The following is a 57303-nucleotide window of genomic DNA, read 5'->3' as shown; positions in this document are numbered from 1 at the left end:
CCTCGGTCGGGGGGTCTTCCGTGCCGGTGCGTGGGCTCATGTACCCGGTATAGCCCCGCCGTGCCTCAAAGGCAAAAGTTCTTGCCTCTCAGGCAAAGCGGTCCGTGCGGGGAGTGGGTGAACGATGGGGGAACATCGTGTGTTTGTCGTTGACATGTCATGCGCTACGCGCGTCATCCTGGGCACATGAACATCCCCCACCGTTTCGCGCGCTTCGGCGTCCCGGCCGCAGTGGCCTCTTTCCTCCTCCTCGGCGCCCCCACCGCCGCGCTGGCCGGACCTGTCTCGGCCGGCACGTCCGTCTCCTCCGCCTCCTCGGTCACGGCGGGTTCGCTCGCCGCGCAGGGTGTCGGCCGCGTCTGTCAGTCCGCGCTGCCGTCGCAGGCCCACGACACGCTGGACCTGATCGAGCAGGGCGGCCCGTTCCCGTACCCCAAGGACGGCACGGTCTTCTCCAACCGTGAGGGCGTGCTGCCCAAGCAGGGCAGCGGCTACTACCACGAGTACACGGTGATCACGCCGGGCTCGCCCGACCGCGGTGCGCGGCGGATCGTCGCCGGCAAGTCCGACCACGAGGACTACTACAGCGGCGACCACTACCGGTCGTTCGCCCGGGTGGACTTCGGCTGCTGACCGTTCCTCCTTCGTCTTCCCTCTCTCTCCTCGCGTTTCTCTCGTCGTGCCGGCCGGGCGTCCGTCGCCCGGCCGGTTCCGCGTCTCTGCCGGAGCGGGACGTTCCGTAGGCGGTGCGGCAGGCCGGGCAAACCTGACGGAGCGTCAGCCGCCGCGCGCAACAGAGCAGGTGTCGTCACCCCCGGCCGCACTCCCGCACGCTCCCGGGGGCCGTTTCGCGCGTCCGGGGGACCGCGAGACGGGGTCGGATGTCAGTCCCTGCCGTTACCGTTCTCCTCGATCCGCGAACGACCCGCGAACGACCCGCGAACGCGTCGCGAACGATCCGCGCGCGAGGAGAAGGGCGGCGAACTGTCGTGTACCGCTACCGCTGGGAGATCACCCGGGCAGCGCTGGGGCAACGCGTCCTCGCCGTGGTGCGCGGTGACAGCTACGACGAGGCGACGCTGACGTCCGGCACGCTTCTCTCGGCCGGCCTCACCAGCCTGGAGATATCGCTCGCCACCCCCTTCGCCCTCGACGCCGTCGCCACCCTGGTCCGCGAGGTCGGCGACGAGGCGCTGATCGGCGCCGGCGCGGTCCTGGACGCGGCCTCCGCCCGGATGGCCGTCGAGGCCGGCGCCCGGTTCCTGGCCACGCCGGCCCTCGATCCCGAGGTGCTGCGCACCGGCCACCGTTACGGCGTCCCGGTGCTCGCCGGTGTCTCGACCCCCGCCGAGATCGTCCGCGCTCTCGAACTGGGCGCCGACGCCCTGAAACTGTTCCCCGCCGCCTGCCACCGCCCCGAGCGCGTCCGCGAGATCCGCTCTGAGCTGCCGCAGGCCGCCCTGGTCCCCAGCGGCGGCGTCGACATCGGCACCGCCCCCGAGTGGATCGCCGCCGGAGCCGTCGCCTGCGGCATCGGCAACGCCCTGGCGGAGGGGGACCGCGACGCGGTGGCCAAGCGGGTGGAAGACCTGCTCGCCCGGCTCGCGGAGGCGGCCGGCGACGGACGCGCCGTGGCGTAGCGGACGAGGCGGGGGCGCCGCGCCGCGCCCGGCGCGGGGCCGCCGGCCGGACGCAGGAGAGGGGCGGCCCCGCGCGAAAGGGCCGGCCGTGCGGGCGCGTGCGGGTGCGGGTGCGGATGCCGGACGGTCCCAGTCCGGGTGCGGGGCCCGCCGGCGGGGCCGGGGCCGGTGGGGTACGGCTGGGTCGTGGGGTACGGCTTGCCGGTGGGGTGCGTCCGTGCGGTGCCTTCTCGTCGGCGGACCGCGGGTTTCCGCGTCACCCGGGCGGCCACGGCAGAGGTGCGCGCCGGGCCCGCCGGCCGCCTGTCGATACCGCTCAGGTGGCCAGCCGGGTGCCGAACCCCACCAGCAGCGCCGCGGAGGCGGCCAGCAGGAGCAGGCCCGAGCCGGCGAGCAGCAGGCGGTAGGCGCGGGTGGTCATCCGGTCGCGGGTGCGGGCCACGAGCAGGGCGAGGAGCGCCTTGCTGCCCACGAGCAGTCCGTAGAAGGCGATCAGGAAGCCGACGGCGCCGCCGGGCCGCTCCCGCCAGGCGTCGACGAGGAGAGGCGACCCCGTCGTCATCCAGAAGATCCACGGGTGCGGGCTGAGGAGGTTGACCGCCACGCCCTGCCGGACGGTCCGCCGGTCGGCGGCGGCCCGGGGAGCGGCGTTCGGGGCGGGGGAGGCCTCGGGGCCGGGAGGGGCGGCCGGCCGGGGCAGCTCGGCCGTCCGGGCCTCCCGCAGTGTGGCGCAGGCCGGCCAGAGGAGGAGGAGACCGCCGACGAGGCCGCCCGCCGCGACCGCGCGGTCGGGGAGCGCGGAGAGCACGGTCACCGAGAGCGCGATCACCGGCAGGTCGGTGAGCAGCGGTACGGCCGCCACCCGCAGCCCGACCCCGAGCCCACCGCGCAGGGTGCCCGACAGGACCAGGGCCAGCAGGGGGCCGGGGCTGACTCCCGCGCTCAGGCCGAGCGTCAGCCCGAGGGCCAGGACCTTCATCCGTGCTCCCTCCCGTGGAATCCGTGCCGCGCGTGGCGCGTGGGGCGGGGTGCCCCCGGCCCCTCCCCCGGAGGGGGCGCCCCCGCTCTCACCGTTTCTCACGGGGACACGCCCCCGCAACCCTCGAACGCGCCTGTGGGGCGTGTCCTCATGTCCGGACAAACGAACCTCCGGACAAGCAAACCTCCGGACAACCGAACCTCCGGACAAGCAAACCTCCGGACAACCGAACCTCCGGACTTCCGGACTTCCCGTCATCAGGTCCCCCCGCTACCCTCCAGCGAGTGGCGAAGCACCGACCCCTCCAGTTCTCCCTGGACCGCAGCAGTCCCGTCCCGCTCTACTACCAACTGGCCCAGCAGCTCGAAGCCGCCATCGAACAGGGTGGGCTCGCCCCCGGCAGCCTGCTGGGGAACGAGATCGAGCTGGCCGCGCGGCTGGGGCTGTCGCGGCCGACCGTCCGGCAGGCGATCCAGTCGCTCGTCGACAAGGGGTTGCTGGTGCGCCGCCGCGGGGTCGGCACGCAGGTCGTGCACAGCCAGGTCAGGCGCCCCCTGGAGCTCAGCAGCCTCTACGACGACCTGGAGGCCGCCGGGCAGCAGCCCGCCACCCTGCCGCTGAGCCGCACCGTGGTGCCCGCCGCTGGCCGGGTCGCCGCCGCGCTGGGGGTGCCCGAGGGGACGGACGTCGTGTACGTCGAGCGGCTGCGCCTGGCCCACGGGGAGCCCGTGGCGCACCTGCGCAACCACCTCCCCGCCGGCCTGCTCGACCTGGACGGGGACGTGCTGGCCGGGACGGGCCTGTACCGTCTGATGCGCTCCGCCGGCCTCACGCTGCACAGCGCCCGGCAGACCATCGGCGCCCGCGCCGCCACGGCCGAGGAGGCCGAGCGGCTCGCGGAGCCGGCCGGTGCGCCGCTGCTGACGATGGAGCGGACGACGTTCGACGACACGGGACGGGCCGTGGAGTTCGGCTCGCACCTCTACCGCGCCTCCCGCTACTCCTTCGATTTCCAGTTGCTCGCCCGGCCGTGAGACGTGCTCGCCCGGCCGTGAGACGGCCCGGTGGCGCCGCCGGAGATCGTCCGGTCGACAGAATGTTCTGACAAAGTATTGACGTGGTGTGGCGCACACCACTAGAACACCTGCACACCGCACCGGGCCGCCGGGGAAAGCCCCGCCGGACGACCGTGACGGATCGTGACGGATACTTGGGCGGTCGGGCCCGCGGGACCGGGGTCCGGCCGCACCGTGACAGACAGTGGAAGGGCAAGTCCTCGTGGCAAGGGTTCGGACAGGCGTACGTGCGGTGAGCGCCGTGCTGGCAGCGGTGCTCGGCGCCACCCTGGCGGGGTGCAGCAGTACGGGCGGCAAGCGCGCCGAGGAGCGGGCCGCCAAGGCCGCCCAGGGGCGCGCGGCGGTCGACACGCCCCGGTGGACCTTCGCGATGGTCACCCACTCGGGCGATGGCGACACCTTCTGGGACATCGTGCAGAGCGGTGCCAAGCAGGCGGCGGCGAAGGACAACATCAAGTTCCTCTACGCGCATGACGTGGAGGGGAACAAGCAGGCCCAGAGCGTCCAGGCCATGATCGACCAGAAGGTCGACGGCCTGATCGTCTCCCTCGCCAAGCCGGACGCCATGAAGGACGTCGTGGCCAAGGCGGTGAAGGCCGGCATCCCGGTGATCACGGTGAACTCGGGCTCGGACAAGTCCAAGGAGTTCGGCGCCCTCACCCACATCGGCCAGGACGAGGTCATCGCCGGCGAGGCCGTCGGCGAGCAGCTCAACCAGCGCGGGAAGAAGAAGGCCGTCTGCGTTCTGCACGAGCAGGGCAACGTCGGCCACGAGCAGCGCTGCGAGGGCGTGAAGAAGGCGTTCAAGGGCGAGGTGGTGAACCTCTACGTCGAGGGCACCAACATGCCCAACGTCCAGTCCTCCATCGAGGCCAAGCTCCAGTCCGACAAGGACGTGGACGCCGTCGTCACGCTCGGCGCCCCCTTCGCGCCGACCGCGAAGAAGGCCGCCGAGCAGGCCGGCAGCAAGGCCGAGGTGGACACCTTCGACCTCAACGCCAAGGTCGCCGACGCCCTCCAGGACGGCTCCCTCGGCTTCGCCGTCGACCAGGACCCGTACCTCCAGGGCTACCAGGCCGTCGACCTGCTCTGGCTGTACCGCTACAACCGCGACATGCTCGGCGGCGGCCGTCCGGTCCTGACCGGCCCGCAGATCGTCACCAAGGACGACGCCAAGGTCCTGGCCGAGTACACGAAGCGGGGGACGCGATGAGCAGCACCACCGCCCCCGCCCCCGAGGCCGCCCCGCGGGTCAGGAGCTGGCCGCGCCGGGTGCTCGGCCGGCCCGAGCTGGGTTCGGTCGTCGGCGCCGCCGCCGTCTTCCTCTTCTTCGCGATCGTCGCCGACTCGTTCATGACCGCGCCCGGCCTCTCCACGGTGCTGTACGCGTCGTCGACCATCGGCATCATGGCCGTCCCGGTGGCGCTGCTGATGATCGGCGGCGAGTTCGACCTGTCGGCCGGTGTGATGGTGACCAGCTCGGCGCTGGTCTCCTCGATGTTCAGCTACCAGATGACGGCCAACGTGTGGGTCGGCGTCGGCGTCTCGCTGCTCGTCACCCTGGCCATCGGCTTCTTCAACGGCTTCGTGCTGACCCGCACCAAACTGCCCAGCTTCATCATCACGCTCGGCACGTTCCTGATGCTCACGGGCCTCAACCTCGGCTTCACCAAGCTCATCAGCGGCACCGTCTCCACCAAGACCATCGGGGACATGGAGGGCTTCGACTCCGCCCGCGCCCTGTTCGCCTCCCACTTCACCCTCGGTGACGTGGACCTTCAGGTCACCGTCCTGTGGTGGATCGGCCTGGTCGCCGTGGCCACCTGGGTACTGCTGCGCACCCGCGCCGGCAACTGGGTCTTCGCGGTCGGCGGCGGCGTGGACGCGGCCCGCGCGGTCGGCGTCCCGGTCCGGCGCACCAAGATCGGCCTGTACATGGCGGTCGCGTTCTGCGCCTGGGTCTCCGGCCAGCACCTGCTGATGTCCTACGACGTGGTGCAGTCCGGCGAGGGCGTGGGCAACGAGCTGCTCTACATCATCGCGGCGGTCATCGGCGGCTGCCTGATGACGGGCGGCTACGGCTCGGCCATCGGGTCGGCGGTCGGCGCGTTCATCTTCGGCATGACCAGCAAGGGCATCGTGTACGCGCAGTGGAACCCGGACTGGTTCAAGTTCTTCCTGGGCGCGATGCTGCTGCTGGCGACGCTGCTCAACGCCTGGGTACGGAAGCGCGCGGAGGCCAGCAAATGAGCGCTCTGGTCAGACTGGCCGGCGTCGGCAAGGACTACGGGAACGTCCGGGCCCTGGACGACGTCTCGCTGGAGGTCCACGCGGGCGAGATCACCTGTGTGCTGGGTGACAACGGCGCCGGCAAGTCCACCCTCATCAAGATCATCGCGGGGCTGCACCGGCACGACGCCGGCACCTTCGAGATCGAGGGCGAGGAGGTCCGGCTGGGCTCCCCCCGGGAGGCCCTGGACCGGGGCATCGCCACGGTCTACCAGGACCTCGCCGTCGTCCCCCTGATGCCGGTGTGGCGGAACTTCTTCCTGGGCTCGGAGCCCACCAAGGGCCGGGGCCCGTTCCGGCGTCTCGACGTGGCCGCCATGCGCGAGACCACCCGCACCGAGCTGGCCCGCATGGGCATCGAGCTGCACGACGTCGACCAGCCCATCGGCACCCTCTCCGGCGGTCAGCGGCAGTGCGTGGCCATCGCCCGCGCCGTCCACTTCGGGGCGAAGATCCTGGTGCTGGACGAGCCGACGGCCGCGCTCGGCGTCAAGCAGTCGGGCGTCGTCCTGAAGTACGTGGCCGCCGCGCGCGACGCGGGCCTCGGTGTGGTGCTGATCACCCACAACCCGCACCACGCCTACCTGGTCGGCGACCGGTTCGTGCTGCTCAAGCGGGGTGCGATGGCCGGCAGCCACGCCAAGGCCGACATCGCCCTGGACGAGCTCACCCGGCAGATGGCGGGCGGCAGCGAGCTGGAACAGCTCAGCCACGAACTGGAACGGGCCCCCGCCCCCGACCTGGCGGCACACAAGACCGACGGCGCCCCCGGCGAGGACGCCTAGCCACCCCGCGGGGCCCGGCACCGGAAGCGGTGCGGGCCCCGTCGTCCGTCGTGCGCCCGTTGTGCGGCGGACACCGCCGGTGAGGCACAATCGGCGACGCGGGCAGCGTCCGCACCGACCGTATCCGCGAGGCCCCCGGCCTCCCGAGACCACCGCAGGGACGACGACCTCGTGCGAGCACGACCCCGAGCAGCCGCCGGAGCCCCCCGAGGCACGGAGGTGCCGCGATGAGCATCTACCGCGAGCGGGTCTACCGGGGCTCCGCACGAGCCACCGTCCTCCGCACCGCCGGATCGCGCGAACGGCGCTCCCACCTCACCGCGCCGCGGGTGCCCACGGTCGGCATCGACATCGGCGGCACCAAGGTCATGGCGGGCGTCGTGGACGCCGACGGCACGATCCTGGAGAAGCTGCGCACCGAGACGCCGGACAAGTCCAAGAGCCCCAAGGTCGTCGAGGACACCATCGTCGAGCTGGTCCTCGACCTCTCCGACCGGCACGACGTGCACGCCGTCGGCATCGGCGCGGCGGGCTGGGTGGACGCCGACCGCAACCGCGTCCTGTTCGCCCCGCACCTGTCCTGGCGCAACGAGCCGCTGCGCGACCGGCTGGCCGGCCGGCTGGCCGTCCCCGTCATGGTCGACAACGACGCCAACACCGCCGCCTGGGCCGAGTGGCGCTTCGGCGCCGGCCGGGGCGAGGACCACCTGGTGATGATCACCCTGGGGACCGGGATCGGCGGCGCCATCCTGGAGGACGGGCAGGTCAAGCGCGGCAAGTACGGGGTCGCGGGCGAGTTCGGGCACATGCAGGTCGTCCCCGGCGGCCACCGCTGCCCGTGCGGCAACCGCGGCTGCTGGGAGCAGTACAGCTCCGGCAACGCGCTCGTCCGCGAGGCCCGCGAGCTGGCCGCCGCCGAGTCCCCGGTGGCGTACGGGATCATCGACCGCGTCGGCGGGAACATCCCCGAGATCACCGGCCCGCTCATCACCGAGCTGGCCCGCAACGGCGACGCCATGTGCGTCGAGCTGCTCCAGGACATCGGCCAGTGGCTGGGCGTCGGCATCGCCAACCTCGCCGCCGCCCTCGACCCGTCCTGCTTCGTCATCGGCGGCGGCGTCAGCGCCGCCGACGACCTGCTGATCAACCCCGCCCGGGACGCCTTCCGCCGCCACCTCACCGGCCGCGGCTACCGCCCCGAGGCCCGCATCGTCCGCGCCCAGCTCGGCCCCGAGGCCGGCATGGTCGGCGCCGCCGACCTCGCCCGGCTGGTGGCCCGCCGCTTCCGGCGCGCCAACCGGCGCCGCGTCGAACGGTACGAGCGGTACGCCAAGGCCGGCCGCGGGTGATCACCATGGAGCACACGGACCGCGAGGGGACCGCGGAGACCCCCGGAGGCACCCCGGACGGCCCCCGCCCGCGCCGCTGGCTGAAGCCGCTGATCGTCTTCCTGCTCGTCGCCATCCCGGCCGGCTACCTCTACATCTCCGCCCTCCAGAGCCGCAACGGCAACGGTGACAAGCAGGAGGAGCACACCGTCACCGGCCTGGAGGAGGGCTGGCCCTCCCGGCTCCAGCGCCGGCTCTACGAGGTGACCGTGCCGGCGGACGCCGAGAACGTGGCCCACTACGAGACCAACTCCTGGAAGTCCAGCTCCCTCTTCCTCCAGTTCACCACCACCGGCGACAAGTTCGGCCAGTGGCTGAACGACCACGGCATGAACCCCTCCGAGCTGGAGGACGGCGACGTCACCATCGACGAGGAGGAGGCCGACACCGTCGGCTGGAAGTTCGACGACAAGCACCACTGGAAGGGCACGGTCCGCGAGGAGGACAAGCCCAAGCCCACCATCGAGGTCACGGCGAACTTCGACGACCCGCGGTACCCGCGGGTGTTCGTGGTGTCGACGACGAGTCCCTGACGGGACTTCGGGCCGCGGAGCCGGGCGGAAGTGGAACCGGAAACTTCGCCAACTGCCCGGCCCACCTGCGGAGTTGGCTATTCCGTGGGCTTGGTCCGTTTCTGTGCGCAGGGTGGCGAGTGACGCGGGCCACACTTGTGGATCGCTCGTTCAATCCTTCCCGCCGTACCGGCATGATGACGCCCGGGCGGTTGCCTACTCGCAGGTAAGCATGTCGGCTGCCTTTCACCACGTCGTTCTTCAGCGCCGGAGGGGAAGTTGTCGATCACCATCAAGAACGCCACCCATGGCGAGATCTCCGTCGGCACCGTGTTGACGTGGACGAAGCGGTACACCGACGAGGAAGTGCGCGAGTTCCACGCCCTGAGCGGCGCACCGGCCGGCCCGTTGCCCGAACACCTGCCCTACCTGCTGGCCGTCGCGCCGCTGACCAAGCTCGGCGGCGACCTCGACTACCTGTCCCGGCGGATGGACTGGACCTCCCACCGCCCGATCGCACGGAACGAGGAGATCACCGCCGAACTGGAGGTCACCCACCTGGAGCCGGCCGGAGCCGGAGTGGGGATGACCAAGATCGCGTTCGACGCCCGCATCCGATGCGGGGACGAACTGGTGATCAGCGGCCGCAGCAAGGGCCTCATCGTCGGCGCGTAGACAGAACGGAGGCAACGCCGTGACCATCACCCGCACCGCCACAGCCGTCTTCGGCCCCGAGGACATCGACGCCTGCGCCCGCCTCACCGGCGACCAGGGCGCACACCACATGGCCGGTCTCGGAGACCGCCGGATGACCCAGGGCATCCTCACCCTCACCGCCGTCCCCCTGCTCGCCGAGCCCGGGGCACACCTGCGGGAGGTCTCCCTCACCTTCCTCGCCCCGGTCCACGCGGGGGACACCGTCACCGCGACCGTCCACGCCACCGAGACCGAGCGCGAGGGCGTCGAACTCCCGCCGGACCGGGCCCTGTTCCGCTACGAGCTCAGCGTGGTCGGCGGCGACGGCAAGCCGGTCCTGACCGGCACCGGCCTCGCCGAACTGCCCCGCACGCCGGACGACGGGAACCGGGCGCCATGACCGCCCCCGATCCCGTCGGCCGATTAGAGCTGCTCAGCCCCGAGGTCTTCACCGACCCGTACCCCACCTACGCCCTGCTGCGCGACCACGCGCCGGTGCACTGGGACGACCGGCTCAACGGCTTCCTGCTGACCCGCTACACCGACGTCCACGCGGCGCTCCGCGACCACGAGACGTTCTCCTCCCGCCGGATCGGCCTGCTGGTCGCCCGCGGCGGGGCCACCCCCTCACCCGAGATGCGGCGCTTCGTCGACCTCGCCTCGCAGTGGATGTGGATGCTCGACCCACCCCGGCACACCCGCGTGCGCAAGCTGATGAACCAGGGCTTCAGCCCGCGCGACGTCCGGTTACTGGAGCCCCGGGTGGCGCGGATCGTCGAACGGCTGGTGGACGCCCTGGTGGAGAAGGAAGAGGTCGACCTGATCCCCGACCTCTGCTACCCGGTGCCGGCCGGCGTCCTGCTCGCCCTCTACGGCCTGCCCGAGGAGGACGGCGCGCTGCTCACCCAGTGGTGCGACACCCTCAAGGTCTTCCTCGGCGGCGCCCCGGACCTCGTGGCCACCCACGGCCCGGCCGCCGAGTCGCTGCGGCGGATGATGGACTACCTCGGCGCGGTGATCGCCGAACGCCGGCGGACGCCCGGGGACGACCTGATCTCCCGTCTGGCGCACGCCGAGGAGGACGGCGAGCGGCTCGGCGACGAGGAACTCTGCTCCAACCTGCTCCTCCTCCTGGTGGCCACCTACGAGACCACCATCGACATGCTCGGCAACGGGCTGCGCGGACTGCTCACCCAGCGCGACCAGTGGGAGCTGATCAAGGCGGAGCCGCGGCGCATCCCGGCCGCCGTGGACGAGATGCTGCGCTGGGACGGCCCGGTGCAGCTCACTCACCGCCTGGCCACCCGTGACGTCGCACTGCACGGCACCGTCATCCCCGAGGGCGCGCTCGTCTACCTGGTGCGGGGGTCGGCCAACCGCGACCCCGCGCACTTCGCCGACCCGGACCGGATCGACGTCACCCGCACCGAGACGGGTCACGTCGCGCTCGGCACCGGCGTCCACTACTGCATCGGCGGCGCCCTGGCCAAGGTCGAAGGGGCGTGTGTGCTCGACGAGTTGACCCGTCGGACCCCCGACCTCGCGCTCCGCCCGGACCGGCCCCACCGCTGGCGCGCGGACAACCTGCAGTTCCGGGGGATGTCCACGCTGCCCGCGACGACCGGAAGGACGTAGATCCGCCATGGAGCCCGCGACGGGGGTCGTGCTCCACCTCCACCTGGCAAACCTCACCGCCGTCCGCACGGCGGCACAGCGGCTGCCGCCCGCCCTGCCCGTGCCCGAACGCGCGGCGCTGGACGCCCGGTACGCGCCGGGCGGCAGGCGTCTCCAGGCGCACGCCTCCCGGCTGCTGCTCCGGGCCGTGCTGGCCCGGGCCACCGGACTGCCGGCGCACCGGGTGCCCGTCGTCACCGACGCCGACGGCCGTCCCGAACCGGTGGGCGGGACCTACGCCAACGTCAGCCACGACAGCGGTCTGCTCGCGCTGGTGACCGGGCCCGGCCCGTGCGGGATCGACGTCGAGGACACCCCGGAGGGCGCGCTGCGCGAGGTCGCCGGCCGCTTCTGCGGGGAGGCCGACCACGCGCTGCTCGCGGCGCCGGGCGGGGCCCGACGGCTCTGGGCGGCCAAGGAGAGCGCGGCCAAGGCCCTCGGCCGGGGGCTGCGTGCCGGGCTCCGCTCGATCCACTTCGCCGGCCATCCGGGCCGGCACTGGGCCGAGGTCGCCTGGCGCGGCCGGCCGGCCGGGCTGCGCACGCGCGCCCTGGACCTCGGCACCCGGCACCTCGCGGTCACCACCGCGACGGCACCCGCGGCCGTCCGCCTCACCTGGTGGACGCCCCGGCCCGCCGACGACCACTGGGACCTGCGCCCGGCGGCACCCGCCGGCCGGCACCCACACCGCACAGCGAACGACCGACGACACGCACACGAGACGGGGGCGGACGATGGACGGACCCACGCTGCACGCGGCGCTTGACGCGGTGACCGCCGAGCACGGGGAGGTGACCGTCGACTTCCCGGCCGAAGGCGTCGCGCTCACCCTCGCCGAAGTGGCGGCCCGATCCCGGCGGTTGGCGGCCCACCTGCGTGAACGGGGCATCGGCGAGGGCGACCGGGTGGGCGCGCTCTCCACCAACGAACCGGACTTCCTGCTACTCCTCTTCGCGCTCAGCCGGCTCGGCGCCTGCGTCTGCCCGCTGCCGGTGAACCGCCGCGAGGGCGGCACCGACAAGCTGCTGAGCGTGCTGGACGACGCCGGCATCAAGGACGTGGTGGTCTCCACCCGGCTGGCCTCGATGGTGCCGTTCGTCGAGCAGGCGCTGCCGGACCGCCGGGTGCTCGCGGCCGCCGCGTTCCCGGCCGGCGGCGACGACGAGGTGGACGGTGCCGAGGTGGCCGCCGAGCGCGAGGTCGTCCTCCAGTACACCTCGGGCAGTACCTCCCGCCCGAAGGGCGTCCGGCTCACCCACGCCCATGTGCTGGCCACGCTGCGGGCCATCCGGCACGGCATCCGGCTCACGCCCGCCGACCGCAACTCCAGTTGGCTGCCGCTCTTCCACGACATGGGGCTGTTCGGGACCCTCACCGGCATGCTCACCGGCGTACCGTGCACGATCTGGCGGCCCTCCGCCTTCGTCAAGGACCCGGCGGGCTGGCTGCGGCGGTTCGCCGACGGCGGCTACACCATCAGCCCCATGCCCAACTTCGCCTACGACTACCTGGTGGAGGCGGTGCCCGCCGAGGAGGCCGGGTCCTACGACCTGTCCCGCTGGCGGGTGGCCTTCAACGGCGCCGAACCCATCGCCGTGGACTCCCTGGAGACCTTCTTCCGGCACTTCGCCCCGGCCGGCTTCGACCCCCGGTCCATGCTGACCGTCTACGGCCTGGCGGAGGCGACCCTGGCGGTGACCTTCCCCCCGCTGGGCCGGGGCCCGCGCTTCGACTGGGTGGACCGGGAGGAGCTCGCCGAGCAGGGCACGGCACGGCCGGTCGACCGCACCGCGCCCGCCGCGCGCGGCCTGGTGAGCGTCGGCGCCCCGGTGCTGGGCATGGACGTCAGGATCGCCGGCCCGGACGGCACCGTCCTCGGCGAGCGGACGGCCGGCGAGGTGCAGTTGCGCGGCGCCTCCGTCACCCCGGGGTACGTCGACGGCACCGGCACGCTCGCCCAGCCGTTCAGCGCGGACAACTGGCTGCGCACCGGCGACCTCGGCTACCTCGCCGACGGCGAGCTGTTCATCACCGGGCGCGGCAAGGAGATGCTGATCCTGCGCGGTGTCAACCACTACCCGGACGACGTCGAGAGCGCCGTGCGCACCGACCCGGCCGTGCACCGGCGGCGCTGCGTGGCCTTCGTCCACCACGACTCCGGCCGGGAGTCCATGGTCCTGGTCGCCGAGACCGCTCTCCCCGAGGCGGAGCACGCCGGGGCGGCCGGCCGGCTGCGCGGCCTGGTCCGCTCCGCCCTCGGGCTGGAGGACCTGCGGGTCATCCTCGCCGCACCCGACTCCCTGCCCCGTACGACCAGCGGAAAGCTGCAACGACTCGCCGCCGCCCAGGAATTCGCGGACAGCCAGGACAGAGGGACCGACTGATGCACACCTACGAGGTTTTCACCCGGTATGAGCGCAACCACTGGAAACTGACCGACATCGACTTCTCGGCGGTCCGCAAGGACCTGGTCAAGCCCGAGTACGTGACGATCGCCAAAAGCGCCGTGATGGGCGAGTCCAATGTGATCGCCGCCGTGCACGGCTTCCTCAACGAGTTCGTCGACGACTACGACTTCTCGACCTTCGCGGTGGTCTGGGGCAACCAGGAGGTCCAGCACCACTACATGTTCAAGGCCTGGCTGGACGCCGTCGGCGAGAAGGTGGACGACGACGCGGTGGCGGCCATGCGGGCGCCCTACGACCCGGGCACCACGCCCTCCGCGACCCTGGCCACCAACATCATCTCCGAGCTGACCGTCAACCACATCTACCGCCGGGTGGCGCACGCGGTGGAGGAGCCGGTGCTCAACACCCTGCTGCTGAACGCCAGCCGCGACGAGGCCGGTCACGCCCGGGAGTTCATCCACTTCTGCAAGGAGCGGCTGGCCCGGCACCCCGAGGAGAAGGCATCGGTGCTGGAGACGCTGTACGTCTACACGGCGGACAAGCGGATCAAGCACCCGGTCGGCATCTTCAAGAGCAACCTGACCGAGCTGGCGGACCACGAGACCATCGACACCGCCTTCGACCTCTTCCTGGAGCAGGTGGCCGACGCCGACGAGCTGCTGGAACTCCAGGCCAAGATCCGCCGGGTGTTCGGGACCATCCTGGAGCTCGACCTGTCGAGCAACGGCAAGGTGCGCCGCGCGCTCGCCGAGGTGATCGCCGTATGACCGGGCCCGTCGCGGCGGGAACGGCCGGTACACCGGTGGAGCTGCCCTGGCGGGTGCTGCCGGACTACCAGTGCTTCGGCTGCTCGCCCGCCAACGACCGCGGCCTGCGGTTGCGCTTCACCCACACCGCGGACGGCGGCATCGACTGCGCCTTCACCCTGGACCGCACCTTCGAGTCCTACCCGGGTGTGGTGCACGGCGGGCTGTCCACCACGATCTGCGACGAGATCATGGGCAACCTGCTCGTGCTGCGGCTGGGCGTCTCGGTCTTCACCACCAGCCTGCGCACCCGCTACGTCGAGCCGCTGGCGGTCGGCGCGGACTACCGCTGCACCGCGAACACCGGGGCGGCGGCGGGCGACACGGGCCCGTACCAGGTCCACGCCGAGATCGCCGACGCCGACGGCCGGGCCGTCGTCTTCGCCACCGGCACCTACCAGCCGGTGACACCGGAGCAGGCCAAGACCCGGATGGCCATGTCCGACGACGAGGCCCGGCTGGTCGACCGGGCACTCGCCGAGCTGCGCACCACCTGACCATCCCCTGTGCGAGAGCCCCGTACGAGGGCCGTGAGAACGTGAACGAGGAGAGACAGACATGGCCGAGACCATGACCAAGGACGCCATCGTCACCACCGTGACCGAGCTGGTGGCCGCCGAGTTCGGCCGGCCCGCGGCCGAGCTGACCCCCGGGCTGGACCTCACCACGGTCGAGGGCGCCGACTCGGTGAAGGTGCTGCGGGCCGTCGCCCGGATCGAGCGGGCCTTCGACGTCGAGCTGGAGGACGACCAGGTCTTCGGCTTCAAGACGATCGAAGAGGTGGCCGGTGCGGTCGCCGCCCTGGTCGCCGAGCGGGGCTGACCGGTGACGACCACGGAGGCGAAGACCAACCAGCACTACGACCAGGATCCGCGGATCTTCGGGCTGTACCTCGACCGGACCCGCAAATACAGCGCCGGCATCTACCGCGAGGACGGGGACACCCTCGACCAGGCGCAGCAGAACAAGCTGCACTTCGTCGCGGACCGGCTCGCCATGGCGCCGGGCAAGCGGCTGCTGGACATCGGCTGCGGCTGGGGTTCGCTGGTCCTCTTCATGGCGGCCGAGTACGGCGCCACCACGGTCGGCGTCAGCCCGGCGCCCAACCAGCACGCGTACATCGCCGCAAAGGCGGCCGAGGCGGGCGTGGCCGACCGGGTGTCCACCCGGATCGGGCGGATCGAGGAACTGGAGCCGGAGCCGCGCTCGTTCGACGCGATCACCATGCTCGGGTCGATCGTCCACATGCCCGACCTCGACGCCGTCTACCGCAAGGCGTGGAACGCCCTCAAGCCGCGCGGCCGGATGTACGTCTCCGAGAGCTGCTACCGCAACGCCGCCAAGCGCGCCGCGTTCGCCGAGCGGGAGAACTCGGTCTTCGTCCGGGACGCCATCTTCGGCTGGGGTGACATGCGCCCGCTGTCCGAGCTGGTGTGCGGGGCGGAGAACGCCGGCTTCTCGGTCGTCGCCGTGGACGACCTGACGGAGAACTACCGCCGCACCATCGAGGACTGGCTGGCCAACATCGAACGCTCGGCGGACCGACTGGACGAGATCGAGTCCGGCCTCTCCGAGCGGTTGACCCGGTATCTGCGGACCGCCAACGCGGGGTGGGGCTTCACCACCAAGCACTACGCGCTGACCCTGCAGAAGTCCCGGTGACGGGGGCGCCATGACCGACGCCGGAACCCCCGCACCGTCCACCCTCCAGCCCGCCGACCGAGAGGCCGCCCAGGCCGCCGGCCCCCTGCTGCCCGCCTCAGACGTGGACGCGGCGGTCGGCGCCTTCCTGCGCACCTCCCCGCCGGCCAACCGCTGGGACGTCGACTTCAGCTTCGACTGGTCCCGGGCCGACGCCGGCCGGCTGACCGAGGGCGAGCGGTCCGCCGTGCAGTTCATCACCATCATCGAGGACCACCTGCCCGGTTACTTCGCCCTGTACGAACGGAACTTCCCGGTGGACGACAGCGTCGACCGGGAGACCTTCGTCCACAACCGGGAGCTCTACCATTTCACCGTGCGCTGGGCCCATGAGGAGGACACCCACGCGCGCGTCCTGTCCCGCTACCAGGTCGCCACGGGCCTGGCGGCCCGGGAGGAGCTGTGGGACACGCTGGCGGAGGAGGGGCGCAAGCACTTCGACCTGCCGTACGAGCAGGCCGTGCAGTTCTTCACCTATCCGCTGGTCCAGGAGAAGGCCACCCAGATCTACTACCAGCACCTGCGCCAAGTGGTCGGCGATCCGCTGCTCAAGGAGATCCTGGTCCGGCTCAGCAGGGACGAGGCCCGGCACTTCTCGTTCTTCGCCGACATGGTCCGGCTCTACCTCCAGCGCTACGGCGACGCCGTGGTGGACCCCATCCGCGAGGTGATCGCCGAGTTCCGGATGCCGCTCGCGGACACCATCCGCGGGTACTGGCGCTGGGCCCTCAAGATCGCCGACACCGCCCGCTACGACCACACCGAGGCGTACGACCACCTGGTGAAGGTGGTCAACCGCGCGGTGGACGCCAAGTCGGACAAGGTGGAGGAGCTCGTCTCCTTCGTCACGTCCTGCGGCGCCCTGCACGCCCGGCCCTGACCCCGCCCGCCACGAGCTCCGCGCCCCGACGAGGGCGCGGGGCCCGTCGCGTCCCGCCGTCGCCACGACCGCCCTACGCGCCTCGCCCCCGCTCCTGCGCGCCGGCGGGGTCGGTCGTCCGGGCCGGCTTCGGGCGGCCGGCAAGGAGCCGACGCGGCCATGTACTTCAGTGTCGGCGCCGGGCCCCCCGAGGCCGTGTGCCGACACGGGATCGGGCTGATCGCCACGGACTGGGACGCCGGCTTCCGAGCCGAGTACGGCTTCCTCGCGCCCCTGGCCGGCGGCCGGCAGATCCGGCGTGACGAGGGCCGGTCGATCCCCCTCCCACCCGTATCGGCGGAACCGGGCGAAGAGCGGCCGGGGAGCGGCCGGAGACGGGCCGGAGAGCGCGGGACGGGCCGGCGGCGGAGGGCCGGAGGCCGGCGCGAGGGCGCCGGGAGCGGGCGCGGGCCGGTCGCGATCCGGCCACTTCCCTCCGAAAATTTGGTCGAAAAATACGGCGATTCCTTCAGAGGTCTAGACCGCGAAGGTGGGAGATGCATGTCTTGTGCCGGGATTGCCTGGTGTCGGCACCCGATAAATCCCGGTCAAGCTGGCCCGCGTTTTTCCGATCTTGTCGCTTCCATGTCATTCGTACCGGACGGTTCGTCGGCCTTGTCCATTGTCGCGACGTCTTCATCCGGGGAACTGTCCTGATCGCTTCCCGTGGGGCGGTCAGGCAAGCGCCCGCTGCATAATCTCGGGTTCATGACGTCTAACCGATCTTCCGGCGACTATGCGCGGCCGCATCGTCGGCGCTCCCGCGGTTCGTTGATCGTCACGACGTGCGTCGGGCTGGCCGCGGTCGTGGGGATCGGCTACTGGGGCTACGACACGGTGCTCGCGGGCGGGGACGCGGACGATCCGCAGGTGGCGGACGCGACCAAGGCGCTGCAGGGCTTCCTGGACGCCTGGGAGGCCGGCGACGCGCGGCGGGCCGCCCAGCTCACCGACACCCCGGACGGCGCCGAATCGCTGATCAAGTCCGTCATGACCAATCTCAAGCCGTCCAAGACCGATATCGCGGCCGGTGACGGCGACCGCGCAGCGGAAGGGGAAGTGGTAATTCCCTTTACTGTGAAGATGGCCCTCCCCGGAGCCGGTGACTACTCCTGGCGCTCCCAGGCGAAAGTCGTCGGGGGCGACGAAAAATGGAAGATTAAATTCCAAACGGAGACGATTCATCCGGACATGGTCCCGGGACAGACGCTCGCCCTGAACTCCCGTGAAAGGGCCGCCATCCTGGACGCCGGTGGCCGGGAACTGCGGGCCACCTCCCTCGTCGGAGTCGTCGACACCGCGACCGGCAAGGGCACGTCGGGCCTCCAGGCCCGGTACGACGAACAGCTCACCGGCCGGTCGGGCGCCGCCAAGTCGGTCGTGATCGTCAACCGGGAGTCCGGCCGGGTGGTGAAGAACCTCACCGGGACCGAGGGGGGCGGCGGCAAGCCGGTGCGGACCACCATCGACCCCAAGGTCCAGGAGGCCGCCGCCAAGGCGCTCAGCGACGTCAAGAAGAACGCCGCCATCGTCGCCGTCGACCCCGGCAACGGCCACATCCTGGCCGCCGCCAACATGCCCGGGGGTATGAACCGCGCGCTGGAGGGCCGTTACCCGCCCGGCTCGACCTTCAAGGTCGTCACCGCCGCCGCCCTGCTGAAGCAGGGCATGAAACCGGACGACCGCGCGGACTGCCCCAAGTTCGCCCACGTCAACGGGCAACGCTTCGAGAACCAGGACCAGTTCACGCTGCCCCCGGGCTCCACCTTCCGGGACAACTTCGCCCACTCCTGCAACACCTTCTTCGTCAACTCCCGTGGCAGGCTCTCCCCGGAGAGCCTGCACGACAGCGCGGCGGCCTTCGGCATCGGCGGCCGGTGGGACGTCGGGACGACCACGTACGACGGCAGCGTGCCCGTCACCGGAAGCGACAACGAGAAGGCCGCCTCGACCATCGGACAGGCCCGGGTGCAGGCGTCCCCCCTCGTCATGGCATCGATCGCCGCCACGGTGAAGGAGGGCACCTTCAAGCAGCCCGTTCTCGTGCCCGACGCGGTCCGCCGCCGGCACGAGGCATCCGCCCGACTGGACCCTGGTGTCGTCGACGCTCTGCGTGGCATGATGCGCGCGACCGTCACGGACGGCGCCGGCCGGGCCCTGAAGGGCGTCCCCGGCGCCCCGCACGCCAAGACGGGCACCGCGGAGTTCGGCACCGAGACCCCACCGCGCACCCACGCGTGGATGATCGGTTACCAGTCGGACCGGAACCTGGCGTGGTCGGTCCTGCTGGAGGACGGCGGTTCCGGCGGCCGGGACGCCGGCCCCGTCGCGGCGAAGTTCCTCGGGAACCTGACGGGCTGACGCCCCGGATGCCTCCCGGGAAGAGCCGGCGTCGGCGCGGGGCCCCGGTCCCGCGGCGGTGCGGCTCTTCGAAGCGGTTCTTGTCGAAGCGGTTCTTGTCGAAGCGGTTCTTTCGAACGGTTCGGTGTTTCCTGCTCTCTATCCGGTTTTTGATCATCGATTGTGACAGGTGTGACGACCTTGGAGCAGTGTTCCGGGGAACGGCGTCCGTGGTGCGCACCCCCTCCTGTTCAGGGCACGACCTGTCCACGACGCGGGGGATTATCACGATGAGTACGTGGAATGGCGTGACGGTCCGGCTCCTCGGCACGGTGAGCTTCCTGAAGGACGGGGTGCCCGTCCCCCTCCAGGGCCAGCGGCAGCGGCGCTTCCTCGCCTGCCTGGCCCTGCGGAACGGGCAGGTGGTGTCCAAGGAGGCCATCAGCGAGGACTCTTGGGACGGCGAGCCGCCGCTCACCGTCTCGGGACAGCTCCAGACCTCCGCCTGGATGGTCCGCAAGGTCCTCACCCAGGCCGGGGTCCCCCGCGACGTGCTCGTGTCGCACGACCGCGGCTACGAACTGCGGATGGCCCACGAGGCCGTCGACCTGTTCGTCTTCCGGGAAGCCGTGAACAGCGCACGGGAGTCGTACCAGCGCGGCCGGTACGCCGACGCCGCCGCACGCCTCGACGCGGCGCTGGCCCTCTGGCGCGGGCCCGCCCTCGCCGATGTCACCTCCGGCCGCCTGCGGCTGAAGGCGGAGGCGCTGGAAGCCGAGCGGACCTCGGCGGTCGAGCTGCGCGCCCAGACGGACATCGGCCTCGGCCGCCACTCCGAGGCGATCAAACGGCTATCGGAACTGATCGATCGCGATCCCTTCCGTGAGGACCTGTACGTCAGCCTGATGAAGGTCTATTACGCGGAAGGCCGGCAGACCGACGCGATCCAGGTCTTCCACGAGGCGAAGAGAATCCTGCGCGAGCAGATCGGCGTCAATCCGGGCGCCCGCATGACGACGGTGATGCAGGCCATCCTGCGGCAGGACGAACGCATCCTGCGCGTCGGCTGATCCCCGCGCGTCGAACCGCCCCTGGCGCACCGGCTGAGGCGAACGCTCCCGCGCCTCGGCCGGACGGGCGGGGGAAACCGCCGTTCACCGGGCACGCCCGCTTCCGGCAAGCGCACGATCCACGCGACACGACTGCTGTTCCAGGCAAGGGATGGGTGTCCCGACGGCCGCCGTCACGGTGCTCCTGCTTCCTTCGGGGCACCGCGACCGTCCGGCGCTTCGTGGGCACCGCGACCGTCCCGGACGATATTACCGGCGGCGCCGCCGTGCTTTCGCATCGACCCGCCTTTCGGGGGACGGGTGACTCAAAACCGCCACCCCGTACGCCGGTTGTCATAGGTCCGCCACCGCTCGAAGCGGTGTGGAACGGCAAAGCGGAACGGCAAGGCGGCAGGCACGGTGGCGGGTCGGCGAGCGGTACTCAAAGGGGTCCTGGCGGCATCGGGTTCCGTGGCGGCGGGGACGGCGGTGTCGGTCGCACTGCCCCCGGAGTACGGGCGCGGCGGCCCGTACTCCGCCTCCGTCCGGCTCCGCCGGCTGGGAGATCGTCCTCGACGGCGGCCCTGGCCTGACCGGCTGTCCGGCCCCCCCCTTCGAGACAGGCCGGAGAGCGCCGTCCGGGAGGATGTGCCGCGTTCCCGAAGTGACTTACGAAAAAAGGGGTGTTCGGAATGGCCGTACTGCGACGGGCGGTGGCATGGGCCATGGCGGCGGTGGCGGGGGCGACGGTGCTCGGCACCGCCTCCACCGCCCAGGCCGGTGCCCAGGCGGAGGAGAAGTTCAGCTTCACGGCGGAGAAGTTCACCGCGGTCCGGTTCGGTATGGACAAGGCCGACCTGTTCCGGTTGCTCGGTGTGGGCCGGACCCGTCCCGGCTCGGCCGAGGGGTGGTGCGAGGACGACGGCAAGGCCGTCCTCTGCATGGCCAAGTCCGACGACTACGCGCCGTACGGCACGTTCTCGTACAACGCGGACGGCAAGGTCTGGCGGAAGCACCACGAGCTCCTCTTCAAGCCCAAGGCCCCCTCCATCAGGCTCGCCCAGTACAACAAGGCGCAGCGGGGCATGACCGAGGAGCAGCTCTGGTCGGTCGTTCCCCGGGACTCGTGCGTGCTCCAGGACGAGGAATACCCGAACTGGCCGTCCACGACCGGCCGGACGGTCATGTACTGGTGCACGTCCGGCACCCAGTTGTTCGCGCCGAACGCGCGCTTCTACCTCACCGACGGCAAGCTGAGGGACAAGTACCAGTCCGACCTGACCTGACGCTCCCCGCCTTTCCCCGCCGCGCGGCCCCGGAGAAGTCCGAGATCACCGGAAGAGCCCGACCGACGAGCACGGGCCGCCTACCGGCGTACGTGAGGGAAAGGGTGATGGGAATGTTCGCATTCCGCCGGAAGGCGGCCGTGTGGGCCGCGGCGGGGGTGGCGGCGGGAGTGGCGGTGCTCGGCACGGCCGCGGGCGCGCAGGCCGGACCCCCAGCGCGTGGTTCCACCTCACCGACGGCAAGGTGACCTACAAGCACCAGCGCGACCTCGTCTGACACCCGCACCCGCACCCGCACACGGCACGACGGCCACCGCGCCGGACCGGCGACCACCGGACCGGGGCGGTGGCCGTCGGCGTGTCCGGGCGCGGGGGAAGGGTGTGTCGCCGGGCCGAGAGGGCGTGGTCCCTCCGTGCGGGCCGCGAGGTGCGGCGCTCTCCCGCTCCCCGCCTCCTGCTCCCCGCCTCCCGCCTCCCGCGCGGCGTCGTGTGACGCGTCGCGGTTTACCGCTTCCCAGATACCCCCCAGGGGTATATGTTTGGTTCAACAGGAAGCGCCGGGCACGGTCCCGGCGCCTCTCGGACGACGTGCGCACCCCGCGCACCGACGAAGCGAAGGAAGCGGCCATGACCTCCCAGACGGACTCCGGCTCCTGCTGCACCCCCGCCGGCACCTGCGGCTCCGGTTCCCCTGCCGGTGTCCGGGGCGGCGTCACCACGGTCTACAAGGTGACCGGCATGACCTGCGCCCACTGCGAGGGCTCGATCTCGCGGGAGGTCTCCGCCCTGGCGGGCGTGGTCTCCGTCGAGGCCGTGGCCGCCACCGGCCTGGTGACCGTCACCTCCGCCGGCCCGCTGGACGACGAGGCCGTCCGCGCCGCCGTGGACGAGGCGGGCTACGAGCTCGCCGGCCGCGTCTGAGCCACCCCCCGAGAGGCCCAGGGGCGGCTCGGAATCCCCGAGGCACCCCGAGCCCCCGCGATACCCCCACCCCGTACACCGTTCCCGGTACCGCCGGATCGTGCCGCTCCCCTGATAGGGACGCCCGCAGCCCCGGCCCTCCTCCAGGAGACTCCGTATGACCAGCACCGCTCCCGAGAAGGCCCCGGCGCCCGCCGCGGCCGCCTCCGAAGTCGAACTCTCCATCGGCGGCATGACCTGCGCGTCCTGCGCGGCGCGCATCGAGAAGAAGCTCAACCGCATGGAAGGCGTCACGGCGACGGTCAACTTCGCCACCGAGAAGGCGAAGGTCTCCTACGGGCCGGGGACCGGGATAGCCGAGCTCATCGCCACCGTGGAGAAGACCGGTTACACCGCCCAGGAGCCGCCGAAGCCGAAGCCGGCGGCGGCCGGGACGGCCGGGGCCGCCGAGGCCGCCGAGACCGAGGCGAGTGACGGCGGGGAGACCGGCGCTCTGCGGCAGCGGCTGCTGGTCTCGCTCGTCCTCGCGGTACCGGTCGTGCTGATGGCCATGGTCCCGGCCCTGCAGTTCGACAACTGGCAGTGGCTGTCCCTGACCCTGGCCGCCCCGGTGGTGGTGTGGGGCGCCCTGCCCTTCCACAAGGCCGCCTGGACCAACGCCCGGCACGGGGCCGCGACGATGGACACGCTGGTGTCCATCGGCACGCTCGCCGCGCTCGGCTGGTCGCTGTGGGCCCTGTTCTTCGGCCACGCAGGCATGCCGGGCATGCGGCACGGCTTCGACTTCTCGGTCTCGCGGGCGGACGGCTCGTCCTCCATCTACCTGGAGGCCGCGGCGGGTGTCACCGCCTTCATCCTGGCCGGGCGCTACCTGGAGGCGAAGTCCAAGCGCAAGGCGGGCGCGGCCCTGCGGGCGCTGCTGGAGCTGGGCGCCAAGGACGTCGCGGTCCTGCGCGACGGCCGCGAGGTCCGCATCCCCGTGGGGGAGCTGGCGGCCGGTGACCGGTTCGTCGTACGCCCCGGCGAGAAGATCGCCACCGACGGCACGGTGGTCGAAGGCGGTTCGGCCGTCGACGCCTCGATGCTCACCGGCGAGTCCGTCCCCGTCGACGTCACCGTGGGCGACGCCGTCACCGGCGCCACCGTCAACGTCTCCGGCCGGCTGGTCGTCGAGGCCACCCGGGTCGGCTCGGACACCCAACTGTCCCGCATGGCCCGACTGGTCGAGGACGCCCAGAACGGCAAGGCCGCCGTCCAGCGCCTGGCCGACCGCATCTCCGGCATCTTCGTCCCCGTCGTCCTGCTGATCGCCCTCGGCACCCTGCTCACCTGGCTGTTCGCGACCGGCGACGCCACCGCCGCCTTCACCGCCGCCGTCGCCGTGCTGATCATCGCCTGCCCCTGCGCCCTGGGCCTCGCCACCCCCACCGCCCTCATGGTCGGCACCGGCCGCGGCGCCCAGCTCGGCATCCTGATCAAGGGCCCCGAGGTCCTGGAGTCCACGCGCCGGGTCGACACCGTCGTCCTGGACAAGACCGGCACGGTCACCACCGGCAAGATGGCGCTGCACGAGGTCGTCACCGCCCCCGGCGTCACCGAGCAGGACCTGCTGCGGCTGGCCGGCGCCCTGGAACACGCCTCCGAACACCCCATCGCCCGTGCCATCGCCGACGGCGCCGCCGCTCGCACCGGCGCCCTCCCCGTCCCCGAGAGCTTCGAGAACATCGCCGGCCTGGGCGTCCAGGGCGTCGTGGACGGACACGCCGTCCTCGTCGGCCGCGAGAAGCTCCTCGCGGAGTGGGTCATCGAACTGCCCGCCGAGCTCGCCGCCGCCAAGGCGACCGCCGAGGCGGAGGGCCGCACGGCCGTCGCCGTGGCCTGGGACGGCGAGGCCCGCGGCGTCCTGACGGTCGCCGACGCCGTCAAGGACACCAGTGCCCGCGCCATCACCGAACTCCGCCGCCTCGGCCTCACCCCCGTCCTGCTGACCGGCGACAACAAGGCCGTCGCCGAGGCCGTCGCCCGGGAGGTCGGCATCGACGAGGTCATCGCGGAAGTCCTGCCGCAGGACAAGGTCGACGTCGTCAAGCGACTGCAGTCCGAAGGCCGTTCGGTCGCCATGGTCGGCGACGGCGTGAACGACGCGGCCGCCCTGGCCACCGCGGACCTCGGCCTGGCCATGGGCACCGGCACGGACGCCGCCATCGAGGCCGGCGACCTCACCCTCGTCCGCGGCGACCTGCTGGTGGCCGCCGACGCGATCCGGCTCTCCCGCCGCACCCTCGGCACCATCAAGGGCAACCTCTTCTGGGCCTTCGGCTACAACATCGCCGCCCTGCCCCTCGCGGCGGCCGGCCTGCTCAACCCGATGATCGCCGGCGCGGCGATGGCCTTCTCCTCGGTCTTCGTGGTCACCAACAGCCTCCGGCTGAGGACCTTCTCGTAAGCCGTGAGCGGCGTGAGCCGTGAGCGGCGTAAGACGCGCGGAGCGACCCCGACGTACAGACGCCAGACGCTCCAGACCGGCCGGTGGCCGCATCCGAAGTTCCCCGGATGCGGCCACCGGCTTTTCGGCGTCGTGGTCCGGCCCCGGCCGGCCGGCGGCTGTCGCGTACGGCCGGGGCACCTGCCGTCGTCCGGGACCGCACGGGAGCCCGGGGCGGCAGCTACCCGTCCCGGAAGCGGCCGCGGTTCCCGGTCTCCCCGCGCTCGCCCGACGAGCCGGCGCAGGAGACGTGATGAGCCCTCCCCGGCGTGCCGCGACGGCGGACCACGGGCGAGCCGGTGGTTCGTCCCCGACGCCCCGCGCCACCGCCCAGCCCGAGCCGGTCGCACTTACCGAGCTTGTCGGGCCTGATCTGCCCGGCCGAGGGCGACAGACCTCCGTCAGCCGCCCGCACCACCCGGCCGGAGACCACTGCCGGGCAGACACCGGAGCCGGCGTGCCCAGGGTGATCCACTCTGTCGGTAGGCTGCGGAAGCTCCCTGAATGATCACGCAGTTGACCCCGTGTTCTCCCTGTGGAGGGTTCACCATGAAGGTTCTCGTGGCCGGCGGCGCCGGCTTCATCGGCAGCACCGTCGCCTCCGCCTGTCTCGACGCCGGTATCCGTCCCGTAATCCTCGACAGCCTGGTGACGGGACGGCGCGAGTTCACCGAGGGGCGGGACTTCTACGAGGGGGACATCGCGGACGGCCCGCTGGTGGACCGCGTCTTCAGGGAGCACCCGGACATCGAGGCCGTCGTCCACTGCGCCGCCCTGATCGTGGTGCCCGACTCGGTCGCCGACCCGGTCGGCTACTACCGGGCGAACGTCGTCAAGAGCCTCGACTTCGTCTCCCACCTCCTGCGCAACGGCTGCGAGCGGCTGATCTTCAGCTCCTCCGCCTCCATCTACCGCGCCAACGACGACCTGACCGTCGACGAGGACTCCGCCGTCGACCCGCGGAGCCCGTACGCCCGCACCAAGGCGGTGTGCGAGGCCATGTTCGCCGACATCGCCGCCACGCAACCCCTCCGCGTGCTCTCCCTGCGCTACTTCAACCCCGTCGGCGCCGACCCCAAGATGCGCACCGGGCTGCAGTTGCGACGCCCCAGCCACGCCCTGGGCAGGATGATCCTCGCCCAGGAGGAGGGCGTCCCGTTCCCCGTCACCGGCACCGGGTACCCCACCCGCGACGGGTCCGGCATCCGGGACTACATCCACGTCTGGGACCTGGCCGCCGCCCACCTGGCCGCCCTGGAGGCGTTCGACGACCTGCTGACCGGCGGCACGACCTCCCTGGCCGTCAACCTGGGCACGGGCACCGGGACGACCGTGCGCGAACTCCTCGACGCGTTCAACAGCGTGACCGACCGGCCGATCGCGTCCGTCGACGCCCCGGAACGCCCCGGCGACGTGGTGGGCGCCTACACCCGCAGCGACCGCGCCCGCCGGCTCCTCGGCTGGCAGGCGCGGTACCCGGTCGCCGAGGGCATCCGCCACTCGCTGCAGTGGGCGGCCCGGCGCGACGAGATCCTCGCACCGTAGACGGACGGCGCTCCGTCCGGCGTTCACGCACTCCGCAATCCGCACTCCGCACTCATGCACTCCGCGCTCCGGCACTGCCGGCGGCCGAAACCCGTACCGTCCCGGCCGTCACAGCCTTAGCGTCTGCGGTATGACGACTTCTGACGACACGACGTACGAAATCCGCATCGCCCGTCCCGAGGACACCGAGGCCATCGAGGGCCTCGACGGCTCCTTCACCACCGACACCATCTTCGAAGTCACCGTTTCCGAGGACGGGTTCGCGCTGCGCGAGGTGCCCGTGGACCCGCCGCTGACCAAGGTCTTCCCCGACGACGAACCCGACGACGAGAACGACGAGAACGGCGGGAACGACGAGAACGACCAGGACGGGACGGACGGCGAGGACGGTGACGCGTCCGGCAGCCGCACCTTCGTCGCCGTCGGCCCCGGCGGTGAGCCGGCGGGTTTCGTCGCCGTCTCCTACTCCTCGTGGAACCGCCGGCTCACCATCGAGGACATCGAGATCGGCCCCGGTCACCGCGGCCGGGGTCTCGGCCGCGCGCTGATGGGGCACGCCGTGGAGTTCGCCCGGGAGTGCGGTGCCGGGCACATCTGGCTGGAGGTCACGAACGTCAACGCCCCGGCGATCCATGCCTACCGGCGCATGGGGTTCGCCTTCTGCGGGCTGGACACCACCCTGTACGACGGCACCGCGTCCCACGGTGAGCAGGCGCTCTACATGAGCATGCCCTGCCCCTGAGCCGACAGCAGGCGGCCGACGGCGGGGTCCGAGCCGTCGGCCGGTGCGACCGTCACCGTCAGCAGCCAGGCCGCGTCCCCCGCGTCCCCCTCGGGGGCCGCGGCCGGCGCGTACCACTCCACCCGCGCGTCCAGCAGCCGGTCGCCGGCCGCCCGGCGGCCGGCGTACCAGCCCCGGAACGCCGCCGACCGCCACACCGTGAGGGGCACCGACCTCTCGCCGCCCGTGCGGCGGGAGCCCGGTCCGGCCAGGCGCAGGGCCGCGTCCGCCGCCCCGGCGAGCGTGTGCTCCACCGGCACCCCCAGGGCGCCGGCGAAGTGCAGCAAATACGCCATCCGTTCGGCCTCCGGCGGCGTGCCGAGCACCGCCCGGCCCGAGTCGCACCAGGCGCCCCACTTGATGTTGGAGACCAGCCCGGGCAGCCGGGTCATGTCCCGGGGGATCCAGAACAGGATGACGTCGGAACGGCGCATCGTCTCCTCCTCCCAGGCGATCTGGTCCGCGTACGCCGGGTAGGAGCCGCCGGCGGCCGGCTCGGGCAGGAACACCGCAAGCCGTCCCGCGCCGGTCCACGCCGCGCGCAGGGCGGCGACGGCCTCGGGGCGCCACGAGGGCTCCGCCGGGTCGGTGGGGGTCGGGCCGCACAGGTACACGGCCGCCGACCAGTCCTCCGGTAACTCCTGGCCGACGTACACGACATGGACGCCGGTCGCCCCGGAGGCGTCGGGGGGGCCGGCGGCCTCGGCGGTCCGGCGTTCGGCGGGGGTGGTGAGGGACTCAGCGGACACGGGGCGCTCCGGGATCGGTCGGGGAGAGGGGCGGGGAGAGGGTGGCGAGGAAGTCCAGCAGGACGGAGTTGAACGCTTCGGGCCGTTCCAGGAAGCCCAGGTGGCCGGTGTCCGGGAGCTGCTCGTAGCGCGCGCCGGGGATCGCCTCCGCCAGCTCGCGGCCCAGCGGGGCGGGTGCCAGCACGTCGTCGGCGAAGCCCACCACCAGCACGGGCGTGGTGATCCGGGCGTGGTCGGCCGGCCGGAGACGGGCCGGCGGCAGCGGGCGGTGGGCGGTGGAGGTGTCGGTGAACGCGGCCAGTTCGAACAAGTCGAGCCATTCCGCCGCCGCGCCCTCGTCGGCCAGGGTCCTGGGGGAGAGGTTCTGCGTCAGGCGCACGAACGCCTCGTACTCCGGAGGCAGTCGGGTGCCGGCGGCGGCGTACGCGGCCTCCGCCCGGGCCATCGCCTCGCCGACCGGGTCGGGCCGGCCCCGGGTCGCGGCCAGTACCGCGCCGGTCACCAGGTGCGGATCGGTCAGGAGCAGCTCCTGGACGGCGAGGGCCCCGAGGGAGTGACCGACCAGCGGGCAAGGGGGCAGGTCCAGCGCGGTGACGAGATCCCGTACGCGGGCGGCGAGTTCGGTGACACCACCGGTCCCGGCCGGGTCGTGGTCGAAGGTGATCGCCTGCCGGCCCGCCGCGGTCAGCGCCGGCACCTGGTGGTGTTCCCAGATCCGGCCGGTGCCGCCCGAGCCCGCGACCAGCACCACCGGTTCGCCCGCGCCGTGCACGGTGTACGCCGGCCGCCCGGCGCGGGCCCGGTCCGTCCCGTCCGCCGGGCCCCTCATGACGCGATCCTGCTCATCGCCGTCTCCACCCACGCCGGGCGCCCGGTGTCCAGGCCGCGCAGCGCCACGTGGACCCAGAGGAAGGACCCCCGGGCCAGGATGTGGTCCCGCATGCCGGCGCGGACCTCGCCGCCCGCCGCCCGGTAGGCGTCCAGCAGCCCGTCGAGCACGCCTTGCCCTCCGGCGTAGAGCATGTCGACGAAGTCGGCGGCGGGATCCCCGATGTCCGCGTTCGCCCAGTCCAGCAGCCCCGACAGGACCGGCGGGCCGGACGGCGGGCGCTCCACCAGGGTGTGGCCCGGGTGCACGTCCCCGTGGACGAGCACCAGGCGGTCCGGCCACAGTCGGTCGGCGTCCAGCCACTCCTGCCAGCGCCGCAGCCGGGCGGCGGGCAGCCCCAGCTCGGTACGGGCCCGCGCCAGCTTGTCCGCGATCCGGGTGCGGACGGCCTCCGGACCCGCCGGAGGCCCGCCCGGCAGTTCCCGGGTGCCGTCCGGCGGTGTGGAGTGCACCGCCACCAGGGACCGGGCGAGCGGCTCCAGGTAGCGGTCCGGGTGGGCCAGCGGGTCCGTCGACCAGCCGTAGACCAGGGTGTCCGGGTCCTCGCTGCCCGCCGGCTCGCCGGGAAGGCGGGGGTAGGCGACCAGGCCGGGGGTGTGCAGCCGCCAGTCGGGCACCGGCACCGGGACCCGGTCGCGGACGGCGGCCAGGACGGCGCCCTCCACGGCCAGTCGGTCCGCGGCCTCGGGCCGGCGCGGCTGCCGGAGGATCCAGGGCGTGCCGTCGGCGGCCCGGATGTGGGTGACCCGGAAGTCCCAGCCGCTGTCGTCGGCCCGCGCGGACGCCGGGTCGAGCGCCACGCCCAACTCCCGCGAGGCGTAGGCGGCCAGCTCCTCGACTCCCGGGGCCCCACGGACCCCGAAGTCCTCCGAAACCTGGGAATCCTCCGAGACCTGAGAGTCCTCCAGGACCTGGGAGTCTCCGGAGACCCGGGTGTTCCCGGAGACCCGGGAGCTTTCGGAGGATGCCGTCGCGCTCATCGGCCCGCCCCCACTGTGCCCAGGCGGCGGTCACGGGTCGCGTTCCGGTCGACCTTGCCGGTGTGGGTCCGCTCCAGCGCGTCGACGGGCAGGATCAGGCTCGGCACCAGGTGCGGCGGCGCCGTCCGGGACAGACGCTCGCGGATGCCCGCCGCGACCTCGTCGGGCGCGCGGTCCGGCAGCGGCACGAAGAACGCGGCCAGCGTGCCGGTCCCGTCCCGCTCCACCCTCGCGGCCGCGACCGCCGCCACCCCGTCGCACCGCCCGGCCAGCGCCTCCACGTCGAGCAGGTCCACCCGGAAGCCCCGGATCTTCACCTGGTGGTCCGAGCGGCCCCGGAACACCAGGACGCCGCCGTCCGCCTCGCCGACCAGGTCCCCGGTGCGGTACCAGCGGACGCCGTCCCGTTCCGTGAAACGGGCCGCCGTCGCCTCGGGGGCGTCGTGGTAGCCGAGGGCCAGCCCCGGGCCGGAGACGTGCAGTTCACCCGATTCGTCGAGCCACTGCCCGACGTGCGGCAGCGGGAGCCCGATGGGCAGGTCCCCGCCCGTCTCCGGCAGTGCGGGCGCGCCCGGCCCGGCCAGTTGGATCGCGTGGGTGACCAGGGCCGTCTCCGTGGAACCGTAGGTGTTGAGCAGCCGGACGCCGTCGCAGCCCAGCAGCCGCCAGCGCTCCAGCATGTCGGCGCGGACCGCCTCCCCGCCGATGACCACGGTGCGCAGCGACTCCGGGAGCCGGGCGCCCTGGTGCAGCAGGTCCCCCGTCAGGTCGTTCCAGAACCCGGTCGGCAGCACCGCGACGGAGACCTGCTGGTCCTCCGCCACCCGCGCGAATCCCTCCCGCGCCGCGTCGTCGACGACGAGCGTGGCACCACCGGTCAGGGCCGGGAGGACCTCCTCCAGGCTGGTGTCGCCGCCGGCGCCGTGGAAGTGCAGGACGTACTCGTCAGGGCCGGTGCCGTAGAGGGTGCGCAGCCGCGGCACGACGGCGTCCAGTGCCCGGTGCGGGACCACGACCCCCTTGGGCTCGCCGGTGGAGCCCGAGGTGAACAGCATGTACGCGGGGTCCTCGGGCCGCCCGCCGGGCACCGGGGGCGCGGCGGCCGGCGCGGGCGCCGCCGGGCCGGTGGCCCAGCGCGGCCGGATCACCGTCTCCACGGGCGGCTGCCAGCCGGTCTCGGCGGTCGCCACGGCCTCTCGGCAGCCGGCCCGCGCCAGGATCGTCTCCAGCCGGGCCTCCGGATGGTCGGCCTCCAGGGGCACGTACGCCCGTCCGGCCGCCAGCACCCCGAGGATCGCCGCCACGTCACGGGCCGAGTGGTGTACGACGACGCCCACGGGCGGCTGGGCGTCCGCGGTGCGCGGTGCGACGGCGCCGGCCACCGCCAGTGCCCAGGCGGCGAGATTGCCGTAGGTGACGACGAGTCCGTTGTCGACCACGGCCGGCCGTGACGGATCGTCGCGTGCCGTCCCGAAGAACGGTTCCAGATAAGAGACTGTCGCGGACTGCATTGTGAAGTTCCTTGTTCTGGTGGAATATTGCCGGGTGGATATCGCTGTGGAACACGACCTGAAAATACCCATGCGGGACGGCCGGTTATCGAGTGCCGATCTCTACCGCCCGGATACCGGCGGAGCGGTGCCGGTGCTCATCCGGCGGACGCCCTACGGGAAATCGGGGAATCCCGGCGGGGCCTCCGTCGACGGCCTGCGGTTGGTGCGTTCGGGATACGCCCTGCTGGTGCAGGACGTCCGCGGCCGGTTCGGCTCCGACGGTACGTTCGACCCGTACTGGAACGAGGCGCGGGACGGCGCGGACACCGTCGCCTGGGCGGTCGCGCAGCCGTGGTGCGACGGTTCGGCGGGCATGTTCGGCCGCTCCTACGAGGCCATGGCCGCGCTGCTCGCGGCCGCCGAGCGGCCGCCCGGCCTGGCCGCCGTCGCCTCCCACATGGGCGGATCCGGGTTCGACGAGGGGTGGACCCGCCAGGGCGGCGCCTTCCAGACGGGCTTCGTCCTCTACTGGGTGCTGTACGACCTCCTGCTCGACGGGGCGGGGCTCACCGGACCCGAACGCGCCGAGGTGGCGGAAGCGGTCGACCGGATCGACGAGCTGTACCGGGACCCGGAGGCCGCCACGGACCTCTTGGACCGGCTGGCGCCCTATTACCGGGAATGGCGTGAACATCCCACCGGCCACCCGTACTGGAAGCGCGCCGCACCCCGCGAGTCCTATCCCGACGTGAACATTCCCGTGCTGAATCTGACGGGCTGGTACGACATATTTCTCGCGGGGGCCCTGGAAAACCACCGTGGATTCCGGGAGCACGGTACGGAGACGTCCTTGGTGGTCGGCCCCTGGTCCCATTGCGTCACCGGCGGCATATTCCCCCAGCGCCGCTACGGGCTGGCCGCCGACGAACAGCGGCTCGACGTCACCGGCCTGCACCTCGACCACTTCGACCGCCATCTGCGGGGGCGGGGGCGGCGGGACGGCGGGGCGCCCGGCCGGGTACGGCTCTTCGTCACCGGCGCCGACGAGTGGCGCGCCTTCCCCGACTGGCCGGTCCCCGGCACCGAGGAGTACGTCCTCCACCTGGACGGCCGCCGTCTCGTGCCCGGCCCCGCCCCGGCGGCCCCCGGCAGCGACCGGATCCGCCACGACCCCGCCGATCCGGTACCCACCACGGGCGGGGCCACCGCCCTGCCCGGCCAGTTCACCGGCGGCGACTGCGGCCCGCTCGACCAGCGGGAGGTGGAACGGCGCGACGACGTGCTGTGCTTCACCGGTGCCCTGCTCGCCGAGCCGCTGACCGTGGTCGGCGACGTCACCCTGACGGTGTTCGTCACCCCCGACGCCGCGGGCGCCGACGTGACCGGCAAGCTCGTCGACGTATGGCCGGACGGCCGGGCGGAACTGCTGTGCGACGGCGTCCGCCGGCTGGAACCGGCGGACACCGCGGCGGACGGCGGGCCCGCCACCGGGGTGTCCGGGGAGCCGGCCGAGGTCACCGTCCGGCTCGGCGCGACCGGCCATGTGTTCCGCGCCGGTCACCGGGTCCGCCTGGAGATCGCGGCGAGCAACGCGCCGCGCTTCGACGTCCATCCCCCGGTGGTCGCGCACCACACGGTCCACCACGGCGGCGGGCACCCCTCACGCCTGCGGCTGCCGCGCCTGGCCGGCGACTGAGCCGGCCACTGGGCCGACGGCCGGGCCGGCGGCGTCCGTGTCGTGGAAGACCGACAGGTCGGCCACCTTCTCGATCCGCCGGCCCGCCTCCCAGTGCGCCCGGCGCAGCCGCCGCGTCTGGGCCCTGGTGAGGCGGGTGCTGTGCTGCGGGATCGACCGCACCATCCGGGCCCGCTTGGCCGAGGCCGGGTAGCGGTCCCGCACCCGGTACGGGTCGTTGAGCAGGTGGTGGACGGTTCCCGTGTGGAAGGCGGCCTTCAGCAGCGCGTAGTAGGCCGCCGCGCCCACGCCCTTGTCGCGGGCGCAGTGCACCAGGGTCCTGGACGCCTCGAACAGCCGCCAGACCACCGGCACCGCCGGGGTGGTGAACACGCCCGTCTCCTGGGCGATGCCCTCGCCCACGCCGTAGCGGAAATAGCTGCGCATGTTCGCGAAGCCGTGCTGGGCGTCGTGGAAGATCCGGGCCTCGGGCAGGTACACCACCGGGATGCCCGCCAACTGGAGCCGGAAGTCGAACTCCCGGTCCTCGCACCAGTGGATGAGCTCGTCGAAGTGGTAGCCGCCGATGTGGTCGACGATCGCGCGGTTGTAGATCAGCGGCGGGGACAGCGCGCTGATGTAGTCGCCTTCGTCGAACTCCCGTACCCGGGCGGTCAGCCTGCTGAGCAGGCCCTCCGACTCCCCGTACACCACCTGCCCCTTGACCACCGGGGCGGTCAGGACGGCGCGGACCATGGCCCGGACCACGCCCGGGGCGAAGGTGCAGTCGGAGTCCATCAGCAGCAGGTACTGCCGGTCGGTGGCGGCGGCCCCCGCGTTGTAGGCCGCGCCCAGGTTGCCGACGTCCTCGATCTCGGTGACGGTCAGCGGCCGCGGGTGCTCCTCGATCAGCTTCAGGATCGCCTTGCTGGGGCCGTTGAGCGCCAGGACGATCTCGACGTCCTCGTCGATCGAGTCGATGCAGTCCGCGATCCGCAGGTCGTCGCGCAGCGCGATGACCACGGCGGTCCGGGCGATGCCCTTGTCGACCGCGGCCTCGTCCACCGGGTCGGTGGCCATCCGTTCTCCCTCGTGTCGGTTGTCTCCGTGCGATGTGCGGGCTCCGCGCGGGCCGGCGGCGGCCCACGTGGAACCGCCGCCGGCCCGCGGCGCCTGCGGGGCCGTCATCCGGTCGCGGCCTTGAACCGCAGCGGCAGCGTGCGCAGGGTGCGCTCGGCGATCGCCTCCGCCTCGTCGGGCTCCTCGGCGTACGCGATCACCCCCGCCAGGACGTCGGCCCCGCCGCGGTAGGGCGGCACCACCGTGCCGGGCGCCAGTTCCATGCCCCAGAACACGTCGTGCACCCCGGCCCGGCGGACGGCGTCGCGCGGGTCGCCGGCCCACTCCACGACCCCGCCGTTGGCCGGGAGGAACCTCTGGACCACCGCGCGGTCGCGTACCGGCTCCAGCTCGGTGAGGTCCAGGGGCCGGCCGAGCGCCAGGCGGACCACGTTGGGCAGTGGGTCCACTCCGGTGGCCAGCCGCATCACCTCGGTGGCGATCCGGGCGCCGGTGATCCGGCAGGTGATCTCCAGCAGCACCACCCGGCCGTCGTGGGTGCACAGGATGTCGGTGTTGATCACCGCCGGGTCCAGGCGCAGGGCCCGCGCCCCGCGCCGCACGACGTCGGTGATCTCCTCGATCCGCTCCGCGGAGAGCCGGCTGGGCAGGGTGTCGCCGCCCTCGAAGAAGTACGGGGCGAACTCCTCCTTGCGCCCGTACTCCCGGTCGGCGAACCCGAACCGGTGCAGCTCGCCGTCGGCCATGAAGGCCGCCAGCGTGTGCTCGGTGCCCCGCAGGAACTCCTCGACGACGATCCGGCCGCCGGGGCTGAGCCGCAGCGCCTCGGCGGCGACCCCGGGCACCTGCTCGGCCGACTCCACCTTCATCACGCCGAGCGACCCGGTCTGGTCGCTGGGTTTGATCACGGCCGGCAGGCCGGTCACGGCGACCGCCCGCACGGCCTCCTCGACCGTCCCGGCGGTCGCGAAGCGGGGCAGGTCCAGCCCCGCCTCGCGCAGGATCGCGAGCCGCCGGTCCTTGAGCGTGCAGTCGAGTGCCGTCTCCACGGGCAGACCGGGGCAGCCGAACCGGTGCGCGAGCGCGCTGATCACCGGCGGGTTGTCCGCGCCCAGCGAGAACACCCCGTCCACCCGGTCGATGCCGGCCGCCGCCAGCTCCGCGAGGACCGCCCCGGCGTCGCCCGGGTCGCAGACCAGCAGGACGTCCGCGGCCGCCCGCGCCCGCTCGGTGGGCGTGTCGGTGACGACCACCAGCTCCAGCCGGGACGAGTGCAGTTCGGCCAGCGAACGGTCCATGCCGGAGCCGAGCCCGCAGACCAGGAGCCGGTCAGTCACGGCCGGCTCCCGGTCCGCCGGCGGCCGGCGCGGGGCGCAGGCTCAGCACCTGGAACACCTCCGCGTGGCCCGAGCCCGAGGTCACCGCGCCCCGGTAGCGGGCCAGCCCCCGGATGCCCTCGTCCCAGGCGGCGTGCCGCAACTGGGAGACGTACGCGCGCATCGCCTCGACCTTGGTCTCGATCTGCTCGCCGATGTCCTCGGCGTACTGGAACCGGGCCATCGGCGCCCACACCTCGTACCCGAGCACCAGCCGCGGTGCGGGCATCGGCGGCCCGCCCGCCTCCTGGAAGAACTCCGACTGCGCCATCCAGAGGGCCTCGGTGGTCAGTTGGTGCACCATGCGGTGCTCGACGTCGTCGTCGTTGTCGTGGGGCAGGTAGACCACCTGCGGCCGCACCTCGCGCAGTACCCGTACGAGGTCCAGGTGGACCCGGCGGGAGAGCGTGAAGTCCCGGGAGGGCTCGTCGAAGCGGACGCAGCGGTGCACGCCCAGCGTCTTCGCGGCGGCCTCGGTCTCGGCGGCGAACTCGGCGTCGGTGACCGCGTCGTCGAGGGCGCTGCGCTCCCGGCCGATGACGATGACCACCGTCACGCGGGCGCCCTCGCGGACGTGTTTCGCGAGGGAACCGCCGCAGCCGATGACGTCGTCGTCGGGGTGCGGCGCGACCACCAGCACATCGGTGACCCCGGTCATGCGCCGGCCTCCGGCGCCTGCCGCGCCCAGTCGGCCCACTGCCCGGTCACCGCGATGCCCTCCGCGAAGGGGGTGCGCGCGGTGAAGCCGAGCACGTTCCCGGCCTTGTCGTAGCGGGCGCGGGCGGTCGAGCGGTACAGCTCCAGCTCCCAGTCCGGCACCGGCTCCGCGCCGGGCTCGGCCGTGACCTCGCCGATGCCGCGCAGGGAGCGGATCGCGTCGAAGAACGTGCCCCAGTTGAGTGCCTCGTCGTGGCCGACGAGGAAGCGCTCGTCGGCGGCCTCCCCGGTCCCGATGGCCAGGAGCACCGCGTCCGCCAGGTCGTCGACGTACACGGCGTTGCACACGCCGCCGCCCTCGCCCGTCGGCAGCGCGGCGAAGTCGCTTTCCGGGCGCTGCAGTTGGGCCGTGGTCCACTGGCCGCCCCACGGCCCGTAGACCACGCCCGGCTGGATCACGACGGTCTCCAGGCCGTCGCCGTCGGCGTCGAGGACCAGCTTCTCCGCGGCCAGCTTCTGCTGCTCGTACTCGCGGTCGGCGGGGTCGGCCGGGCGGGCCGGCGACTCCTCGGTCAGCTCGCCGGCGACGGCCGGGTCGTAGACGTCGACGGTGCTCAGGTGCACCACGCGCCGGACCCCGGCGGCGCGGGCGGCGGCCAGGACGTTGGCGGTGCCCTCGACGGAGGCCGCCCAGCGGTCGGCCTCCTCGCCGGCGCTGCCGAAGGCGCAGTGCACGACGGTGTCGCAGCCCTCGAAGGCCGCCCGCAGCGCGTCCGCGTCGAGCAGGTCGCCCCGGCGGAACTCCAGTCGGTCCTGGGGGAGTACGGACAGCCGCGCGACCCGGCCGAAGCCGCGGACCACCGGCCGGACGGCGGCCTCGGTCCCCAGGATCAACCGCTCGACGAGCCGGCCGCCGATGAACCCGCTCGCGCCGGTGACCGCGACGGTGCGGCCGGCGAGCGCGGGCAGGCCGTCGGTGCCGCGCGTGGTCCACGGCTGGACCGCCCGCTCGGGGGCGGGGCGGCCGTAGCACTCCCGGATCAGCTCGACGACGCGGACGCCGTCCTCCGGACCGGAGTGGACGGCGGCGGTGCCGCGGACGGCGGCCGCGAAGTTGGCGAGCTGCTCGGTGAAGAGCAGCTCCCACTCGCCCTGGGCCGGGGCCACCGCTTCCACGTCGCCGCGGTGCAGCTCCACGCCGTCCGCGGTGATCAGGGTGCACTCCCCGGCCGGGAAGTCGGTGCCGATGGTGACGGTCGCCCGGGTGCCCGTGACCGTGCAGGAGATGCCGAGGTCGCGCACCCGGCTGAAGGAGCAGCGCACGTCGACCGGGCCGAAGCGGAGGTGGGCGGTCGCGTCGGTCTCCACACCGCCCAGGGAGTCGTCCTCGTAGCGGACGACCGACACGTCGGGGCCCAGCCACCACAGCAGCGTGTCGAAGACGTGCGAGGCGGTGTCGGTGAGCACGCCGCCGCCGGCGAGCCGCCGGTCGAACATCGACCAGGAGACGGGCTCCCAGGCGTACGGGTGGCCCTCCGACCAGTCCACGCGCACGACCTCGCCGAGCTCGCCGCCCTCGATGAGCCGCTTGACCCAGGCGTAGGCGGGGAAGAGCCGGCGCGGGTGGGCCATCGCGAGGAGCGGCCCGGAGGGGTCGGCGGCGAGGGCAGCCAGGCGGCGGGCGTCCTCGACCGAGGTGGTCATCGGCTTCTCCAGCAGCACGTGCTTGCCGGCCGCGAGCAGCCCCTCGACGGTCTGTGCGTGCAGGGTGTGCGGGACGACGACCACGGCGGCGTCGAAGGCGTCGGCGGCCTCGGCCGGGTCGGTGGCGATCACCACCTCGTCGGCGCCGGTGCCGCCGAGTTCCCGGTACAGGTCGAGGGCGGCCCGGGCCTGGGCGGGGTCGCGGTCGACGAGCGCGGTGAGCTGCACGTCGCCCTTGAGCGGGGGCAGGGCGGGCAGGTGGCAGCCGCGGGCGGCGGCACCGCACCCGACGATGGCGAGGCGTACGGGAGGCATGGGCTTCTCCAGGGGATGAGCGGACGGGGGTGGTTCGGGGGAGCGGGCCGCGCGCGGTGGCACGCGGCCCGCTCACGGTGCGTGGTGGACCCAGACGTTGGGCTCGGCGTACGTCCCGTGGCCGTCCTCGGCGACGCTCAGCGGCACCAGGCCCCCGGGCAGGGGGTAGTCGCCCGGGCCGGGCAGCGGATGGCCGAGTACCCCTTCCCAGCGGGCGACCGGCTGACGGATCACCAGGGACCGGCGGGCAATGCCCAACTGCCGCGCGCCCAGGTCCAGATGCGTGCGCAGCCACGGGTCGAAGCGCCGGCCGTCGGAGCGGCGCCAGGCGGCGTACTCCTCGATCGGGATCAGCGGGTAGCGGGGTTTGCGGGTGGGCCGCACCGGGATGACGACGCCGCGTGGGCACTGCTCGGCGGCCAGGCGCCGGGCCTCGGTCAGCAGCCTTTCGGCGTGGCCGGCCGCCCGGTGCCCGGCGTCGACGGACACCGACAGCATGCACAGGGCGTCCGGACGGTCCGGCGGGCCGTTGTCCACGGCCTCCACCAGCACCTCGTCACTGCCGGACGGCAGGGACGCGGGGGTGCCGTCCCACCGGACCGGCAGCCCGTTGGCCGCCGCCACCAGCCGCCCGCCCTCGTCCACCAGGCACAACTGGTGGGCGGGGTAACGGTCGTACATGCCGTGCCAGCGCCAGTTGCCGGGGGACTCCCAGCTCATGAACTCGGGCATGTTGGCCCCGATCAGGGCGTCGACCGCGGGCAGCAGCCAGGGGTCCCGGGACAGGTCGGTGAGCGTGAGGGCCACCGGCGCTCAGCCCAGCAGCCGGGTCTCGGCGGTGGCCCGCATCTCCCGGGAACGCCGCAGGTCGGTCGTGACGCACACCCGCTTGAGCCAGCGGTCCGTGCCGTCGTAGCGGGCCTTGAACGGCAGCCGGCCGTGCACCGCCCGGTGGTTGTCGACGAACAGGACGTCGCCCTGGTCCGCGACGACCTCCCGCATCCCGGCGTCCACCACCTTGAACAGCGCGTCGTACGCGCGCCGGGCGTCGGGGTCGTCCTCGGGCACGGAGGTGAAGTACGGGTCGAGGCGCATGTACGGGTCCGTCCGCGAGCCGTAGAGCAGCGGGCAGAGCGGCCGCTCGTCGATCATCCGCTGGATGGTGGCGAACCGGGCCGCCTCCTCCTCGGACGCGATCGTATTGTTCTTCGGGAGGTGGGACTCGTCCGGCGCGATGTGGAAGCGCGGCTCGAAGAGCACGTCGACGTCCTCGGCGGACAGCGAGGACAGGTCCAGCTCGCCGACCGTGGTGGGCACGTGGTCGGGGTTGCGCAGCGCGCCGAGGATCAGGTAGTCGCTGCGGTAGGGGTGGAAGGCGTCCTCGGTGTGCCAGGTCAGCAGCTCCTTGCTGCCCATCCCGAGCTGGTCGTTCTCGTGCTTGCGGATCGGGAAGATGTCGTGCACGAGGTGGCCGTCCTGCTGGGTGGTCCAGCCGAACGGCTCGCCGAGCAGCGCGGAGTACAGCATCAGCAGGAGCTCCTCGGGGAACTCCGGGCCGGGCCGGGTGCGGCCGCGCCAGTGGTCGGGGGTGGGGCCGATGCGCCGCTGGTCGAAGTCGTGCCCGTGGATCACCGCGTGGCCGTGGCGGTCGGCCAGCTTGAACTCGCGCAGGAAGTGCTGCACGCCCAGCGGCAGCCGGGCCGCCAGCCCGGGAAGGTCCCGCAACAGTACGGGGTCGTCGAAGGACGGGTAGGCGGCGGCCAGTTCGAGGCTGAGCGCCGCGGTCGCGGCGGCCTCCTCGGGCGTCAGGGTGTAGTCGGACGGGGAAGGGTCGGTGAGGTTCGACATGCCAACTCTCGCTGAGTGGTCGGGGGTGATTGCTGCCCGCGGGCGGCCGGAGCCGGGCCGCGGGCCCTCGGGTGGTGCGGGGTGACGCCGTGCCCGGGCGGGGGTGCGCGTCGGTGGTGTCAGGGCCGGGCGGCCTCGCTCCGGGCGAGAGCCTCGGCCAGCAGCCGGGGGGTCGGACGGGTGAACAGGGCGCTCGCCCGCAGTCCCGCGGCGGCGGGGAAGGACTCGCGGAGCCGCGCGAGCAGGCGCATGGCGAGCAGGGACTGCCCGCCGTGGTCGAAGAAGCCGTCGTCGGGGCCGAGCGCCGGTGCGCGCAGGACCTCGCGGAACAGGCCCAGCACCGTGTGCAGCGGCTCGTCCGGATGCTCCTCCGGGGCGGCTTCCGGCGTCCCGGCCGGTTCCGCCCGTGCCGTGGCCGCCGTCCAGGCGGCCAGCAGGCGCTTGTCGATCTTCCCGTGCGGGTTCTTCGGCAGCACGGCCACCCGGTGGAGCACCCGGGGCACGGCCCAGTCGGGCAACTGCGCCTCCAGGGGCGCCACCAGCGCGTCCCGTTCCGCGCCGGTCAGGCGGACCGTCTCGCCGGGCGGCGGGGCGTGCCGCGGGTCGGACGGGACGGTGAACGCCCACAGCGCGGTGCCGGTCTCCGGGTCGGGGAAGACGACGGCCTGGCCGACGGACGGGGCCTCGCACAGCGCGCGCTCGACCCGGGCCGGCTCCAGCCGGTGGCCGCGGATCTTCACCTGGTCGTCGACCCGGCCGAGGAAGACCAACTGCCCGTCGGCGTCGATGCGCCCCAGGTCACCGGTCACGTACACGCGCGCCCCGGGGGCGGTGGCCGACGGGTCGGCGACGAACCGGCGGGCGGTGGCGGCCTCGTCGTCGAGGAAGCCGCGGGCCAGCAGCGGCCCGCCGATGTGGATCTCGCCGGTCTCGCCGTCCGGCACGGGCCGCCCGTCGCGCCGGACGCTGATCTCCACGTCCCGCAGCGGAGTGCCCAGCGGGACCTCCCGGGCGTCGGCCGGCAGCAGCCCGGTGTAGAAGGTCGAGCTGACGGTGCACTCGGTCAGCCCGTAGACGTGGGCGAGCCGGGCCGGCTGACGGCCCTGCCACGCGCGGTAGGGCCGCGGGTCCATCCGCTCGCCGCCGACCACCACCGTGCGCAGCCTCTCCGGGGTGGTCAGGCCGCCGGCGTCGAGCCAGCGGGCGTACTCCAGCCAGTACTGCGTGGACAGTTCCACGACGGTGGTCCCGGTGCGGGCCATCGTGGCGTGCAGCTCCTCGGCGTCCAGCGCCCGGGTGTCCGGCCGGCAGACCACGGCCGCCCCGGCGGCGAGGGCGGGGAAGACCTCCTCGATGAGGACGTCGAAGCCCAGCGAGGCCACCTGCAGCCAGCGGTCCGCGGCCGTCAGCTCCAGCCGTTCGGCGACGGCGGCCGCGAACCGGCGCAGCGCGTCCCGCTCGACGACCGTGCCCTTGGGCCGCCCGGTGGATCCGGAGGTGAACAGCACGTACGCCATGGCGCCGCCCCCGGCCCGGGCCGGGGGAACGGCGGCGCCGGCGTCCGCGGTGCCGTCCGGCACGTACGCCCCCTCGGGGGCGTGGCCGCCGTCACCGAGCCACACCACCGCCCCCGTGCGGCGCACCAGCGCGGCCCGCGCCGCGGCGGGCAGCCGGTCGTCGAGGACGGTGAACCCGGCCCCGGCCTTCAGCGCCGCGAGCATGCCCAGCACCGTGCGGCCGGCGTCGGGGAACGCGAGGCCCACCAACCGCTCCGGGCCCGCGCCGCGTCCGGCCAGGGAGCTCGCCCAGGCGTCGGTCAGGCGGTCCACGTCCCCGTAGCTCAGCACCCGGTCCGGGGTCACCAGCGCGGGGGCTTCGGTGTGCGCGCGGACGGAGTGGTCCCACAGGTCGAGCACGTCGGGTTCGGTCACGGCGGTCACCGGGCGTCCCCACGGGCGCGCAGGAAATCCGACAGCCCGGCGAGACCGGCCCGGAAGCTCTGCTCCGGGCCGCCGAAGCCGAGCCGTGCGCCGTGCGGCGCGCCGAAGGCCGTGCCCGGTACCAACAGGGTGCGGTGACGGGAGAGCAGCTCCAGGCAGAACCGTTCCACCGCCTCCGGCCCGGCCGCCGTCTCCTCCAGCTCCCGGAAGACGGGCAGCGCGCACACACCGCCCTCCGGCGGGGTCCAGCGCACGAGGTCCTCGTGGCGGGCCATCCACTCCGTGAGGTGCGCGAGGTTGCGCCGCGCTTCGGCGGCCCGCCGGGCGATCAGCGCGTCGGCGTTGCGCATCGCCCGCTCGGCGATCAGCTCCACCAGCGGGGAGAGGAACAGCGTGGTGCGGTCGCGCAGCGGGAACACGGCCGTGAGCAGCTCCGGCGGCGCGATGGCCCAGCCCACCCGGAGCCCGGGCAGGCCGAAGGTCTTGGAGAAGGTGCCGTAGGACACCGTGTCGCCGCCGGCGGCGCCGGGGTCCGGGAGCACCTCCCAGCGGTGGGCGATCTCGGCGGTGGCGGCGTCCCAGACCAGGGCGGCCCCGGCGGCCGCCGTCCGCTCGGTCAGCGCCTTGAGCCCCTGGGGGGAGAGCGTGACGCCGGAGGGGTTGTGCGGGAAGTTGACGATCACGGCCGTCGTCCCCGGCGTGACCAGGGCCGTCAGCACCTCGGGGTCGATCTCCCCGTCGCGCACGGCGGCCGCCGGCAGTTCGGCGATCTCGCAGCCCGCCGCCCGCGGGTAGTGGCCCAGGGAGTGGTAGATGCCCTCCTGGACGACCACCCGGTCACCGCCCCGCAGCAGGGTGCCCAGCGTGAGCGCGATGGCCTCGCTGGAGCCGTGGGTGACCAGCACCCGGTCGGCGTGGCCCCCCGCGTAGCGGTCGGCTATCGCCTGCCGGATGCCCGCTCCGCCCTGGGAGACGCTGTCATCCATGACGATCGCGTCGAGGTCCTCGGCCGTGATGCCGCACAGGTCGCGGATCTCGGCGAAGGAGTACGGGTGGACGCCGCTGGAGCTGATGTCGTGGATGTCGGGGCCCAGATGCCGGCGGTACCACTCCTCGAGCACCGGAGGGTCTTCACGCCGCGGACGGAGACTGCTCATGGCTGTGCACTGTCCCTTCTATCCCTGAGGGGTGTCCCGCCACCACCGCTGCCCGGCGAGCGGGAGCGTGTCGATGGGGTCGTAGTAGTGGTACGAGCCGCTGTGGGCGTCCGGGTCCGCCGCCTCAAGCGGGGTGAGGTAGCTCTTGCTCCAGTGGGAGATGCCGAGTTCGCGGTCGTAGGAGTCGGCCTGGTCCACCCAGCGCTTGCCGGCCATCGGCACGTCGCACACGATGCGGGGGGTGGCGAAACCGGGCAGGTAGCCCATGATCTGACGCTGGATGAGCTGCGCCCGGTGCAGGGGCAGGCGCCAGTGCTCGGCGTTGGGGATCATGTCGCACATGTAGAAGTAGTACGGCGTGATCCCGGCGTGGTCGGTGAGCGCGAAGCACAGGTCGAGCAGGTCGTGCGCGCTGTCGTTGACCCCGCGCATCAGCACGCCCTGGTTGCGGACGTCGTGCAGGCCCGCGCCCAGCAGCGCCCAGGCCGCGTCCGCCACCGCGGGCGTCACCTGCTGGGCGGCGTTGGCGTGGGTGTGCAGGGCGATCCGCACCCCGCGGGACCGGGCGGTCGCGGCGAGCCGGGCCACGCCCTCCAGCACCGGGCCGGACCGCCAGTGCTGGGGCAGCCCGATCAGGCCCTTGCTCGCCAGCCGGATGTCCCGGATCGAATCGATCTCCAGCAGGCCGCCGACGAATGTCTCCAGCCGCGGCCAGGGCAGATTGGCGAGGTCGCCGCCGGACACCACCACGTCCCGGATGCCGGGGGAGGCGCGCAGGTGCTCCAGGATGCGGCCGGCCCGGTCGGCCGGCTTGAGCCGGAGCCTGTTCTTGGCGACCTGCGGCGTGGAGTTGCCCACCAGGTCCATCCGGGTGCAGTGCCCGCAGTACTGGGGGCACGTCGACAGCAGCTCCGCCAGCACCTTCGTGGGGTAGCGGTGGGTCAGCCCCTCCACCACCCACATGTCCTGCTCGTGCAGGGAGTCACGACTGGCCATGGGGTGCGAGGGCCACTCCGGGTGCCGGTCGGAGAAGACCGGCAGCATGTAGCGGCGCACCGGGTCGTCGTAGAACGCCTTGGTGAGCTCTCCCGGGCCGGCGGTGTCCGTCCCCGGGGCCATCGTGTTGATCATCTGGGGCGGCAGTAGCACCGACATGGTGGCGCGGTGCAGCCGGTCCTGCTCCCAGTCCGCGTAGAACTCCTCGTCGAGGAGGTCGCCCATGACCGCGCGCAGCCCCTTGGCGTCCTTCACACAGTTCGCGCGCTGCCACTGGGGGTCGGCCCACTGGGCCTCGGTGACGTCGCGCCACCCGGGGAGGCGCCGCCAGTCCGGTTCCACGAGCGGACGGTCGCGGTACTCGTAGACGCCCTCCAGCGCTGCCGCGTCGGTCTGACTGCGTGCTGTGTCCACCAACCGTCTCCCGTTCCCGTCGGATTCGGCCGTCGCCTGACAGCAACTGATCTTGCAGAGCGCGGGGGTTGTACACGAGGGGAGGTTGTACGGGGTGCACGGCAGGTGTGGTCCTGTACAAATCCCGGCGCACGACGGGAAGCGGGAGCGGACGGACGGGCGTTGGAGTGGGTGCGCCGACCCGCGCCGGCGCGGAAGGGCGGAACCGGCGGATGGCCGGATTCATCGGTTGATCGGTTGATCAATGTGATTGCGGCATGTACCAATGGCCGGGAGATTCCGGTGCGGGGCTTCTCCGGCCCCGGCGGCCGCCTCCGGCTGCCCAGGTCGCCGGACCGACCGCCGCTGACCCTGGTTGTACGGCTACGAAATGTGTGCTTCGGCGAGACAATCGATGACGAGGGGGAACTATGCCCAGGCCAGAGCGGTTACTGGACCCAGCAGCCGGACCGCTGGAAGCCTTCGCCCACGACCTGCGCACTCTACGGAGACAAGCAGGAAATCCCTCCTACCGCACCATGGCGAAAACCGCCCACTACTCGGTGGCCACGCTCTCCGAGGCCGCCCGGGGACTGCACAAACCCTCGTTGAAAGTGACTCTCGCCTATGTGACCGCCTGCGGCGGTGACCCCGAACTGTGGTCGCGGCGCTGGCACCGTGTCACCCGCGAACTGGAGGCACGGGAGGCGCGCGGCCGCCGCCCGGCCCGCGACGACGCCGCGACCACCGACCGCGCGGGCCCGGGCGGACTGACCGCCGACGAACGGGCCGAACTACGCGAGCTGCGCAGCGAGGTGGAGAAGCTGCGGCACGCGAACGAGGTGCTCAAGGCCGCATCCGCGATCTTTGCCGCGGATCTCCGTACAACCGGACAGGTCGTGTACAACTCCCCTGGCCGACAAGATCGGTTGACGTGACCGGTACGCCGCGTGCCCACGGGCCCCGGGGCGGAACCGGAGGATCCCGACCGACCTTTGGGGACTGACCATGCGTGTGCTCGGAGTCAACGGCTGGCCCGGCGCCAGCCACGACGGTGCCGCCTGCCTCGTCGTGGACGGCGAAGTCGTCGCCCTGGCCGAGGAGGAACGCTTCACCCGCAACAAGCACGCCTACGGCGAAGCGCCCCTCAACGCCGCTGCCTACTGCCTCGCCGAGGGCGGTCTCACCCTGGACGACATCGACGTCGTCGCCCACGGGTGGGACCTCCCCACGCTCTACGGGGACCGCGGCCTGGACTGGTTCGCCACCGACGCCGACGCCCTGGAACACCTGCTGCCCAAGGCGCTCTTCCCGCGCTCCAAGGACCCCCGGCTGACCTTCGTCCACCACCACACCGCCCACGCCGCCAGCGCCTACCACCTCTCCGGGCGGGACCGGGGAGCGATCCTCGTCCTGGACGGCCAGGGCGAGAACGAGAGCACCACCCTCGCCGTCGGCATCGACGGAGAGATCAAGACCCTGCGCGCGTACACCCCCGGCTGGTCGCTGGGCTACTTCTACGCCGCCGTCTGCGAGTACGCGGGCCTCGGTGCCGACGCCGCAGGCAAGATGATGGGCCTCGCCTCCTACGGCACGCCCGGCGACATCACCTTCGGCGGCGCCCTCGGCTTCACCGACGAGGACTTCACCGTCGGCGCGGTCCCGCCGGACCTGCGTTCCGTCGGCACCACCGACGAGGAGACCGCCACCATCCGGCACTGGCTGGAGCACCTGGAGAAGGCCGTCCCGGACGCCCCCAACCGCTCCCGCCGCCGCTTCGACCCCCGCACCGGCCGCTTCACCAAGGTCACCGACCGCGATCCCTTCGAGTACCGCGACCTCGCGGCCACCGCCCAGGCGGCCCTGGAGCGCGCGGTCATGGGCCTGGTCCGCGGTCTGCTCCGGGAGACCGGCGAGACCACGCTGCTCGTCGCGGGCGGGGTCGGCTTCAACGCCACCCTCAACGGCAAGCTCATGCGCATGCCGGAGGTCGGCGACCTCTTCGTGCAGCCCCTCGCGGGCGACCAGGGCGTCTCCCTCGGCGCGGCGGTCTGGGTCGCGTCCCGGGAGGGCGACCGGATCCGGCCCATGGCGGGCTCGGTGGCCTGGGGCCCCCAGTGGTCGCCGGACGAGATACGCCACGTCCTGGACGCCTCCGGCACCGCCTACACCGAGCCCGCGGACATCGCCGCCGCGACCGCCGGGATCCTGGCCGGCGGCGGGGTCGCCGGCTGGTTCCAGGGCCGGGCCGAGGGCGGCCCCCGCGCCCTGGGCCACCGCAGCATGGTGGCCGTGCCCGACCCGGAGAGCACCCGCGACCGGGTCAACGTCCGCATCAAGGACCGCGAGGCGTGGCGGCCGTTCGCCCCGAGCATGCGGGAGGAGGCGGCCGAGGCCCTGATCGGCACCGCCACCCCGCTCCCGTACATGATCGTCACCACCCCGGTCACCGAGGCCGGCGCCGAGGCCATGCCCGCCGTGGTGCACAGCGACCGCACCACCCGGCCGCAGACCGTCTCCGCCGCCGTCGACCCCCTCTACCACCGGCTCATCGGCGAGGTGGGCGAGCGCACCGGTACCGCGGTCGTCCTCAACACCTCCTTCAACGGCCGTGACGAGCCGGTCGTGTGCAGCCCCCGCGACGCCCTCGCCACCTTCCACCGGCTGCCCATGGACGCCCTGGCCCTCGGCCCGTTCCTGGTGCGCCGCCCCACCGGCTCCCCCGGGGAGGCCGGCGCGTGACCGCCCCCGTCCACCCGGGTCCCGGCCCCGCCGCGGACCCGGCCCCCGGCCCGGCCGCCCCCGCCGTCGACGAGATCCGGGCGCGACTGGCCGTATGGCTCGCCGAGGCGGTGCTCGTCCCGGAGGCGGACCCCACGGCCCCGCTGCGCGACCTCGGCGTGGACTCCCTGGACCTCATCCGCCTCACCCGCCGGATCGAGGCCGCCTTCGGCGTCCGGCTGGGACTGCGGGAGCTGTTCGCCCCGGAGACGACCACCGACCGACTGGCCCGGCTGGTGGCCGAACGGGCCGCCCGGCGACGCTCCGCCGACGCCGCCCCGCCCGGCACGGGTCACGGCCCGGTCGTGCTCACCCCCTCCCAGGAACAGGCATGGGAGGAGCAGACCGGCGACCGCGGCCACTGGAACCAGGCCATGCTGTTCACCACCCGGCCCGGCGTCGACCCGGACCTGTTCGCCGAGGCCGTCCGGCGCCTGGTCGCCGGCCACGCCTCGCTGCGGCTGGCCGTCGAGGCCCGCCCGGCACGGCGGCCCCGGCAGACGGCCGAGGCCATCGCCGCCGACGGCCCGCCCGCCGAGGCCCTCGGGGACGTGCTCGACACCGTGGACATCTCCGAACTCGTCGACGCCGAACTGCCGGCCGCGGTCACCCTGCGCTGCGCGATCGAGCAGCGCTCCCTCGACCCGGGGGCCGGACGCGTGGTCCGGTTCGTCCGGTTCGACGCGGGCCCGGCCCGCCCGGGCCGGCTGCTGATCGCCGTCCACCAGCTCGCGTTCGACATGGTGTCGTGGTCCGTCCTCCTGGAGGACCTGGAGGAGCTGTACACGGCGCTCGAATCCGGCCGCGACGACGCGTGGTGCGGCGAGGGCACCTCGTACCCGCGGTGGGCCGAGGCCCTGGCCGCCCACGCCCGCACCCCCGAGGCCGAGGCGGAAGCCGAGTGGTGGACGGAGGTGGCCCGCACCCCGGCCACCCTCCCGACGGACCACCCCGTCGAGGACCCGCGGGCCGTGAACACGGCCGCCGGCGCCGCCACTTACACCGAGGAGTTCCCCGAGGAACTCACCGCGCGCCTCCACGCGGCGGCCCGCGCACACCGCGCCCACCCCGGCGACCTGGTCCTGCACGCCCTGGGCGAGACGCTGGCCGGCCTGCTCGACGAGCCGGCGGTACGGGTGGACATCCTGCGGCACGGCCGGGAGGAGACCGTCGGCGACAGCCATCTCGCCCGCACCACCGGCTGGTTCACCACCACGGTCCCGGTCCGCCTGGACCTCGCCCCCGGCACCCCGGCCGAACGGCTCGCCCGCACCGTCGGACACCTCGCCGCCCTGCCCGGCGGGGGAGTCGGCCACGGCGCGCTCGCCCGCCACGGCCGGCCGAGGATCTCGGCCGCGCTGCGCGCCGCCCCGCCCAGCGACGTCTCCTTCGACTTCGAGGGCGGCGACGGGGACGCCCTGCCACTGGGCACCCTCCTGCCGGACCTGGCGCCGGAACCGGTCGGCGACATCACCGCCCCGCACTGGGTACGTCCGCACCTCGTCGAGGTGATCGCCACCACCGACGACGGCGTCCTGCGCGTCGAGTGGTGGTACTCCACGGCCCTGCACGAGGAGGCGACCGTACGCGACCTCGCCGCCCGGCACCGGGCCGCGCTCACCGCGCTCCTCGACGCGGCGGCGCCCGCCGCCCCGTAGCCGAACGCCCCACGGACGGACAGAGAAGACGCCTGCCATGACCCTGCCCAGCGTGCTCGACCCCTTCTTCGCCATCGCCCGCACGGACCCCGACCGGCCCGCGGTCGTCGACAACGGAATGACCGTCGGATACGGCCGGCTGGCCACCTGGGCAGGGGCCGTGGCCGACCTCCTCGCGACCCGGGCCCCCGGGCCCCACCCGCCCGTGGGCATCGTCGCCCACCACAGCGTCCGGGACATCGCCGCGATCCTCGGCACACTCGCCGCCGGCCGCGGCTACGTACCGGTGACCGACGGCCCCGGCGACAGCGTGGACCGCGCCCTGCGCGCCCTCGGCTGCCGGGAGCTGATCGCCACCGCCGAGACCGGCAGGCTGCCCGCCGTGGACCGCGTCCTGCGCCCCCACTGGGGCCACCCCCGCACCCCCGTGCGGGAGACCGGCGCGCCGGTCCGCGCCGAGGACCCCGCCTACGTGCTCTTCACCTCGGGCTCGACCGGCGCCCCCAAGGCCGCCGCCATCCCGCACGGCGCCCTGCACGCCGTCCTGCCCGCGCTGCGCGAGCGGTACGGGACCGGCCCGGACACCGTGGCCCTCAACTTCCACCGCGCCGAGGGCGACACCAGCCTGGAGGAGATCCTGCCCACCCTCCTGGCCGGCGGGCTCGTCGTCCTGGAGGAGGACGCCGAGGCGGACCTCGACCGCGTCCTCACCGACCACGAGATCACCCTCCTCAACCTGCCCGTGGACTACTGGCACGTCTACACCGGCCACCTGCTGGAGACCGGCCGCGAGCTCCCCGCCGCCCTGGAGACCGTCGTCATCGGCGGCGAGGCCGTCCGCCCCGACATGCTGGAACGCTGGCACCGACTCGGCGCCGGGCACGTCCGCCTGCTCAACACCTACGGATCCACCGAGACCGCCCTCGTCACCCACAGCGCCCTCCTCGCCGGCCCCGGCGCCCCGGCCTCCTTCCCCGAGGGCGTCCCGATCGGCCGCCCGCTGCCCTCCGTCCGGCAGGCCGTGGTGCCCCGCCCGGACGCGCCCGGCGAACCCGGCGAACTGTGCGTCGCCGGCCCCCAGCTCGCCACCGGCTACCTCGACGACCCCGTCCGCACCGCCGCCCGCTTCGTCGAGGCCGACCTCGGCGGCGGCACCACCCGCTGGTACCGCACCGGCGACCTCGTCCACGAGGCCGCCGACGGCACCCTCGTCTTCCACGGCCGCATCGACCACCAGGTCAAGATCCGCGGCCACCGGGTGGACCTGGTGGACGTCGAGGAGGCACTCGGCCGGCTCCCCGGCGTCGCGGCGGTCGCCGCCGCCGCGCACGAGAAGGGCGAGCACACCGCGCTGGTCGCCTTCGTGGTCCGCGCGGCCGACGGCACCGGCACCGGCGAGGGCGCGGACGCCCCCGGCCCGGACGCGCTGCGCGCCCGCCTGCGGACCGGCCTCCCCGACCACATGGTCCCCGACCGCGTCCTCGTCGTCCCCGAGCTGGAGCACACCCGCACCGGCAAGGTCGACCGCAACGCCACCCGGGACCGGTACCTGTGACCAACCGACTCTTCGACGCCTCGGCGGCCCCCGCCGTCGTACCCGAGGCCGACGCCCGGGGCCCCTGGGCCTACCTGTGGTGGCTGGTGCGGATCCGGCCCTGGCCACTGGTCCTGAGCGCCCTGCTCGGCATCGTCTGGATGGTGCCGCTCGCCCTGGTCCCGCTCGTCATCGGACGGGCCGTCGACGAGGCCGGCGAGAGCGCCGGCCACACCGGCCTCTACCTGTGGGCGCTGCTCGCGCTCGGTCTCGGCATCGTCCAGGCGCTGGCCGGCGCCGGCCTCATCCAGGCCGCCGTCGGCGCCGAGGCGCACGCCCTGTCGTACACCCACCGGGTGCTGATGCGGCAGATCGTCCGGCTCGGCGCCACCCTGCGGAACAAGGCGCGCTCCGGCGACGTGGTCGCCTCGGCCGCCGGCGACGTCGAGAGCATCGGCAACGCCTTCGAGGTCGTCGGCCGCACCGTCGGAGCGGTGATCGCCGCGATCCTCGTGGCCGTGGCCCTCACCACCACCTCGCCCGTGCTCGGGCTCGCCGTGCTCATCGGCGTGCCCGCCGCCGTCCTCGGCATCGGCCCCCTGCTGCGCCCGCTGCAGGAGCGCGACGAGGAACAGCGCGAGCAGATGGGCAACGCCACCTCCCAGGCCGGGGACATCGTCGCCGGCCTGCGCATCCTGCGCGGCATCGGCGGTGAGGCCGTCTTCGCCGAGCGGTTCCGCCGCACCAGCCAGGAGGTGCGCCGCGCCGGTGTGTCGGCCGGCCGGATGGAGGCGTGGCTCCAGGCGGCGGGCGTCCTCCTGCCCGGCCTCGTCACCGTCGGCATCCTCTGGCTGGGCGCCCGCCTCGCCCTGAACGGCACCATCACCGTCGGCGAACTGGTCGCGTTCTACGGCGCCTCCGCCTTCCTCACCCTGCCGGTGAGCACCGCCACCGAGGCCGCGGAGACGCTCAGCCTGGCCAAGGTGGCCGCCGGCCGGGTCTGCGCCCTGCTGCGCCTCACCCCCGACGCCACCCAGCCGGCCCACCCCGAGCCGCTGCCGCCCGGGCCGCTCTCCCTGACCGACCCGGAGACCGGCGTCACCGCCGAAGCCGGCCTGCTCACCGTCATCGCCTGCCCCGCCGACCGCACCACGGACCTCGCCGACCGGCTCGGCCGTCCCGGCGTGACCACCGCGTCCGGCGGCACCTCGGCCGTCCTGCTCGGCGGCGTCCCGCTGGACCGGGCCGACCTCACCGAGCTGCGCTCCCGGCTGCTCCGCTCGGGGCCCGCCGACACCCTCTTCAGCGGCACGGTCCGGGAGGAACTGACCGCCGGGGCCGACCGGTCCCCGGAGGCGGTGGACCGCGCGCTGTTCGCCGCCGACGCCGCCGACGTGGTCGAGGCCCTGCCCCACGGGCTGGACACCCCCATGGACGAGGGCGGCCGGGCCCTGTCCGGCGGCCAGCGCCAACGCCTCGTGCTGGCCCGGGCCCTGCTCGCGGACCCCGACGTCCTGGTGCTGGAGGACCCGACCGCCTCCGTCGACGCCCACACCGAGGCCCGCGTGGTCGAGCGGGTGGCCGCGCTGCGGGCGGGCCGGACCACCGTCGTGTTCAGCGACAGCCCGCTGTGGCGCGGCGTCGCCGACCGCGAGGCCGTCCTCGACACGGTCCCCCTCCCCGGCGGCCCCGACCGCTCCGCAGGAGTGCCCTCATGACGACGACGTCCCCCCAGGCCCCCGCCCCCGAGACCGCCGCCCCGGCCCCCGCGCCCACCGGCCCGCCGGGCGCCCCCGGGCGTCTGCCGCTCGCCGACCGGGCCGCGGTCCGCGCCTGGACCGGTGCGTTCGTCCGCGCCGAGGCACCCCGGCTCACCCTCACCTTCGGGCTGTTCGCCGCCGCCCTCGTGGCCGGCCTCGCCGGCCCCCGCCTGCTGGGCCACCTGGTCGAGTCCGTCAAGGCCGGCACCACCACGGGCCGGGTCGACCTGCTCGCCCTGGCCTTCGTCGGCATCCTCGTCGTCCACGCGCTGCTCGCCCGCGCGGCCCGCACCCAGGCCACCCTGCTCGGCGAACGCGTCCTGGCCCGTACCCGCGAGAACTTCGTCCGCCGCGTCCTCGGACTGCCGCTGTCGGAGGTCGAGAGCGTCGGCACCGGCGACCTCCTCAGCCGCGCCACCAACGACGCCGACCGGCTCAACGAGAGCATCCGGCAGGCCGTGCCGCGCATCGCCCTGGCCGCCGTCACCCTGGTGTTCACCTTCGCGGCGATCCTGCTGACCTCACCCCTGCTCGCGCTCGGCCTGCTGGCCGGTGTGCCGTTCGCGGCCCTGTCCACCTGGTGGTACCGGCCGCGCGCGACCCGCGCGTACGAACGGCTGCTCGCCCAGGAGGCCGACGTCCTGGCCGTCACGCTGGAGACCGCCCGCGGCGCCGCCACCGTCGAGGCACTCGGACTCGGCCCCCGCCAGACCGGGCGCCACGGCGCGGCCGTCGACTCGGTCGTCCGCACCCGGCAGCGCACCACATGGCTCCAGACCATCTGGTTCCCCAGCCTGGACCTCGCCACCATGGTCCCGATGGCGCTGACCCTGCTGATCGGCGGACTCGCCTACCAGCGGGGCGCGGTCGGACTGGGCGAGCTGACCGCCGTGGTGCTCTACGTACAGGCCCTCGGCGAACCCCTCAACGACCTGCTGACCTGGACCGACGAACTCCAGATCGGCAACGCCGCGCTGCGCCGCATCCTGGGCGTGGACCGCCTGCCGCGCGAGGAACCGCGGCCGTCGGCGCACACCCAAGGCCACGCGATCCGGCTCGAAGGAGTCGGCTTCGGCTACGGGCCCGGCCGCGAGGTGCTCTCCGGCATCGACCTCGACATCGCCTCCGGCGAGCGCCTGGTGGTGGTCGGCGCCTCCGGCGCGGGCAAGTCCACCCTCGGCAAACTGCTGGCCGGCGTGCACCACCCCACGCGGGGCAGCGTGCGCATCGGCGGCGCGGAGGTCACCGACCTGCCGGTGGAACAACTCCGGCGCGAGATCGTGCTCGTGACACAAGAGCAGCACGTGTTCACCGGCACGGTACGGGACAACCTCACGCTGGCGCTCGACGACGCCGACGGCACGCACACCCCGGCGGACGAACGGCTGTGGGAGGCACTGGACACCGTCCTCCTGGCGGACTGGGCCCGTACGCTCCCCGACGGCCTGGACAGCGAGATCGGCCCGGGCGCCGCCCCGGTCTCCCCGTCGGCCGCCCAGCAACTGGCCCTCGCCCGGCTCCTGCTGTGCGACCCGCACGCGCTGGTCCTCGACGAGGCCACGGCACTGCTGGACTCCACGGCCTCCCGCCGCGTGGAGCGTTCACTCGCCGCCCTCATCGAGGGCCGCACGGTCATCTCGATCGTCCACCGCCTGGACTCCGTCCGGGACGCCGACCGCATCGCGGTGATGGACCGCGGCCGGATCGTCGAACTCGGCAGCCACGAGCAACTCCTCTCCGCCGACGGCGCGTACGCGGCCCTGTGGCGCTCCTGGGAGGCGGCGCGGTAGGCGGTGGGGTCGGCGCCCAGGTCGGTTCCTGTGCAACTGGGCGACTGGGCCGCGCAGTTCGCGCGGACCGCGTGTGACGGCGGCGGTATCACATGTCACCCCGCCGCGTGTCCCCGACCCCGCCCGTTCAGACCGCTTTCACGGCGATCCGATCAGAATTCCCGGGAGTTGCCCTCGTATTCCCGGGCGTCGCTCCCGTGCAGCCCCGCGTCCCGCACGCACAGCGCGGCCTGCACCCGGTTGCCCACTCCGAGTGCGGCCAGGATGCGGCTCACATGGGCCTTCACCGTGCTCTCCCGCATGCCCAGGACGGCGGCGATCTCCGCGTTGGACGCCCCGTCGGCCAGCAACTCCAGCACATCCCGCTCGCGCGGGGTCAGCCGCTCGATCCGGGCCCTGGCGGCCTGCGTCCGGCCGCCGGCCGTGCGGTGGTAACGGTCGACGAGACGGCGGGCGGCCACCGGGTGGAGCATGGCCTGGCCCTCGGCGACGACGTGGACGGCCCGGACGATGTCGGACGGGTCGGCGTCCTTGAGGAGGAAACCCGAGGCGCCCGCGGCGAGCCCGTCGTACACGTACTGGTCCAGGTCGAAGGTGGTGAGAAGGACGACCTGCGGCGGCCGGGGCAGTGCCCGCAGCCGCTGAGTGGCGGCGATGCCGTCCAGGCGGGGCATCCGCACGTCCATCAGCGCCACGTCGACGCCCTGCGCGGCGGCCGCTTCCAGGGCTTCCAGCCCGTCGCCCGCCTGGGCGACGACCGTGATGCCCGGGTCGTCGTCGAGGATGTCGGTGAGGGCGACGCGGACCAGGCGGTCGTCGTCGACGATCAGGGTACGTATCATGCCGTCCCCCGCGCGGGACGGGCGTCGGCGCTCTGCTCCACGGGGAGCTCCGCGGCGACGCTCCAGCCGCCGGAGCCGGACGGCCCGTAGCGCAGGCCGCCGTTCAGGGCGGCGACCCGTTCGGTCAGCCCGATCAGACCGTATCCGCTGGTGACGACGGCCTCCTGGGGGACCGTCCCCGGGCCGTTGCCGACCTCGACGGTGGACAGGGGCGGGCCGTACCGCACACTGACCCGCACCGGGGCCCCCGGCGCGTGCTTGCGGGCATTGGTGAGGGACTCCTGGACGAGCCGGTGCACGGCGAGCCGGTGGCTGGCCGGAAGGCCGTCGGCGCTGCCGCGGACGTCGGCCTCGATCCGCTGGCCCGCCGCCCGGGCCTCGTCGAGCAGCTCGGTCAGCTTCTGCGGGTTCGGCGTCCGCGGACCCTCGTCCTCGTGGTCGCGGAGCGCCCCCAGGACGTCGCGCAGATCGCCGAGCGCCTCCGTGGAGGTGGTGCGCAACTGGGCGATGCGTTCGGCGACCGGCTCGGGGAGCTCGTGGGCGCGCCGGCGCAACGCACCCGTGGAGAGGGCGATCAGGCTCAGGCGGTGGGCGAGGACGTCGTGCATCTCGGCCGCGATGCGGGCCCTTTCGTTGAGTCTGGCCTGTTCCGCGCGCAGTTCGCGCTCCACGCGGAGCTGCTCCACTTGTGCGGTGAGACTCGCGACGAGCCGGCGTCTGCTGCCGGCCCACATCCCGAGGGCCAGGGCGAGACCGAACGGCATGACCGGGCCGTAGGAGCGCACGCTCCACAGGAGTTCGTCGGACTGGAGGAAGTGGTTGCCGGCCGGCGCCGCCACCGCGCACAGCGCGCCGGCCGCGATCCGGCCGCGGGAGGCGAAGTGGAAGACGGCGACCAGCAGCGGCATCGGGTCGCCCAGCCAGGCCGCCGCGGCGGTGACGACGACCGCCGTGACGACGGGCAGTCGGTACCGAAGGAGCAGCGACAGGCCGGCGACGGCCGCGACCGCGACCCGTGGATCGAGCGGATCACCGTCGGCCCCGACCACCGCCGTCTGCACCGACAACTCGCCCACCAGGGCCACCAACATGGCCTCGGCCCACCAGGGCCACCTCCGAACGTCCGCGCTCAGCACGGGCAAAGCGTAGGCGTCCACGGGCGTTCCCCTATCCGTCAACGGGCGATCACGACCCCCTACTTTCGTACGGTGTGCGCGCCGACCGACAGCCGATGGCACGGTTCGCGCCGCTCCCTAGCGTCGAGGGCATGGATCTGAAGCACGTGCATCCGCAGCCCCCTCCCGCCCCCTCCGCCCCTGCCGCCCTCTTGGCCCCGGCCGTCCCGAGGCCCCTCTTCCTGCGCGAGGCCGCCCGCACCTTCCGCACCACCGGAGCCGTCGCGCCCAGCAGCAGGCACCTCGCCGACCGGCTGGCCGCCCCCCTGTGGCCCTCGTCGATGGTGCGGCGCCCCGCGGCGGTGCTGGAGGTGGGCGCCGGGACGGGCCCGGTGACACGGGCGCTGGCCGCGCTCACCGGCCCGGCCGACCGGCTGGACGCCGTCGAGATCAACCCGTGCTTCGTGGAGATCCTGTCCGGATCACTACGCACCGATCCGGTGCTCGCGCCGGCGGCGGACCGGATCAGGATCCTGCCCGGATCGATCACCGAGATGCCGCCGGACCGCGACTACGACGTCATCGTCTCGTGCCTGCCGTTCACCAACTTCGAGCCGGCCGCCGTGCGTTCGATTCTGGACCGCTATCTGTCCGTGCTGGTCCCCGGGGGGCACCTCACCTTCTTCGCCTACCTCGGCACCCACGCCCTGCGTTCCGCCTTCAGCGGTCGCGCCGAGTCCGCCCGGCACCGTGAGGTGGGCGCCGTCCTCGACGCGTTCGCCCGGCGGCACGGCGGGCGGCAGAGCGTGGTGTGGCGCAACCTGCCGCCGGCCCGGGTGTGGCACCTGCGGACCCCCGAGCGGCCGGGCCGGCCCGTGGACGCGGTCTGATGCGGCTGCCCGCTGAACTCCTCCTGTGGCCCATCGGCCACTAGTACTCCAGTTGCAGTTCGCTATCGCCGCTGGTCAGGGTCCTGTTTTTGAGTGTAGTCGGCTGACTGGTCGTCATGTCGGGAAGTTCGTGACCGGCGATGTGTGATCGCTGTTGTGCTGATCATGCAAGATGATGTGCGCCCCGATGTGTGGGCTTCGGAGCTTGAGGAAGTGTTGCTGCGGGTGGGGCACCGGTTCGGCCGGGCTGACCTGCGGCGGCGGATGCGGGACTACATGCGGGCGCTACTCGGTCCGGTGGGGCGGAAGAACAGCTGGCAGCTCGCCGAGCATGCCGGTCACAGCGGACCTCACGGGCTCCAGAACCTCCTCAACCGGGCCCGGTGGGACGCGGATGAGGT

The 57303-nt window shown here is 73.3% G+C and carries 51 protein-coding genes (1 of these 51 only partly in view); 34 read left to right on the top strand and 17 right to left on the bottom strand.

Features of this window, described 5'->3' with window-relative positions; translation table 11 throughout:
* Positions 1–40, bottom strand: the start of a protein-coding gene (locus ACZ6X9_RS25975) for a helix-turn-helix domain-containing protein (RefSeq protein WP_469780420.1). It extends 605 nt beyond the left edge of the window; the window shows 40 of its 645 coding nt (coding positions 1–40); it begins with the start codon at positions 38–40; the stop codon falls past the left edge of the window.
* A gap of 146 nt (positions 41–186) precedes the next feature.
* Here ACZ6X9_RS25975 and ACZ6X9_RS25970 point away from each other — a divergent pair, with 146 nt between their 5' ends.
* A complete protein-coding gene (locus ACZ6X9_RS25970; RefSeq protein ID WP_469780419.1) occupies positions 187–633 on the top strand; it encodes a guanyl-specific ribonuclease in 447 nt (148 codons plus the stop codon).
* A 356-nt stretch (positions 634–989) separates the two neighbouring features.
* A complete protein-coding gene (locus tag ACZ6X9_RS25965; RefSeq protein WP_469780418.1) occupies positions 990–1640 on the top strand; it encodes a bifunctional 4-hydroxy-2-oxoglutarate aldolase/2-dehydro-3-deoxy-phosphogluconate aldolase in 651 nt (216 codons plus the stop codon).
* 316 nt (positions 1641–1956) lie between these two features.
* Here the strand turns inward: ACZ6X9_RS25965 and ACZ6X9_RS25960 are convergent, their stop codons facing one another.
* Entirely contained in the window at positions 1957–2619 is a 663-nt protein-coding gene (locus ACZ6X9_RS25960; protein WP_469780417.1) for a LysE family transporter, read from the bottom strand.
* A gap of 284 nt (positions 2620–2903) precedes the next feature.
* Here ACZ6X9_RS25960 and ACZ6X9_RS25955 point away from each other — a divergent pair, with 284 nt between their 5' ends.
* The 23 genes from ACZ6X9_RS25955 (at position 2904) to ACZ6X9_RS25845 (ending at position 27241) form a co-directional block, all read left to right on the top strand.
* On the top strand, positions 2904–3653 hold the full coding sequence (locus tag ACZ6X9_RS25955) for a GntR family transcriptional regulator (protein WP_469780416.1): 750 nt from the start codon (positions 2904–2906) through the stop codon (positions 3651–3653).
* Positions 3654–3897: 244 nt separating this feature from the next.
* Positions 3898–4908, top strand: coding sequence for a sugar ABC transporter substrate-binding protein (locus ACZ6X9_RS25950; protein WP_469780415.1), 1011 nt, complete (start codon positions 3898–3900; stop codon positions 4906–4908).
* The gene (locus tag ACZ6X9_RS25945; protein ID WP_469780414.1) at positions 4905–5945 is read left to right on the top strand and encodes an ABC transporter permease; all 1041 of its coding nucleotides are present in this window, start codon (positions 4905–4907) and stop codon (positions 5943–5945) included. The genes ACZ6X9_RS25950 and ACZ6X9_RS25945 overlap by 4 nt, the downstream gene beginning before the upstream one ends.
* Positions 5942–6769 carry an ATP-binding cassette domain-containing protein gene (locus ACZ6X9_RS25940; RefSeq protein WP_469780413.1) on the top strand — a complete coding sequence of 276 codons (828 nt, stop codon included), beginning with the start codon at positions 5942–5944 and terminating at the stop codon, positions 6767–6769. The genes ACZ6X9_RS25945 and ACZ6X9_RS25940 overlap by 4 nt, the downstream gene beginning before the upstream one ends.
* Before the next feature lie 227 nt (positions 6770–6996).
* Complete coding sequence (locus tag ACZ6X9_RS25935) at positions 6997–8118, top strand: ROK family glucokinase (protein ID WP_469780412.1); 1122 nt, start codon at positions 6997–6999, stop codon at positions 8116–8118.
* A gap of 5 nt (positions 8119–8123) precedes the next feature.
* Complete coding sequence (locus ACZ6X9_RS25930) at positions 8124–8690, top strand: hypothetical protein (RefSeq protein WP_469780411.1); 567 nt, start codon at positions 8124–8126, stop codon at positions 8688–8690.
* Between the two features lie 258 nt (positions 8691–8948).
* Positions 8949–9344 (top strand): hypothetical protein, encoded by a 396-nt coding sequence (locus ACZ6X9_RS25925; RefSeq protein ID WP_469780410.1) that lies wholly within the window; start codon positions 8949–8951, stop codon positions 9342–9344.
* Positions 9345–9363: 19 nt separating this feature from the next.
* On the top strand, positions 9364–9765 hold the full coding sequence (locus tag ACZ6X9_RS25920) for a MaoC family dehydratase (protein WP_469780409.1): 402 nt from the start codon (positions 9364–9366) through the stop codon (positions 9763–9765).
* Positions 9762–11000, top strand: a complete 1239-nt coding sequence (locus tag ACZ6X9_RS25915) for a cytochrome P450 (protein ID WP_469780408.1) — start codon at positions 9762–9764, stop codon at positions 10998–11000. The genes ACZ6X9_RS25920 and ACZ6X9_RS25915 overlap by 4 nt, the downstream gene beginning before the upstream one ends.
* A 7-nt stretch (positions 11001–11007) precedes the next feature.
* Positions 11008–11805, top strand: coding sequence for a 4'-phosphopantetheinyl transferase family protein (locus ACZ6X9_RS25910; protein WP_469780407.1), 798 nt, complete (start codon positions 11008–11010; stop codon positions 11803–11805).
* Positions 11774–13423, top strand: coding sequence for an AMP-binding protein (locus ACZ6X9_RS25905; RefSeq protein ID WP_469780406.1), 1650 nt, complete (start codon positions 11774–11776; stop codon positions 13421–13423). The genes ACZ6X9_RS25910 and ACZ6X9_RS25905 overlap by 32 nt, the downstream gene beginning before the upstream one ends.
* A complete protein-coding gene (locus ACZ6X9_RS25900; RefSeq protein WP_469780405.1) occupies positions 13423–14214 on the top strand; it encodes a ferritin-like domain-containing protein in 792 nt (263 codons plus the stop codon). The genes ACZ6X9_RS25905 and ACZ6X9_RS25900 overlap by 1 nt, the downstream gene beginning before the upstream one ends.
* Positions 14211–14750, top strand: coding sequence for a PaaI family thioesterase (locus ACZ6X9_RS25895; RefSeq protein ID WP_469780404.1), 540 nt, complete (start codon positions 14211–14213; stop codon positions 14748–14750). Before ACZ6X9_RS25900 ends, ACZ6X9_RS25895 begins: the two co-directional genes overlap by 4 nt.
* Positions 14751–14811: 61 nt before the next feature.
* Positions 14812–15075, top strand: a complete 264-nt coding sequence (locus ACZ6X9_RS25890) for an acyl carrier protein (RefSeq protein ID WP_469780403.1) — start codon at positions 14812–14814, stop codon at positions 15073–15075.
* Between the two features lie 3 nt (positions 15076–15078).
* Entirely contained in the window at positions 15079–15915 is an 837-nt protein-coding gene (locus tag ACZ6X9_RS25885; RefSeq protein ID WP_469780402.1) for an SAM-dependent methyltransferase, read from the top strand.
* A 10-nt stretch (positions 15916–15925) separates the two neighbouring features.
* Positions 15926–16834: an acyl-ACP desaturase gene (locus tag ACZ6X9_RS25880; protein ID WP_469780401.1), complete on the top strand. Its 909-nt coding sequence runs from the start codon at positions 15926–15928 to the stop codon at positions 16832–16834.
* A gap of 747 nt (positions 16835–17581) precedes the next feature.
* Positions 17582–19234 (top strand): penicillin-binding transpeptidase domain-containing protein, encoded by a 1653-nt coding sequence (locus ACZ6X9_RS25875; protein ID WP_469780400.1) that lies wholly within the window; start codon positions 17582–17584, stop codon positions 19232–19234.
* A 269-nt stretch (positions 19235–19503) separates the two neighbouring features.
* Entirely contained in the window at positions 19504–20283 is a 780-nt protein-coding gene (locus ACZ6X9_RS25870) for an AfsR/SARP family transcriptional regulator (protein ID WP_469780399.1), read from the top strand.
* A gap of 671 nt (positions 20284–20954) precedes the next feature.
* Positions 20955–21548: a BLIP family protein gene (locus tag ACZ6X9_RS25865; protein WP_469780398.1), complete on the top strand. Its 594-nt coding sequence runs from the start codon at positions 20955–20957 to the stop codon at positions 21546–21548.
* A 627-nt stretch (positions 21549–22175) separates the two neighbouring features.
* Positions 22176–22469: a heavy-metal-associated domain-containing protein gene (locus ACZ6X9_RS25860; RefSeq protein ID WP_469780397.1), complete on the top strand. Its 294-nt coding sequence runs from the start codon at positions 22176–22178 to the stop codon at positions 22467–22469.
* 157 nt (positions 22470–22626) lie between these two features.
* Positions 22627–24915, top strand: coding sequence for a heavy metal translocating P-type ATPase (locus ACZ6X9_RS25855; protein ID WP_469780396.1), 2289 nt, complete (start codon positions 22627–22629; stop codon positions 24913–24915).
* 588 nt (positions 24916–25503) lie between these two features.
* The gene (gene galE, locus ACZ6X9_RS25850; protein ID WP_469780395.1) at positions 25504–26499 is read left to right on the top strand and encodes a UDP-glucose 4-epimerase GalE; all 996 of its coding nucleotides are present in this window, start codon (positions 25504–25506) and stop codon (positions 26497–26499) included.
* Positions 26500–26629: 130 nt separating this feature from the next.
* Positions 26630–27241 carry a GNAT family N-acetyltransferase gene (locus tag ACZ6X9_RS25845; protein ID WP_469780394.1) on the top strand — a complete coding sequence of 204 codons (612 nt, stop codon included), beginning with the start codon at positions 26630–26632 and terminating at the stop codon, positions 27239–27241.
* Here ACZ6X9_RS25845 and ACZ6X9_RS25840 read toward each other — a convergent pair.
* Genes ACZ6X9_RS25840 through ACZ6X9_RS25825 form a run of 4 tightly spaced genes read right to left on the bottom strand, consistent with a single transcriptional unit; the run spans position 27217 to position 31409 of the window.
* Entirely contained in the window at positions 27217–28029 is an 813-nt protein-coding gene (locus ACZ6X9_RS25840) for a nucleoside 2-deoxyribosyltransferase domain-containing protein (protein ID WP_469780393.1), read from the bottom strand. The genes ACZ6X9_RS25845 and ACZ6X9_RS25840 overlap by 25 nt on opposite strands.
* Positions 28019–28858 carry an alpha/beta fold hydrolase gene (locus tag ACZ6X9_RS25835; protein ID WP_469780392.1) on the bottom strand — a complete coding sequence of 280 codons (840 nt, stop codon included), beginning with the start codon at positions 28856–28858 and terminating at the stop codon, positions 28019–28021. Before ACZ6X9_RS25835 ends, ACZ6X9_RS25840 begins: the two co-directional genes overlap by 11 nt.
* The gene (locus ACZ6X9_RS25830) at positions 28855–29898 is read right to left on the bottom strand and encodes a macrolide 2'-phosphotransferase (RefSeq protein ID WP_469780391.1); all 1044 of its coding nucleotides are present in this window, start codon (positions 29896–29898) and stop codon (positions 28855–28857) included. The genes ACZ6X9_RS25835 and ACZ6X9_RS25830 overlap by 4 nt, the downstream gene beginning before the upstream one ends.
* Positions 29895–31409 (bottom strand): AMP-binding protein, encoded by a 1515-nt coding sequence (locus ACZ6X9_RS25825; RefSeq protein WP_469780390.1) that lies wholly within the window; start codon positions 31407–31409, stop codon positions 29895–29897. Before ACZ6X9_RS25825 ends, ACZ6X9_RS25830 begins: the two co-directional genes overlap by 4 nt.
* A gap of 34 nt (positions 31410–31443) precedes the next feature.
* On the opposite strand from ACZ6X9_RS25825, the gene ACZ6X9_RS25820 reads away from it, so the two are divergent.
* Positions 31444–33087, top strand: a complete 1644-nt coding sequence (locus tag ACZ6X9_RS25820) for a CocE/NonD family hydrolase (RefSeq protein ID WP_469780389.1) — start codon at positions 31444–31446, stop codon at positions 33085–33087.
* Here ACZ6X9_RS25820 and ACZ6X9_RS25815 read toward each other — a convergent pair.
* The 9 genes from ACZ6X9_RS25815 to ACZ6X9_RS25775 all read right to left on the bottom strand — a co-directional run bounded on the left by ACZ6X9_RS25815 (position 33052) and on the right by ACZ6X9_RS25775 (position 44553).
* Positions 33052–34146: a glycosyltransferase family 2 protein gene (locus ACZ6X9_RS25815; RefSeq protein WP_469780388.1), complete on the bottom strand. Its 1095-nt coding sequence runs from the start codon at positions 34144–34146 to the stop codon at positions 33052–33054. The two genes, ACZ6X9_RS25820 and ACZ6X9_RS25815, sit on opposite strands and share 36 nt — an antisense overlap.
* Before the next feature lie 104 nt (positions 34147–34250).
* Positions 34251–35483, bottom strand: coding sequence for an ATP-grasp domain-containing protein (locus ACZ6X9_RS25810; protein ID WP_469780387.1), 1233 nt, complete (start codon positions 35481–35483; stop codon positions 34251–34253).
* Positions 35476–36180 (bottom strand): PIG-L deacetylase family protein, encoded by a 705-nt coding sequence (locus tag ACZ6X9_RS25805; protein ID WP_469780386.1) that lies wholly within the window; start codon positions 36178–36180, stop codon positions 35476–35478. The genes ACZ6X9_RS25810 and ACZ6X9_RS25805 overlap by 8 nt, the downstream gene beginning before the upstream one ends.
* On the bottom strand, positions 36177–38198 hold the full coding sequence (locus ACZ6X9_RS25800; RefSeq protein WP_469780385.1) for an NAD-dependent epimerase/dehydratase family protein: 2022 nt from the start codon (positions 38196–38198) through the stop codon (positions 36177–36179). Before ACZ6X9_RS25800 ends, ACZ6X9_RS25805 begins: the two co-directional genes overlap by 4 nt.
* A gap of 72 nt (positions 38199–38270) precedes the next feature.
* On the bottom strand, positions 38271–39005 hold the full coding sequence (locus ACZ6X9_RS25795; protein WP_469780384.1) for a hypothetical protein: 735 nt from the start codon (positions 39003–39005) through the stop codon (positions 38271–38273).
* Between the two features lie 6 nt (positions 39006–39011).
* On the bottom strand, positions 39012–40046 hold the full coding sequence (gene vioC / locus ACZ6X9_RS25790) for an arginine beta-hydroxylase, Fe(II)/alpha-ketoglutarate-dependent (RefSeq protein WP_469780383.1): 1035 nt from the start codon (positions 40044–40046) through the stop codon (positions 39012–39014).
* Between the two features lie 119 nt (positions 40047–40165).
* Positions 40166–41977, bottom strand: a complete 1812-nt coding sequence (locus ACZ6X9_RS25785) for an amino acid adenylation domain-containing protein (RefSeq protein ID WP_469780382.1) — start codon at positions 41975–41977, stop codon at positions 40166–40168.
* A gap of 5 nt (positions 41978–41982) precedes the next feature.
* The gene (vioD, locus tag ACZ6X9_RS25780; protein ID WP_469780381.1) at positions 41983–43143 is read right to left on the bottom strand and encodes a capreomycidine synthase; all 1161 of its coding nucleotides are present in this window, start codon (positions 43141–43143) and stop codon (positions 41983–41985) included.
* 18 nt (positions 43144–43161) lie between these two features.
* On the bottom strand, positions 43162–44553 hold the full coding sequence (locus tag ACZ6X9_RS25775) for a KamA family radical SAM protein (protein ID WP_469780380.1): 1392 nt from the start codon (positions 44551–44553) through the stop codon (positions 43162–43164).
* A 410-nt stretch (positions 44554–44963) separates the two neighbouring features.
* On the opposite strand from ACZ6X9_RS25775, the gene ACZ6X9_RS25770 reads away from it, so the two are divergent.
* From ACZ6X9_RS25770 to ACZ6X9_RS25745, 6 genes are all read left to right on the top strand, one after another.
* On the top strand, positions 44964–45470 hold the full coding sequence (locus ACZ6X9_RS25770) for a helix-turn-helix domain-containing protein (RefSeq protein WP_469780379.1): 507 nt from the start codon (positions 44964–44966) through the stop codon (positions 45468–45470).
* Positions 45471–45540: 70 nt separating this feature from the next.
* Complete coding sequence (locus ACZ6X9_RS25765) at positions 45541–47274, top strand: carbamoyltransferase family protein (protein ID WP_469780378.1); 1734 nt, start codon at positions 45541–45543, stop codon at positions 47272–47274.
* Positions 47271–48971 (top strand): condensation domain-containing protein, encoded by a 1701-nt coding sequence (locus tag ACZ6X9_RS25760; RefSeq protein ID WP_469780377.1) that lies wholly within the window; start codon positions 47271–47273, stop codon positions 48969–48971. Before ACZ6X9_RS25765 ends, ACZ6X9_RS25760 begins: the two co-directional genes overlap by 4 nt.
* 37 nt (positions 48972–49008) lie before the next feature.
* Entirely contained in the window at positions 49009–50526 is a 1518-nt protein-coding gene (locus ACZ6X9_RS25755) for an AMP-binding protein (protein WP_469780376.1), read from the top strand.
* The gene (locus ACZ6X9_RS25750) at positions 50523–52223 is read left to right on the top strand and encodes an ABC transporter ATP-binding protein (protein WP_469780375.1); all 1701 of its coding nucleotides are present in this window, start codon (positions 50523–50525) and stop codon (positions 52221–52223) included. The genes ACZ6X9_RS25755 and ACZ6X9_RS25750 overlap by 4 nt, the downstream gene beginning before the upstream one ends.
* Positions 52220–54055 (top strand): ABC transporter ATP-binding protein, encoded by a 1836-nt coding sequence (locus tag ACZ6X9_RS25745; RefSeq protein WP_469780374.1) that lies wholly within the window; start codon positions 52220–52222, stop codon positions 54053–54055. Before ACZ6X9_RS25750 ends, ACZ6X9_RS25745 begins: the two co-directional genes overlap by 4 nt.
* 152 nt (positions 54056–54207) lie before the next feature.
* Here the strand turns inward: ACZ6X9_RS25745 and ACZ6X9_RS25740 are convergent, their stop codons facing one another.
* Together ACZ6X9_RS25740 and ACZ6X9_RS25735 are read right to left on the bottom strand one after the other, a co-directional pair.
* Positions 54208–54897, bottom strand: a complete 690-nt coding sequence (locus tag ACZ6X9_RS25740) for a response regulator (RefSeq protein ID WP_469780373.1) — start codon at positions 54895–54897, stop codon at positions 54208–54210.
* Entirely contained in the window at positions 54894–56033 is a 1140-nt protein-coding gene (locus ACZ6X9_RS25735) for a sensor histidine kinase (RefSeq protein WP_469780372.1), read from the bottom strand. Before ACZ6X9_RS25735 ends, ACZ6X9_RS25740 begins: the two co-directional genes overlap by 4 nt.
* A gap of 131 nt (positions 56034–56164) precedes the next feature.
* Here ACZ6X9_RS25735 and ACZ6X9_RS25730 point away from each other — a divergent pair, with 131 nt between their 5' ends.
* A complete protein-coding gene (locus ACZ6X9_RS25730; RefSeq protein WP_469780371.1) occupies positions 56165–56902 on the top strand; it encodes a class I SAM-dependent methyltransferase in 738 nt (245 codons plus the stop codon).
* A 165-nt stretch (positions 56903–57067) separates the two neighbouring features.
* Positions 57068–57303: transposase (locus ACZ6X9_RS25725; RefSeq protein WP_469780641.1), on the top strand; the 236-nt coding region annotated here is incomplete at its 3' end.

It is taken from the genome of Streptomyces sp. NPDC052910, assembly GCF_055585605.1.
Note: the sequence above shows the minus strand (reverse complement) of the source record. Positions and strands in the feature narration are given on the sequence as shown.

Excerpts from the sequence above, each read along its gene's own strand:
- ACZ6X9_RS25825 (WP_469780390.1), bottom strand. The coding sequence starts at position 31,409 with ATGCAGTCCGCGACAGTCTCTTATCTGGAACCGTTCTTCGGGACGGCA.
- ACZ6X9_RS25770 (WP_469780379.1), top strand. The coding sequence starts at position 44,964 with ATGCCCAGGCCAGAGCGGTTACTGGACCCAGCAGCCGGACCGCTGGAA.
- ACZ6X9_RS25855 (WP_469780396.1), top strand. The coding sequence starts at position 22,627 with ATGACCAGCACCGCTCCCGAGAAGGCCCCGGCGCCCGCCGCGGCCGCC.
- ACZ6X9_RS25860 (WP_469780397.1), top strand. The coding sequence starts at position 22,176 with ATGACCTCCCAGACGGACTCCGGCTCCTGCTGCACCCCCGCCGGCACC.
- ACZ6X9_RS25870 (WP_469780399.1), top strand. The coding sequence starts at position 19,504 with ATGAGTACGTGGAATGGCGTGACGGTCCGGCTCCTCGGCACGGTGAGC.
- ACZ6X9_RS25835 (WP_469780392.1), bottom strand. The coding sequence starts at position 28,858 with ATGAGGGGCCCGGCGGACGGGACGGACCGGGCCCGCGCCGGGCGGCCG.
- ACZ6X9_RS25765 (WP_469780378.1), top strand. The coding sequence starts at position 45,541 with ATGCGTGTGCTCGGAGTCAACGGCTGGCCCGGCGCCAGCCACGACGGT.
- ACZ6X9_RS25905 (WP_469780406.1), top strand. The coding sequence starts at position 11,774 with ATGGACGGACCCACGCTGCACGCGGCGCTTGACGCGGTGACCGCCGAG.
- ACZ6X9_RS25930 (WP_469780411.1), top strand. The coding sequence starts at position 8,124 with ATGGAGCACACGGACCGCGAGGGGACCGCGGAGACCCCCGGAGGCACC.
- galE (WP_469780395.1), top strand. The coding sequence starts at position 25,504 with ATGAAGGTTCTCGTGGCCGGCGGCGCCGGCTTCATCGGCAGCACCGTC.
- ACZ6X9_RS25890 (WP_469780403.1), top strand. The coding sequence starts at position 14,812 with ATGGCCGAGACCATGACCAAGGACGCCATCGTCACCACCGTGACCGAG.
- ACZ6X9_RS25800 (WP_469780385.1), bottom strand. The coding sequence starts at position 38,198 with ATGCCTCCCGTACGCCTCGCCATCGTCGGGTGCGGTGCCGCCGCCCGC.
- ACZ6X9_RS25865 (WP_469780398.1), top strand. The coding sequence starts at position 20,955 with ATGGCCGTACTGCGACGGGCGGTGGCATGGGCCATGGCGGCGGTGGCG.
- ACZ6X9_RS25730 (WP_469780371.1), top strand. The coding sequence starts at position 56,165 with ATGGATCTGAAGCACGTGCATCCGCAGCCCCCTCCCGCCCCCTCCGCC.
- ACZ6X9_RS25740 (WP_469780373.1), bottom strand. The coding sequence starts at position 54,897 with ATGATACGTACCCTGATCGTCGACGACGACCGCCTGGTCCGCGTCGCC.
- ACZ6X9_RS25910 (WP_469780407.1), top strand. The coding sequence starts at position 11,008 with ATGGAGCCCGCGACGGGGGTCGTGCTCCACCTCCACCTGGCAAACCTC.
- ACZ6X9_RS25915 (WP_469780408.1), top strand. The coding sequence starts at position 9,762 with ATGACCGCCCCCGATCCCGTCGGCCGATTAGAGCTGCTCAGCCCCGAG.
- vioD (WP_469780381.1), bottom strand. The coding sequence starts at position 43,143 with ATGAGCAGTCTCCGTCCGCGGCGTGAAGACCCTCCGGTGCTCGAGGAG.
- ACZ6X9_RS25945 (WP_469780414.1), top strand. The coding sequence starts at position 4,905 with ATGAGCAGCACCACCGCCCCCGCCCCCGAGGCCGCCCCGCGGGTCAGG.
- ACZ6X9_RS25815 (WP_469780388.1), bottom strand. The coding sequence starts at position 34,146 with ATGGCCACCGACCCGGTGGACGAGGCCGCGGTCGACAAGGGCATCGCC.
- ACZ6X9_RS25830 (WP_469780391.1), bottom strand. The coding sequence starts at position 29,898 with ATGAGCGCGACGGCATCCTCCGAAAGCTCCCGGGTCTCCGGGAACACC.
- ACZ6X9_RS25900 (WP_469780405.1), top strand. The coding sequence starts at position 13,423 with ATGCACACCTACGAGGTTTTCACCCGGTATGAGCGCAACCACTGGAAA.
- ACZ6X9_RS25875 (WP_469780400.1), top strand. The coding sequence starts at position 17,582 with ATGACGTCTAACCGATCTTCCGGCGACTATGCGCGGCCGCATCGTCGG.
- vioC (WP_469780383.1), bottom strand. The coding sequence starts at position 40,046 with ATGTCGAACCTCACCGACCCTTCCCCGTCCGACTACACCCTGACGCCC.
- ACZ6X9_RS25895 (WP_469780404.1), top strand. The coding sequence starts at position 14,211 with ATGACCGGGCCCGTCGCGGCGGGAACGGCCGGTACACCGGTGGAGCTG.
- ACZ6X9_RS25755 (WP_469780376.1), top strand. The coding sequence starts at position 49,009 with ATGACCCTGCCCAGCGTGCTCGACCCCTTCTTCGCCATCGCCCGCACG.
- ACZ6X9_RS25805 (WP_469780386.1), bottom strand. The coding sequence starts at position 36,180 with ATGACCGGGGTCACCGATGTGCTGGTGGTCGCGCCGCACCCCGACGAC.
- ACZ6X9_RS25970 (WP_469780419.1), top strand. The coding sequence starts at position 187 with ATGAACATCCCCCACCGTTTCGCGCGCTTCGGCGTCCCGGCCGCAGTG.
- ACZ6X9_RS25880 (WP_469780401.1), top strand. The coding sequence starts at position 15,926 with ATGACCGACGCCGGAACCCCCGCACCGTCCACCCTCCAGCCCGCCGAC.
- ACZ6X9_RS25935 (WP_469780412.1), top strand. The coding sequence starts at position 6,997 with ATGAGCATCTACCGCGAGCGGGTCTACCGGGGCTCCGCACGAGCCACC.
- ACZ6X9_RS25845 (WP_469780394.1), top strand. The coding sequence starts at position 26,630 with ATGACGACTTCTGACGACACGACGTACGAAATCCGCATCGCCCGTCCC.
- ACZ6X9_RS25745 (WP_469780374.1), top strand. The coding sequence starts at position 52,220 with ATGACGACGACGTCCCCCCAGGCCCCCGCCCCCGAGACCGCCGCCCCG.
- ACZ6X9_RS25960 (WP_469780417.1), bottom strand. The coding sequence starts at position 2,619 with ATGAAGGTCCTGGCCCTCGGGCTGACGCTCGGCCTGAGCGCGGGAGTC.
- ACZ6X9_RS25940 (WP_469780413.1), top strand. The coding sequence starts at position 5,942 with ATGAGCGCTCTGGTCAGACTGGCCGGCGTCGGCAAGGACTACGGGAAC.